The organism is Pseudomonas mercuritolerans, from assembly GCF_025706525.1.
GTDB classification, from domain to species: domain Bacteria; phylum Pseudomonadota; class Gammaproteobacteria; order Pseudomonadales; family Pseudomonadaceae; genus Aquipseudomonas; species Aquipseudomonas mercuritolerans.
This window is the reverse complement of the sequence record NZ_JAMSHA010000003.1, coordinates 629023-686328: the sequence shown is the minus strand read 5'-3', so window position 1 is coordinate 686328 and position 57306 is coordinate 629023. Positions and strand designations below refer to the sequence as shown.

At 61.1% G+C, this 57306-nt stretch carries 48 protein-coding genes and 3 pseudogenes (1 of these 51 only partly in view); 26 read left to right on the top strand and 25 right to left on the bottom strand.

The genetic code is table 11. The features are described from left to right. Positions 1-352 carry the 3' portion of a response regulator transcription factor gene (locus ND528_RS11610; protein WP_016775412.1) on the top strand. Its footprint begins 317 nt before the window's first position, so the window shows 352 of its 669 coding nt (coding positions 318-669); its start codon lies beyond the left edge, outside the window; it ends in the stop codon at positions 350-352. After that, positions 349-1662, top strand: a complete 1314-nt coding sequence (locus ND528_RS11605; protein WP_130929656.1) for a sensor histidine kinase — start codon at positions 349-351, stop codon at positions 1660-1662. The genes ND528_RS11610 and ND528_RS11605 overlap by 4 nt, the downstream gene beginning before the upstream one ends. Positions 1663-1866: 204 nt before the next feature. Here ND528_RS11605 and ND528_RS28380 read toward each other — a convergent pair whose 3' ends face one another. Together ND528_RS28380 and ND528_RS28375 are read right to left on the bottom strand one after the other, a co-directional pair. After that, a complete protein-coding gene (locus ND528_RS28380; RefSeq protein ID WP_408005034.1) occupies positions 1867-2622 on the bottom strand; it encodes a methyl-accepting chemotaxis protein in 756 nt (251 codons plus the stop codon). Between the two features lie 102 nt (positions 2623-2724). Beyond that, a pseudogene (locus ND528_RS28375) lies at positions 2725-2871 on the bottom strand (HAMP domain-containing protein); the annotation flags it as partial. 1542 nt (positions 2872-4413) lie between these two features. Between ND528_RS28375 and ND528_RS11595 the strand changes: the two are divergent. From ND528_RS11595 to ND528_RS28365, 3 genes and pseudogenes are all read left to right on the top strand, one after another. After that, positions 4414-5730: a Na+/H+ antiporter family protein gene (locus ND528_RS11595; RefSeq protein ID WP_024013513.1), complete on the top strand. Its 1317-nt coding sequence runs from the start codon at positions 4414-4416 to the stop codon at positions 5728-5730. A gap of 201 nt (positions 5731-5931) precedes the next feature. Next, positions 5932-6756: pseudogene (locus ND528_RS28370) on the top strand (cache domain-containing protein); the annotation flags it as partial. A gap of 36 nt (positions 6757-6792) precedes the next feature. After that, a complete protein-coding gene (locus tag ND528_RS28365) occupies positions 6793-7614 on the top strand; it encodes a methyl-accepting chemotaxis protein (RefSeq protein ID WP_370695145.1) in 822 nt (273 codons plus the stop codon). A 134-nt stretch (positions 7615-7748) separates the two neighbouring features. On the opposite strand, the gene ND528_RS11585 is transcribed toward ND528_RS28365, so the two are convergent. Further along, a complete protein-coding gene (locus ND528_RS11585; protein ID WP_263470356.1) occupies positions 7749-8684 on the bottom strand; it encodes a LysR family transcriptional regulator in 936 nt (311 codons plus the stop codon). Positions 8685-8797: 113 nt separating this feature from the next. Between ND528_RS11585 and ND528_RS11580 the strand changes: the two genes are divergently transcribed. From ND528_RS11580 to ND528_RS11570, 3 genes are all read left to right on the top strand, one after another. Continuing rightward, the gene (locus ND528_RS11580; protein ID WP_263470355.1) at positions 8798-9283 is read left to right on the top strand and encodes a DMT family transporter; all 486 of its coding nucleotides are present in this window, start codon (positions 8798-8800) and stop codon (positions 9281-9283) included. A 3-nt stretch (positions 9284-9286) separates the two neighbouring features. Beyond that, entirely contained in the window at positions 9287-9739 is a 453-nt protein-coding gene (locus ND528_RS11575) for a DMT family transporter (RefSeq protein ID WP_016775406.1), read from the top strand. A 565-nt stretch (positions 9740-10304) separates the two neighbouring features. Further along, positions 10305-10472, top strand: a complete 168-nt coding sequence (locus ND528_RS11570; RefSeq protein WP_016775405.1) for a metallothionein — start codon at positions 10305-10307, stop codon at positions 10470-10472. A 22-nt stretch (positions 10473-10494) separates the two neighbouring features. On the opposite strand, the gene ND528_RS11565 is transcribed toward ND528_RS11570, so the two are convergent. Together ND528_RS11565 and ND528_RS11560 are read right to left on the bottom strand one after the other, a co-directional pair. Then, the gene (locus ND528_RS11565) at positions 10495-10767 is read right to left on the bottom strand and encodes a hypothetical protein (protein WP_137214711.1); all 273 of its coding nucleotides are present in this window, start codon (positions 10765-10767) and stop codon (positions 10495-10497) included. Between the two features lie 49 nt (positions 10768-10816). Continuing rightward, positions 10817-11044: a DUF6555 family protein gene (locus tag ND528_RS11560; protein ID WP_016775403.1), complete on the bottom strand. Its 228-nt coding sequence runs from the start codon at positions 11042-11044 to the stop codon at positions 10817-10819. 137 nt (positions 11045-11181) lie between these two features. Between ND528_RS11560 and ND528_RS11555 the strand changes: the two genes are divergently transcribed. The 10 genes from ND528_RS11555 to mnmH all read left to right on the top strand — a co-directional run bounded on the left by ND528_RS11555 (position 11182) and on the right by mnmH (position 24804). Further along, entirely contained in the window at positions 11182-11958 is a 777-nt protein-coding gene (locus ND528_RS11555) for an AraC family transcriptional regulator (RefSeq protein WP_263470354.1), read from the top strand. A 210-nt stretch (positions 11959-12168) separates the two neighbouring features. Beyond that, on the top strand, positions 12169-12342 hold the full coding sequence (locus tag ND528_RS11550; protein WP_073471384.1) for a DUF1427 family protein: 174 nt from the start codon (positions 12169-12171) through the stop codon (positions 12340-12342). A gap of 31 nt (positions 12343-12373) precedes the next feature. After that, entirely contained in the window at positions 12374-13330 is a 957-nt protein-coding gene (locus tag ND528_RS11545) for a quinone oxidoreductase family protein (RefSeq protein WP_263470353.1), read from the top strand. Positions 13331-13599: 269 nt separating this feature from the next. Then, entirely contained in the window at positions 13600-15603 is a 2004-nt protein-coding gene (gene tssI / locus ND528_RS11540; RefSeq protein WP_263470352.1) for a type VI secretion system tip protein TssI/VgrG, read from the top strand. Next, positions 15600-16466 carry a DUF4123 domain-containing protein gene (locus ND528_RS11535; RefSeq protein ID WP_263470351.1) on the top strand — a complete coding sequence of 289 codons (867 nt, stop codon included), beginning with the start codon at positions 15600-15602 and terminating at the stop codon, positions 16464-16466. Before tssI ends, ND528_RS11535 begins: the two co-directional genes overlap by 4 nt. Continuing rightward, positions 16463-20047, top strand: a complete 3585-nt coding sequence (locus ND528_RS11530; protein ID WP_263470350.1) for a toxin VasX — start codon at positions 16463-16465, stop codon at positions 20045-20047. Before ND528_RS11535 ends, ND528_RS11530 begins: the two co-directional genes overlap by 4 nt. Further along, positions 20037-21152 carry a hypothetical protein gene (locus ND528_RS11525; RefSeq protein ID WP_263470349.1) on the top strand — a complete coding sequence of 372 codons (1116 nt, stop codon included), beginning with the start codon at positions 20037-20039 and terminating at the stop codon, positions 21150-21152. Before ND528_RS11530 ends, ND528_RS11525 begins: the two co-directional genes overlap by 11 nt. Positions 21153-21353: 201 nt before the next feature. Then, entirely contained in the window at positions 21354-22493 is a 1140-nt protein-coding gene (locus ND528_RS11520) for a hypothetical protein (RefSeq protein ID WP_263470348.1), read from the top strand. A 173-nt stretch (positions 22494-22666) separates the two neighbouring features. Further along, positions 22667-23701, top strand: a complete 1035-nt coding sequence (gene selD / locus ND528_RS11515) for a selenide, water dikinase SelD (RefSeq protein ID WP_130909700.1) — start codon at positions 22667-22669, stop codon at positions 23699-23701. Next, positions 23701-24804: a tRNA 2-selenouridine(34) synthase MnmH gene (gene mnmH, locus ND528_RS11510; RefSeq protein WP_263470347.1), complete on the top strand. Its 1104-nt coding sequence runs from the start codon at positions 23701-23703 to the stop codon at positions 24802-24804. The genes selD and mnmH overlap by 1 nt, the downstream gene beginning before the upstream one ends. A gap of 109 nt (positions 24805-24913) precedes the next feature. Here mnmH and ND528_RS11505 read toward each other — a convergent pair whose 3' ends face one another. Further along, entirely contained in the window at positions 24914-25588 is a 675-nt protein-coding gene (locus tag ND528_RS11505; protein WP_263470346.1) for a histidine phosphatase family protein, read from the bottom strand. Between the two features lie 283 nt (positions 25589-25871). On the opposite strand from ND528_RS11505, the gene ND528_RS11500 reads away from it, so the two are divergent. Beyond that, the gene (locus ND528_RS11500; RefSeq protein WP_263470345.1) at positions 25872-26570 is read left to right on the top strand and encodes a glutathione binding-like protein; all 699 of its coding nucleotides are present in this window, start codon (positions 25872-25874) and stop codon (positions 26568-26570) included. A 251-nt stretch (positions 26571-26821) separates the two neighbouring features. Further along, a complete protein-coding gene (gene hemB / locus ND528_RS11495) occupies positions 26822-27796 on the top strand; it encodes a porphobilinogen synthase (RefSeq protein WP_016775388.1) in 975 nt (324 codons plus the stop codon). A 131-nt stretch (positions 27797-27927) separates the two neighbouring features. On the opposite strand, the gene ND528_RS11490 is transcribed toward hemB, so the two are convergent. Beyond that, complete coding sequence (locus tag ND528_RS11490) at positions 27928-29463, bottom strand: FAD-dependent oxidoreductase (RefSeq protein WP_263470344.1); 1536 nt, start codon at positions 29461-29463, stop codon at positions 27928-27930. Positions 29464-29795: 332 nt separating this feature from the next. Then, on the bottom strand, positions 29796-32000 hold the full coding sequence (locus tag ND528_RS11485; protein ID WP_263470343.1) for a TonB-dependent receptor: 2205 nt from the start codon (positions 31998-32000) through the stop codon (positions 29796-29798). Positions 32001-32266: 266 nt separating this feature from the next. Here ND528_RS11485 and ND528_RS11480 point away from each other — a divergent pair, with 266 nt between their 5' ends. Next, the gene (locus ND528_RS11480) at positions 32267-33349 is read left to right on the top strand and encodes a DUF1615 domain-containing protein (RefSeq protein WP_130909704.1); all 1083 of its coding nucleotides are present in this window, start codon (positions 32267-32269) and stop codon (positions 33347-33349) included. 70 nt (positions 33350-33419) lie between these two features. On the opposite strand, the gene ND528_RS11475 is transcribed toward ND528_RS11480, so the two are convergent. The 12 genes and pseudogenes from ND528_RS11475 to ND528_RS11420 all read right to left on the bottom strand — a co-directional run bounded on the left by ND528_RS11475 (position 33420) and on the right by ND528_RS11420 (position 46754). Further along, positions 33420-33821 (bottom strand): hypothetical protein, encoded by a 402-nt coding sequence (locus ND528_RS11475; RefSeq protein ID WP_125918125.1) that lies wholly within the window; start codon positions 33819-33821, stop codon positions 33420-33422. Positions 33822-33953: 132 nt separating this feature from the next. Beyond that, complete coding sequence (locus tag ND528_RS11470; RefSeq protein WP_263470342.1) at positions 33954-34646, bottom strand: anti-sigma factor; 693 nt, start codon at positions 34644-34646, stop codon at positions 33954-33956. Further along, positions 34643-35170 carry a sigma-70 family RNA polymerase sigma factor gene (locus ND528_RS11465; RefSeq protein WP_130910341.1) on the bottom strand — a complete coding sequence of 176 codons (528 nt, stop codon included), beginning with the start codon at positions 35168-35170 and terminating at the stop codon, positions 34643-34645. The genes ND528_RS11470 and ND528_RS11465 overlap by 4 nt, the downstream gene beginning before the upstream one ends. A 161-nt stretch (positions 35171-35331) precedes the next feature. Next, positions 35332-35853 (bottom strand): DUF3455 domain-containing protein, encoded by a 522-nt coding sequence (locus tag ND528_RS11460; protein ID WP_130910342.1) that lies wholly within the window; start codon positions 35851-35853, stop codon positions 35332-35334. Between the two features lie 280 nt (positions 35854-36133). Continuing rightward, positions 36134-37672: pseudogene (locus ND528_RS11455) on the bottom strand (ABC transporter ATP-binding protein); the annotation flags it as partial. Position 37673: 1 nt separating this feature from the next. Beyond that, on the bottom strand, positions 37674-38696 hold the full coding sequence (locus tag ND528_RS11450; protein WP_130910344.1) for an ABC transporter permease: 1023 nt from the start codon (positions 38694-38696) through the stop codon (positions 37674-37676). Next, positions 38696-39760 (bottom strand): microcin C ABC transporter permease YejB, encoded by a 1065-nt coding sequence (locus ND528_RS11445; RefSeq protein ID WP_217852010.1) that lies wholly within the window; start codon positions 39758-39760, stop codon positions 38696-38698. Before ND528_RS11445 ends, ND528_RS11450 begins: the two co-directional genes overlap by 1 nt. A gap of 1 nt (position 39761) precedes the next feature. Next, positions 39762-41627, bottom strand: a complete 1866-nt coding sequence (locus ND528_RS11440; RefSeq protein ID WP_263470340.1) for an extracellular solute-binding protein — start codon at positions 41625-41627, stop codon at positions 39762-39764. A 226-nt stretch (positions 41628-41853) separates the two neighbouring features. After that, positions 41854-44565 (bottom strand): TonB-dependent receptor, encoded by a 2712-nt coding sequence (locus tag ND528_RS11435; protein WP_263470339.1) that lies wholly within the window; start codon positions 44563-44565, stop codon positions 41854-41856. A 210-nt stretch (positions 44566-44775) separates the two neighbouring features. After that, positions 44776-45177, bottom strand: a complete 402-nt coding sequence (locus ND528_RS11430; RefSeq protein ID WP_016775377.1) for an ExbD/TolR family protein — start codon at positions 45175-45177, stop codon at positions 44776-44778. Beyond that, positions 45177-45884 (bottom strand): MotA/TolQ/ExbB proton channel family protein, encoded by a 708-nt coding sequence (locus ND528_RS11425; protein WP_212616725.1) that lies wholly within the window; start codon positions 45882-45884, stop codon positions 45177-45179. The genes ND528_RS11430 and ND528_RS11425 overlap by 1 nt, the downstream gene beginning before the upstream one ends. 45 nt (positions 45885-45929) lie before the next feature. Next, a complete protein-coding gene (locus ND528_RS11420; RefSeq protein WP_212616724.1) occupies positions 45930-46754 on the bottom strand; it encodes an energy transducer TonB in 825 nt (274 codons plus the stop codon). 1072 nt (positions 46755-47826) lie between these two features. On the opposite strand from ND528_RS11420, the gene ND528_RS11415 reads away from it, so the two are divergent. After that, positions 47827-48456: a glutathione S-transferase N-terminal domain-containing protein gene (locus ND528_RS11415; protein ID WP_212616723.1), complete on the top strand. Its 630-nt coding sequence runs from the start codon at positions 47827-47829 to the stop codon at positions 48454-48456. A gap of 121 nt (positions 48457-48577) precedes the next feature. Here the strand turns inward: ND528_RS11415 and ND528_RS11410 are convergent, their stop codons facing one another. Beyond that, a complete protein-coding gene (locus ND528_RS11410; protein WP_016775372.1) occupies positions 48578-49018 on the bottom strand; it encodes a CBS domain-containing protein in 441 nt (146 codons plus the stop codon). A gap of 344 nt (positions 49019-49362) precedes the next feature. On the opposite strand from ND528_RS11410, the gene ND528_RS11405 reads away from it, so the two are divergent. Further along, on the top strand, positions 49363-51723 hold the full coding sequence (locus ND528_RS11405; RefSeq protein WP_167333560.1) for a DNA polymerase II: 2361 nt from the start codon (positions 49363-49365) through the stop codon (positions 51721-51723). On the opposite strand, the gene ND528_RS11400 is transcribed toward ND528_RS11405, so the two are convergent. From ND528_RS11400 to ND528_RS11390, 3 genes are all read right to left on the bottom strand, one after another. Beyond that, entirely contained in the window at positions 51688-52158 is a 471-nt protein-coding gene (locus tag ND528_RS11400; RefSeq protein ID WP_136493783.1) for a DUF1810 domain-containing protein, read from the bottom strand. The genes ND528_RS11405 and ND528_RS11400 overlap by 36 nt on opposite strands. Positions 52159-52182: 24 nt before the next feature. After that, the gene (locus tag ND528_RS11395; RefSeq protein ID WP_024013484.1) at positions 52183-53004 is read right to left on the bottom strand and encodes an aldo/keto reductase; all 822 of its coding nucleotides are present in this window, start codon (positions 53002-53004) and stop codon (positions 52183-52185) included. Positions 53005-53285: 281 nt separating this feature from the next. Next, positions 53286-54434 (bottom strand): aldose epimerase family protein, encoded by a 1149-nt coding sequence (locus ND528_RS11390; protein ID WP_263470338.1) that lies wholly within the window; start codon positions 54432-54434, stop codon positions 53286-53288. A 339-nt stretch (positions 54435-54773) separates the two neighbouring features. Between ND528_RS11390 and ND528_RS11385 the strand changes: the two genes are divergently transcribed. From ND528_RS11385 to ND528_RS11375, 3 genes are all read left to right on the top strand, one after another. Then, the gene (locus ND528_RS11385) at positions 54774-55523 is read left to right on the top strand and encodes a hypothetical protein (RefSeq protein ID WP_130912372.1); all 750 of its coding nucleotides are present in this window, start codon (positions 54774-54776) and stop codon (positions 55521-55523) included. Between the two features lie 150 nt (positions 55524-55673). Next, entirely contained in the window at positions 55674-56459 is a 786-nt protein-coding gene (locus tag ND528_RS11380; protein WP_039763409.1) for a sulfite exporter TauE/SafE family protein, read from the top strand. Positions 56460-56466: 7 nt separating this feature from the next. Continuing rightward, positions 56467-56790: a hypothetical protein gene (locus ND528_RS11375; protein WP_212616717.1), complete on the top strand. Its 324-nt coding sequence runs from the start codon at positions 56467-56469 to the stop codon at positions 56788-56790. A 37-nt stretch (positions 56791-56827) separates the two neighbouring features. Here ND528_RS11375 and ND528_RS11370 read toward each other — a convergent pair whose 3' ends face one another. Then, positions 56828-57292, bottom strand: a complete 465-nt coding sequence (locus ND528_RS11370; protein WP_212616716.1) for a GNAT family N-acetyltransferase — start codon at positions 57290-57292, stop codon at positions 56828-56830. Between the last annotated feature and the right edge of the window lie 14 nt (positions 57293-57306).

Sequence of the window (57306 nt, the reverse complement as noted above, 5' to 3'; positions counted from 1 at the left end):
AGAGCTGTACCTGCGCATTCAGTCGCTGTTGCGCCGCTCCAAGGGCCAGGCCAACCAGCCGACTTTGCAAGCCGCCGGCCTGCATCTGGACGAAGGTCGCCAGTGCGTGGTTCGCGACGGCGCCGACATTCAGCTGACCGCCGCTGAATTCCGTCTGCTGCGCTATTTCATGCTGCACCCGGAACAGATCCTCTCGAAAAGCCACCTCGCCGAACACCTCTACGACGGTGAGACCGAGCGCGACTCCAACGTCCTCGAGGTCCACGTCAATCACCTGCGGCGCAAGCTCGGCAAAAGCGTCATCGAAACCCGTCGCGGCCAGGGTTACCTGTTCGGCGGGCAAGCTTCATGAGATCAATCCAGCGCCGTTTGAGCCTGGGTTTGATCAGTGTGATGGTGATCGTCGGTCTGGTGCTGGCGCAAACCAGCCTGTGGTTGTTCGAAGTTGGTTTGCAGCGCTACCTCGAAGCCGGCCTGCGCAACGACAGCGAAAGCCTGCTGGTGGCGCTGGTGCGCGGCCCGCAAGGTTTGCAATTGGATGAGCGGCATCTCTCGCCGGCCTATCAGCGGCCGTTTTCCGGGCATTACTTTCGCATCGATTTCTCCGACAGCCACTGGCGTTCGCGCTCGCTGTGGGATCAGGAACTGCCACTGCTGCAACACCCGGGGCTGCACAGCAACCTGCAACTTGGCCCGGGCGGGCAACGCTTGCTAATACTGCGCTCGGACTATCGACGCCTGGGTCAGTCGATCTCGATCAGCGTCGCCCAGGATTACACGCCGGTCAGCGACAGTTTCCAGCGCATGCGCCAGATCGGCCTTGGCCTGGGGCTGGCGGCGTTGCTGCTGATCCTGTTCCTGCAACGCCTGACCGTGCGCCGCGCGCTGAAACCGCTGGAGCGCGCGCGCGAGCAGATCGCTCAGTTGCAACAGGGCCAGCGCTCGCAACTCGACGATCAGGTGCCGGTGGAACTGGAGCCGCTGGTGGCGCAGATCAATCACTTGCTCGCCCACACCGAAGACAGCCTCAAGCGCTCGCGCAATGCCTTGGGCAACCTCGGCCACGCGCTGAAAACCCCGCTGGCGGTGCTGCTCAGCCTGGCCTCCAGCGACAAGCTCGATGACCATCCCGAGCTGCGCAGAATTCTCAAGGAGCAATTGGAACAGGTGCAGCAGCGCCTCAATCGCGAACTCAATCGCGCGCGGTTGTCGGGGGATGCGCTACCCGGCGCGTTGTTCGATTGCGATGCCGAGCTGCCGGGGTTGCTGGCGACCTTGAACATGATCCACGGCGAGCATCTGGCCTTGAGTTACGTCGCACCGCCGGGCTTGCAACTGCCGTGGGACCGCGAGGACTTGCTCGAACTGCTCGGTAATCTGCTCGACAACGCCTGCAAATGGGCCGATGCCGAGGTGCGCTTGAGTGTGATCGAAAGGTCTGACGGCTTTGCCCTGAGCGTGGAAGATGACGGCCCGGGGATTCCCGAAGAGCAGCGCACTCAGGTGTTCAGCCGTGGCACGCGACTGGATGAGCAGACCCACGGGCATGGGCTCGGCCTTGGGATCGTGCGGGATATTGTCGATACGTGGGGTGGCTTGCTGGTGCTGGGCGAAAGCGAGTGGGGCGGGTTGAAAGTGGTGATTGAACTGCCTCGGCGGTGAGCCCTTGAAAAGCCCCTCACCCTAACCCTCTCCCAGAGGGAGAGGGGACTGATTGTGTTGTTCTTGAGAGATGCATCCACTTGAAATCCGAGTCGAACTCAGGACTTGAATGGCATGAAGATCGGCTCCCTTTCCCCCTCGCCCCCCTTGGGGGGAGAGGGCTGGGGTGAGGGGGGATTGGAACTGACACCCCGCACTTGTGCATCAAACGCGAAACTGATCCATCAACCGCTGCTGCTGATTCGCCAGGCTGTTGAGCGACTGGCTGACCCGCGCCGATTCATTCGCTTGGCCCGACAGCGACTCGGTCACATCGCGAATCGTCGCCACGTTGTTATTGATCTCCTCGGCCACGGCACTCTGCTCTTCGGCGGCGCTGGCGATTTGCAGGTTCATGTCGCTGATCACCGTCACCGCATCGCCGATCTGCCGCAGCGCCGTCACCGCCTGGCCAACCTGCTCGACACTGCCCTGGGCCTGACGATGGCTGTTGCCCATCGAACCGACCACTTCCTGCGTGCCGTTCTGCAGTTGCTCGATGACCTGGCGGGTTTCCTCCACCGACTCCTGAGTCCGGCGCGCAAGGTTGCGCACTTCGTCGGCGACCACGGCAAAACCGCGTCCGGCCTCACCGGCGCGGGCGGCTTCGATGGCGGCGTTGAGCGCCAGGAGGTTGGTCTGCTCGGCGATGGCGCGGATGGTTTCCAGCACCGTGCCGATTTTCTCGCTGTTCGCAGCCAGGCCTTCGACCTGAACCATCGCTGCGCTCATGTCGGCGGCGAGGGTGTCGATGCCCGCGGTGGTGCGGTCGATCACGGTCAGGCCCTGGCGGGTGGCGCGGTCGGCGTCCTTGGCGGCTTCGGCGGCCTGCGCGGCGCTGCGTGCAACGTCCTGGGCAGTAGCGCTCATTTCGTGGGACGCGGTGGCGACCTGATCGACCTGGCGATATTGCTGCTCCATGCCTGCGCTGGTCTGGGTGGCGATGGCCGACGACTGGTCGGCAGTGTTGCGCGCGTCCTGCACCGAGCGTTTCACCTCGGCGATGATCGGTTGCAGCTTGTCGAGAAACCGGTTGAACCAGCCGGCCAGTTGCCCGAGTTCATCCTGCTTGTCATAGGCCAGACGCCGGGTCAGGTCGCCTTCGCCGCTGGCGATGTCTTCAAGCATGTGCGCCACACCGAGAATCGGCTTGGTCACGCTGCGCGCCATCAGCCACACCAGCAGCAGACCGATCAGCGCGGCGAGCAGGCCCAGGCTCAGTTCGATCAGCGTACCCGAGGTATTGCTCGCATCCAGTTGCTGTTTGAGCGCTTCGGCGCGGCTGACCAGGACTTTCTCCGGCACATCGAGCAACACACCCCATGCCGGTCCGTCGGGAATCGGCTGGAACGGCGACAGCACCTTCAACTGGCCGTTGCTGTGCAGGCTGCTCACGCCAGTGCTCGCGGCGAGCAGGCGCAGCAACTCGCTGCCGCTGGCCTGATCCACCGCATCCAGGCGCTGGCTGAGTTTGCCGGCATCCGGGCTGTAACCGGCGAGCAGGCCGGCGGGGCTGACAATACTGACGGCGGTCTGGCCGTCATACAGCTTGCGGCTGGCGTTCTGGCTGATCGCTTGCAGGCTGTTGAGGTTGATGTCGACTGACAGCGAGGCGATGACTTTGCCATTGACCTGCAGCGGGAAGACGATGCTGGTCATGAGCACTTTGTGGCCGTCGATGACATAGAAGTACGGCTCGATCACACACGGTTTGAGCGTGGTGCGCGGGCACGTGAACCAGGCGTTGGCGGCCTGACCGCTGGGGCCGGTGCTGGTGTCGCTCATGTCGCTTTCCGGCAGCGCCATCGAGGTGACTTTGCCCGGGGTCGGCTGCGACCAGTACAGGGCGAAACGGCCCTTGTCGTTGCTGCCCAGTTCAGCCTGATCGGCGAACAGTTCGTCCTTGCCGTCCAGCGCGTTGGCTTCGAACACCAGCGACAGGCCGAGCAGGTCCGGGTTGGCTTGCAGCGCGGATTTGACCTGACGGGTCATGTCCTCGCGCAGGTCGAAGGCATCGAGAAAACGCTTCTCGGCCTGCTCACGCAAAAACAGTACCTGCCGCGAGAAGCCGTGGCCGTACTGATAAGCGTCCATGAACTGCTGACGAATGCCGGCGGCCTGCACTTCACCTTGCGACTCGATCCGCGCCTGGGCCGACTCGGTGAGCATCTCCATGCTCGAGGCCTTGACCAGCGCCGAGCTGTGTTCCATGCGATACAGCGAAAGACCGACCAACAGGGTCACGATACCGGCCAGGCAGAGGCCGGCGAGCAGGGTGATTTTCCATTGGATGGAAAGTTGTCTGAGCGACATGGAAAACATCCTTATCCGATAAATATCTGAGACTTTGCACTGTAGCGGCCGCGTTTCGGCTTTCTTTATGTCGTGAGCGCAATATGACCGATTGCCGCATGCGGGGCCTGTGGTCCTGTCCTGTGGTCCTGTGGTCCTGTGGCGAGGGGATTTATCCCCGTTCGGCTGCGAAGCAGTCGTGACACCTGCGTATAGGGTTGATTTGAAGTTTGCCGGGGGCGGCTTCGCCACCCAACGGGGATAAATCCCCTCGCCACGGGGCTTTGACACCGCCGCCACTCTGCGGCACAGTGCGCGCCCTCTAACAAGACCCTCTGTACACATCCGCCGGCCAATCCCGGGCGGACTCATCCTGTCTGGCGGTGTGTTTTCACCCGCAGTGTTTTTTGAGGTAGTGAAATGAATGCAGTCATAGCAGCCGTCGGCGTCATGCTGATCCTCAGCCTGTCGCGCGTGCATGTGGTGATCGCGCTGATCGTCGGGGCGCTGGTCGGTGGCCTGACCGGTGGTCTGGGCATCGACGCAACACTCAAGGCGTTCAACAGCGGTCTGGGCGGCGGCGCGACCGTGGCGTTGTCCTACGCCTTGCTCGGCGCGTTCGCCGTAGCGATTGCCAAGTCGGGCCTGGCCCATGCGCTGGCCGACAAGGCCCTGGCCATGGTGGATCGGCAGCATGCAACCGGCGGCGGTAACGTCAAATGGCTGCTGATCGGCCTGCTGTGGGTAGTAGCGATTGCTTCGCAGAACATCCTGCCGATCCATATCGCGTTCATTCCGCTGCTGGTGCCACCACTTCTATATGTACTGACCAAGCTGCAACTCGATCGCCGTCTGATCGCCTGCGTCATGACCTTCGGCCTGATCACCCCGTACATGTTCCTGCCGGTGGGCTTCGGCAACATCTTCCTCAACGAAATCCTGCTGGCCAACGTCGCGCGCAGCGGCGTCGACATCAGCGGCATCAATGTCACCCACGCCATGGGCATTCCGGCGCTGGGCATGGTCTTCGGCCTGGCGATGGCGTTCATCAGCTATCGCAAGAAGCGCGTGTATGACCTGGCGAAGATCGAACAGGTCGAGCAGACGGCGGTGCACTACAACCCGCTGAGCCTGATGATCGCCGGTGTGGCCATTGCTTCGGCATTCGTGGTGCAGTTGCTCTTGGACTCGATGATTATCGGCGCTCTGGTCGGGTTTCTGATTTTCTCGGTGTCGGGCATCGTCAAATGGCGCGAGACCGATGATCTGTTCACCGAAGGCATGAAAATGATGGCGATGATCGGCTTCATCATGATCGCCGCCTCAGGCTTTGCCGAGGTGATGAAGGCCACCGGGCAGGTGCAGACGCTGGTCGAATCGTCGGCGGCCTGGATCAATCACAGCAAAGGTGTCGGGGCTTTGTTGATGCTGCTGGTGGGCTTGCTGGTGACCATGGGCATCGGTTCGTCGTTCTCTACCGTGCCGATTCTCGCAGCGATCTTCGTGCCGTTGTGCGTGCAACTGGGCTTCAGCCCGATCGCCATTGTCTGCATCGTCGGCACTGCCGGTGCGCTGGGCGATGCCGGTTCACCGGCCTCGGACTCGACCCTCGGCCCGACCTCGGGTCTGAACATCGACGGCCAGCATCACCACATCTGGGACACCGTCGTACCGACCTTCCTGCACTACAACCTGCCGCTGCTGGTGTTTGGCTGGGTGGCGGCGATGGTTCTGTAAGAATCCACAATTGCCCCATGTGGGAGCGAGCCTGCTCGCGAAGGCGTCGTGTCAGTCGACACACAGGTTGCTGAGCCAACGCTTTCGCGAGCAGGCTCGCTCCCACAGGGGGGGCGGCGATGTTTCAAGACTCAACTTTTGCTCCGGCGTGCCGTTAAAGCCTTTAACCACGCCAACAAAATCAAAAGAGTGAGTCCCCCGATGCGCCTGAGTCTCAAGGCTAAAGTCCTGTCCCTTGCCGTTCTGCCGGTGCTGCTCTTTGCGCTGGTTATCAGCGTGACCACGCTGTTCATCCTCCAGGAACAGGCGCGCAAGGAGGTCGAACAGACCCGCGAGCGGCTGCTCAGCGACGCCAAGGCCACCCTGCAAAGTTACGTCGCCGTGGCCATGACCACGATCAAACCGCTGTACGACGCCGCCGCACCGGGCGACGACGCGGCGCGGGCGCAGGCGATCAAATTGCTCTCGGGCATCCGCTACGGCAAGGACGGCTACTTCTTCGGCTACGACTCCGAGACCGTGCGCCTGTTCAAGGCCAACGACCCCGACGGCGTGGGCAAAAGCTTCAAGGACAACCGTGATCCGAACGGCGTCTACGTCAACCTCGGCCTGGTCAAGGTGGCCAAGGACGGCACTCACTATCTGCAATACAGCTCGCCGCTGCCGGGCAACGCCAAGGTGCTGGTGCCGAAGCTCGGCTACACCGAATACCTGCCGAAGTGGGACATGGCGGTCGGTACTTCGGTCAACCTCGACGGCATCGAAGCGCAAGTGGCGCTGGTCGAGGCGCAAGTGCAGGAGCGCGTGCAAGGCGTGGTGCTGAGCATTGTCGGCGTTGCGGTGCTGGTGCTGCTGGTTATTGCGGCGGCGGGCATGCTGCTGGCCAACACCATTCTGCGTCCGCTGACCCTGATGAAAGCCAACCTCGACGACATCGCGGCGGGCGAGGGCGACCTGACCCGGCGCCTGAACATCACCAGCCAGGACGAACTTGGCGAACTGGCCGGCTCGTTCAACCGCTTCGTCGACAAGATCCACGGCCTGGTGCGGCAGATCACCGAGATGACCACGCAACTCACCGGGCTGGTCACCCAGGTCTCGGAACAGGCGCAGCGTTCCGATCAGGCGATGGAGCGTCAGCGCCACGAAACCGATCAGGTCGCCACCGCGATCAACGAAATGTCCGCCGCCGCTCAGGAAGTGGCGAAGAGCGCGCAAAACGCCGCCGTCGCCGCGCAGCAGACCGACGAAGAAGGCCAGAGCGCCAAGCGCGTGGTCGCGGGCAGCATCAAACAGATTCATGCGCTGGTCGACGATATCCGCAACAGCGGCGTGTCGCTGGACAGCTTGCAGCAGGACGTCAGTTCGATCGTCGGCGTGCTTGGGGTGATCCGTTCGATTGCCGAGCAGACCAACCTGCTGGCGCTTAACGCCGCGATCGAAGCGGCGCGCGCCGGTGAGGCCGGTCGTGGCTTTGCGGTGGTTGCGGACGAGGTACGCGCACTGGCCAGCCGCACGCAGATCAGCACCCAGGAAATCCAGGGCATGATCGACCGCTTGCAGGCCGGCACGCAGCAGGCGGTCGAAGCGATGCGCCGTTCCAGCGAGGCTGGCGACGGTACTTCGCAGCAAGCCAATCAGGCCGGTGCATCGCTGGATGCCATGGCGCAGTTGATCGCGACAATCAACTCGATGAACGCGCAGATCGCCAGCGCAGCGGAAGAGCAGACGGCCGTGGCCGAAGAGATCAACCGCAGCGTGCATCAGATTGCTGTGGCGGTGGACAGCGTCGCCGATGAAACGCAACTGGGCGCGCAAACGTCGCGCAGTCTGGCGGAGCTCGGGCAGCGGTTGGGCAAGCTGGTCGGGCAGTTCCGTATCTGACGCAATTCTGGAGCCCTGCATAAACCCTGTGGGAGCGAGCCTGCTCGCGAAAGCTGTGTATCAGACGCTGCTCTGATATCAGACGGACCGTATTCGCGAGCAGGCTCGCTCCCACATTTGGATTTGTGTAGGGCTTAAGATCTGTCCCAATAGGGAATCTCGCCAAAGCATTCGACAAAAAAATCAATCACCGTCCTGACCTTCACCGACAACCGCCGGCTCCCCGGCCACAGCACGGCGATCTGCTGCGGTTCCAGACTGTTCGACACCTGATATTCCCCCAGCACCGGCACCAGTGTGCCCTCGCGCACCGCTTCGCCAATCAGCCACGACGGAAACATCACCAGCCCTAAGCCTTGCTGGGCGGCCTGGGTCAGGGTGTCGGCGTGGTTGCCGGTGATCGGGCCTTTGACGGTGTACGGCGTCCAGTCCTCGCCATCACGGCGGAAAAACCAGCGCTGCTGACCGGCCGCGCCTTTGTAGGCCAGGCACTGATGCTGCGCGAGTTCGTCCGGATGCTGCGGCGTGCCTTGGCGTTTGAGATAGGCCGGGCTGGCGGCGACCTGAAAGCGGTGCGGCGCCAGAACGCGTGCCTGCATGCTTGAATCGTGCAGCGCGCCGATGCGAAACAGCAGGTCGGCGCCTTCCTGTAACGGGTCGACGTAATGGTCGGTTTGCTGGATATCCAGTTGCAGCTTCGGATAGCGCGCGCAGAGCTCACCCAGCCAGGGCGTCAGATGGCGTTGGCCGAACACCACCGGGGCGTTGATGCGCACCAGTCCGGTGGGTTCGCTTTGCTGTTCCTGCAACGCCTGTTCGGCTTCTTCCAGTTGCACCAACAGCAACCGCGCATGGTGGCCGAGCGTGCGCCCGGCTTCGGTCGGGGTGACGGCGCGGGTGTGGCGGTAGAGCAATTGCTGGTTCAGCGCCTGCTCCATCAATTGGATCTGCCGCGAAATCGAGGAGGGCGCGACCCCTTCGCGGCGGGCGACTTCGGAAAAACTGCCGTGGTCGAGGACCGCTACAAACAGCCTTAACGCTTTGAATCCGAGTTCGTTGAGCCCCTGCATGCTGTGTCTCGCTGTGCGTGATGCGCAAAAGTGTTGTCCGGATGCTCCCATTTATCGCACAGCGGCGCCAGCCGATAATCCGCGCCATTGTTTTTGAGCGTGGAAGGTTATGTATGCAGACGTTGGATGAAGGGGTGGTTGCTGCACCGGTAAAAAGGTCGGTGTTGCGTCTGCTGTTGCTGCCGCTGGTGATCCTTGCCGGCATGGGCTTGTCGGTAGAAGCCGGATTGCTCGGGCCGCTGGGCGAGCAGGTCGGGCATTTGTGGGCGACGTTGAGCATCTTCGGCGTGGGTTCGGCAATTCTGTTTTTGCTCCTGCTGTTTGCCGGTCCGCAAAAAGGTCCGGCGCTGACCGAACTGCCGCGCTGGCAGTTGATCGGCGGTTTTCTCGGGCCGATCTACGTGGTGGTGCTGACGCTGGCGACGCCGCATATCGGCATTGCCATGACGATGATTGCGATTCTGTCCGGTCAGGTCGGCAAGAGTGTGCTGATCGACCATTTCGGCTGGTTCGGCGCGACGCGCAAGAAGGTCAACGGCGAGCGCTGGCTGGCGTTGGGCTTGATTGTGGTGGCTTTGGTTCTGATTGCGTGGGGGTGAGTGATGGGTCTGGTGATTTTGTTGGCGGTGGTGGTGTTGGCCGGTGCGGTGTTGAGTGTACAGGCTGCGATCAATGGTCGTCTGGGGGAGACGGTGGGTGTGCTGCGTTCCAGTCTGCTGACCTTTGCGGTGGGCGCGGTGGTGACCGGGTTGTTGATTCTGTTTTTCGAGCCGGCGCAGGCGGTGAGTCTGCTTGAGGTGCCGAAGTGGCAGTTGACCGGGGCGCTGTTTGGCGTGGTGTACATGATGGTGATGGTTGGCGCGGTGCCGGTGGTCGGGACGGCTGTGGCGACGGTGGCGGTGATTGTCGGGCAGTTGGGGATGGGGATGTTGATCGATAATTTTGGCTGGTTGGGGAATCCGGCGATCGGCTTGTCTCCGAGCCGGATGCTGGCGATGGTGTGTCTGGCGGTGGCTTTGGTGTTTATGTATCGGAGTTCGAGGCAGGCGCAGTGATTTTATTTGTTTGACTGTGTACATATCCGTTGCTGCGGGTGTTGCTTCTGGCGGTTCCGCTGTGTACGACTGCGTCGTTCGGTCGCTGCGCTCGCACGTCCGGATCAATCCCTCCACTCAGCCTGCCGACGGGCTCTGAGATCAAGATCAAAAGCGGTACTCGAGCTTGCGCTCATTGTTTTGAGTGGTTAGGAGCGGGTGGTGTCTGGCTTTGGTTTTGTGCTGGGATTCGCCCCTCACCCCAGCCCTCTCCCGGGGGAGAGGGGGCCGATTTTCGGGCTTTTCAAAATTTGCGTTCGACTCGGTATTCCACGTCGGCGGGTTTCTCGCAATCATCTCGGTCAGTTCCCTCTCCCTCCGGGAGAGGGCTAGGGTGAGGGGCTTTTGATGTCTGCGCAGGTCTGTGCTGCGCGCAGTTGTTCTGTGGGAGCGAGCCTGCTCGCGAAAGCCACTTCTGCGTCGCCCAATCTCTCAACAGTTGGCCAGCCTGCAACACCACCTTCTACACTGTCCCTTATGGCTTGCTCGCAAGCCTCAGACAACCACCACGCAAGGAGTCTGTCCCATGTCCGATAAAAAATGCGACTGCCCGGGCTGCAATTGCACGATCAAAGAAGGCGAACATTCCTACGCTGTGCACGGCAAACACTATTGCTGCGAGGCTTGCGCTCATCACCACAAACACGGTGAAGAGTGTGCGATGAAGGGCTGCGGTTGCGCTCATCCGAAATAAGCGCGGCAAAAAAAAGTGGAGCCTAATCAGGCTCCACTTCCATTTTCAGACTGTCGTCTTCCTGTCGCTCAAAGTGCCTCACCGTGCCTTGCAGTGTTCGCCCTTCGACCTTGACCACCACAATCTTCGCTTGGTGGAGGTCTTCCGGTACCGGTGCCTGGACGCACAGGGTGAAGCGATAAGGGTCATCCGCGACCGTTTCCAGTGCGACTGCGCAATTCACCGTTTTGGTGATCTGGCCGAAGAAGGTGGTCAGGCCGTAGTCCAGTCGGGCCGGGTGATAAGTGTCGGTCATCGGTCGATTCCCCCTGTCGATTGCCAAGCCTGCGGTGAAGGCGGTGGGGTCAGTTGGTCTGGCGCCAGGTGACGTTTTCCAGACCGAATTTTTCTGCCATCGGTTTGCTGGTCTTTTGCACTTTCTCGCGGCCGAAGCGCGGGATGCGACCCACGCCCGCGTCGCAGCTTGCCCAATGCCAGGCTTCGGCGTTGTCCATTTTGTCCGAGCGGATAATGAACGACTTGGGGGTGCCATGCAGTGTGTAGTCGATGACGTAAAGTTTTGCGTTGTTCATAAAGCCCGTATTCCTCCCTGTGGTATTAAACGGATCGCGCTGTGCCGGGAAAATTCATTCGGATTGTCCGACGGTATCTATCGTTGGCGAGGGCGGGGCGTGCTGGTTACCATGGCGGCTTCGCCAACCCCCTGTGAATGCTCGCCATGGCCCTCGCCGCGCCCCCTGATCTGACCGACACCGATGTGCCCGTGCAACCGCTGGCGCGGACCTATCCGCGTGGTTTGTTCATCGAGCCGCACGAGCATGTCTGGGGGCAGTTGCTGTATGCGATGAGCGGGGTGATGTGGGTGGAAACCCCGCACGAAGCGCTGGTGGTGCCGCCGCAGCGGGCGGTGTGGTTGCCGCCGGGAGTGCCGCACGGGATTCGTGTGGTGTCGGATTTGCAGATGCGCAATATCTACCTGCGCCCGGCGCTGGCGGCGACCCTGGATTCGACGGTGCAGGTGATCGAAGTCGGCGGGTTGCTGCGCGAGTTGATCGTCGGGCTTGTGGCGCAGGGCGATGCCGGCGAGGCTGAGTATTACGAGGCACTGGTCGGGCTGGCGTTGCTGGAACTGCGCCGGGCCAGGCGTTCGCAACTGAAGATTCCGCTGCCGGATGAGTCCGACCGGCGTCTGATGAATCTGTGTCAGGCCGTGATGGCCGCGCCGTCGCTGGAGATCCCGTTCGAGCAGCATGCGCAGAACGCCGGGGCCAGCGTGCGTACGCTGGCGCGCTTGTTCAAGGACAGCCTCGGCATGGGCTTCTCCGAATGGCGGCGCCAGGTGCAGTTGGCGACGGCGGTGGCGGCGTTGATTCAAGGCGTGGCGGTGAGCGTCATTGCTCGCGAACTGGGTTATTCACCGAGCAGCTTCAGCGACATGTTTCGCCGGGAGCTGGGGGTGGCGCCTTCGCAATTCTCGGCAACTTGAACAGATCCATGTGGGAGCGAGCCTGCTCGCGAAAGCTTTGCACCAGGCAATGAAGTGCTGACTGGAAGACCGCATTCGCGAGCAGGCTCGCTCCCACACGGTTCTGTGGCGGCTGCAGAAGGTTTGTCCGAAATTCAGAAGTCCTTGGCCGATACCGCTCCGCCCGTTTCCCTAGACTCTGCCCATCACTTATCGCGGCGGAGTTCCCCCATGAACTACCTCATTTCTCTGGCCATCGGCCTGGGCGTCGGCCTGCTCTACGGCGCGCTCGATTTCCGTTCTCCCGCACCACCGGCGATCGCGCTGGTCGGCCTGCTCGGCATGTTGGCCGGTGAGCAGTTGTGGCCGCTGGGCCGGCAACTGGTCGCTGGCTGGTTGTCCTGAATTTCCCTTTTTCTTTTCGGTGGATGTGCCCATGAAAGCGTTGCAATTCGATCAGACCGGCGACCTGTCTTCCCTGCGTTTCGTCGACGTTCCGACCCCGGTGCCCGGCGCCGATGAAGTGCTGGTGCAGATCAAGGCTGCCGGCCTCAATCCCAGCGATGTGAAAAACGTCCTCGGGCGTTTTCCTTACACCACGCTGCCACGGGTTCCCGGGCGGGATTTTGCCGGGGTGGTGGTCGAGGGGCCGCAAGCACTGATCGGTCAAGAAGTCTGGGGTACCGGGCGCGAACTGGGCTTCTTCGCTGACGGCGCCCATGCGCAATTCGTCAAATTGCCGGCCAGCGGCGTGGCGCACAAACCGGCGCATTTGAGTTTTGCTCAGGCGGCCAGCCTTGGCGTGCCGTACACCACGGCGTGGGATGCGCTGGAACGCAGCCTGGTCAGCGCCGATACGCGTTTGCTGGTGATCGGCGGCGGGGCAGTGGCCACGGCGGCTTTGGCCCTGGCAAAAGTGCGCGGCGCGCAATTGCTGGCGGCGGCGCGCCGGCCCGAGCAGGTAGCCGATTTGCAGAAGCAGGGCTATCAGACGATTCAACTGGATAAGCCAGAAGACCTCGGTGTCCAGGTCAACGCGGTGTATCGCGGCGGCGCCGATGTGATCTTCGACACCACCGGTTTCTGGCTGCCGGCCTCGGTCGCCGCACTGGCCACCTTCGGCCGCATCGCCATCATCGCCGCGCCGGTCGACGGCCACGTGCAATTGCCGGCGCTGGCGCTCTATCGAAAAGGCGGCTCGGTGGTCGGGATCAACTCCTTGTTGTACGGCGTTGAGGCGTGCGCGGCGATGCTCGAGCAGTTCGGGCGGTTCTTCGATGAGGATCGCTTGCCGCTGCCGCAGGGCTTGGTGGAGGTGCCGCTGTCTGAAGGGCTGGCGCGCTATGAAGAGGTCAATCAGGGCGGTGGCGACAAGATCATCTTGCTGCCCTGACTCACGCAAAACCCTGTGGGAGCGAGCCTGCTCGCGATGACGGTGGATCAGTTAAACAGTCGGCGACTGACACACCGTTTTTCGCGAGCAGGCTCGCTCTCACAGGGAATACATAGGATCCGGGATCATTTCCGTAGGATCCCGGCCCCTTCTCTGTGGGCCACGTCCTTTTCGCTCGCAGACCGGCAAAACAGGGAAAGGTCTGACTTCACCCATTGCAGTGCACCGTTGCACAGTCCCGTCTTTCACTCAGACACAGGGACAGGTGGATGCGCATCGCTGGCAGGCCCGTTGTTTTCACTCTCGAGATAGAAGGCGTTTCCCACGATCTTCAAGTGTTCGGTTTTCGCACCCGGGAAGTGCTCAACCAGACCTACGAACTGGATCTCGAGCTGGTCAGCGAGCGGCCCGATGTGGATCTGGAAGGCTTGCTGCATCGGCCGGCCTTTCTCTGTTTCGGTGTCGACGGTAGCGGCATGCACGGGCTGGTCTATCGGGTCGGCCAGGGTGATTGCGGTGTTCGGCTGAGCCGTTACCAGATCACCCTGGCGCCACACCTTGCCTACCTCGCGCATCGGCGCAATCAGCGGATTTTCCAGAACCTGAGCGTGCCGCAGATCATCGCCAATGTGTTGAGCGATCACGGCATGCAGGCCGATGCCTGGCATTTTCAGCTCAGCGCCGAGTACCCGGCGCGGGTGTATTGCGTGCAATACCAGGAATCCGATCTGCACTTCATCCAGAGGCTGTGCGAGGAGGAGGGCCTGCACTTTCACTTTCGCCACCGCCGTGAGGCGCACCTGTTGGTGTTCGGCGACGATCAAACGGCGTTCCTCAAACACGACGTGACGACGCGCTATTTACAGGGCAACGGCCTGGTTGCCGATGCGCCGGTTATCGAGCAGTTCACTGTGCGCCTGGAGCCACGCTCCAACCTCGTCGAGCGCCGCGACTATCACTTCGAAAAGCCCGCAGTGCAGTTGGACGCCAAGGTCAGTGCAGCGCGGGTTCCGCTGCTGGAAGATTATGAGTTTCCCGGCCAGTTCACCCACCGCGAGCGCGGCAAGCACCTCAGCCAGCGTGCGCTGGAGCGCCATGGTGCCGACTATCGTCTGGCTAACGGGCGCAGCAATCAGGCGCTGATGCGCGGCGGCAGTTTCATGACCATGGCGGATTACTCGCGCGCCGACTGCAACGATTTATGGTTGCTGACCGAGGTCGAGCACATCGGTAAACAGCCGCAAGTGCTCGAGGAAGCGTTCACCGAGCAGGCTGACGCAGATGGTTTCAGTCAGGGCTATCGCAACCATTTCGTCGCGACACCGTGGGACGTGGTGTTTCGCCCGCAGCTCAAGCATGTCAAACCGCGCGTCAGCGGCAGTCAGTTGGCGGTGGTGACCGGCCCGCCCGGCGAAGAAATCTACAGCGATGCCTACGGCCGCGTGAAAGTGCAAATGCTCTGGGATCGCGACGGCCAGCGTGATGAACAGTCAAGTTGCTGGCTGCGCGTGGCCACTGCCTGGGCGCATGACCGCTACGGCAGCGTGCAGATTCCTCGCGTCGGTATGGAAGTGCTGGTGGGGTTCACCGATGGCGATCCGGACAAACCGCATGTGCTCGCCTGCCTGCCCAACGCCGAAACGCCGGTGCCACTGGACCTGCCGGCGCAACAGACGCGCAGTATCTGGCGCAGCCAGAGCAGCCCCGGCGGCGGTGGTTACAACGAACTGCGCATCGAGGACCGGCAAGGCGCGGAAGAAATCTCCATCAGGGCGCAGCGCGACTTGGTGCAGCACGTGCTCAATGACTTGCGTGTGCAGATCGACAACCTGCATAGCCAAGTGATTGGTGGCGTCTCCAGCCTTGAGTTGCGTGACGAGGAACATCATCTGACCCATGGCAATCGCCTGACTGAACTCAAGCAGGACGATCATCTGTGGGTGCAGGGCGAGCAGCATGTGCGGGTCACCAGCCAGCGCGTCAGTGCGGCGCAGCAGCTGCATTTCGGCGCGGGCGAGCAGGTGGTTTTCAACAGCGGCCTGCAGATCACTCTGGCTGCTGGCGGGCATTGGCTGACGGTCGGCGCCGCCGGCATTTTCAGCAGTGTGCCGGTGGTGCAGGGCGGCGCGCCGACGGTGTGTCTGCCAGCGGAACCCTTGCTGCCGGGCGCTGCGCCGTTGCTCAAGGCGACGTTCGATGCCGTGCAGCAACGGCATGCGCTGCTGACCACGCGGACCTCGCGTTGCCTGATCTGCGAGGCGGCCCAGGCATGAGCCTTTTGACGGATTGGCCTGAAGGTTTGCCGTGGGCTGAGCAGCAGGCGTTTGTGCTGCTCGATGGTGCGACGATCACGGATTTACCGGCGCAACTGCGAAGGCTCGATCCCGCCGCCAACGCTTTCGCGCTGTACGACCAGCCACCGTTTTCGGCCCTGCGTGACGTCTCGCCGCTGCTGGTGGCGCTCGCTGACGCTGACGATCCGGTGGCGCGGTTTTATTGCCAGCATGCCCAACAGGAATGGGGCGTGCTGTTGTTCAGCGCCGCGCCGGCGCATGAAATCGTCGCGCATTTGCGCCAGTTGCTGATCGTCGAGTTGCCGGTCGGCTCGCCGGTGTTGTTGCGGCTGGCGGATGCCGCGGTGGCGCAGGCGCTGTTTGCCAGCGGCGATGCGAGTCTGTTCGGGCCGCTGGGTTGTGTGGTCACGGCGGATGGTGCGCGGCAAGTCTGGCACTGTCAGCGACCTCGGCACGGGCAGGGTGGGGCGCTGGTGGCGCCGTATCGGTTGAGTGCCGAGCAGGATGCCGCGCTGGATCGGGTGGATCGGCGGCGGGTGTTGCTCGACATCGATACGCACCTGCTCAAGCACTTTCCTGACTTTCATGTCGGGGACACGGCAGTTGAACGCTGGCAATTGCTGGAACGCATCCACGCCCACGCCAGCGAGCTTGCCTTGAGCAGCCCGTCCGAAATTCTGCTGTACGCCAACGTGGTGGCATGGCTGGACGATGCAACGTGCAGCCGGCATCCGCAGATCCATCAGCTGATGCACACGCCTTCGCTGCAATCCCCCGGCGAGCGCGTTGCGATTGCCGCTGCAATGGCCTTTCGATGGGCCTCTGAGAGACATCAATCATGAACCATCCCGCCAACCTCGATGCGTTAGCCGCCTCGAAAGCGCCCATTGGTGCGCCAGCCGCCTGCCCCTTGCGCAACACCCACGTGCAACTGCTACCCCTCGCTTACGGCCTGGTGGAAAAACCCTTCGACCCCAGCAGCGAACTCACGCTGCCGTACACCCTGACCACGCGCCCCATGGGCATCCGCCGCCTGCGCGATGGTTGGCTGTACATCGTCGACAGTCTCAGCGGTGAGCTGTACGAATACCGCGTGCTCAACGGCGTCATCAGCGCATTGCTGCATCGCGGCAAAAGCGTCAGCGAGGAGCAGCGCAGCGCCATCGAAGAACGTCCGGCGTTGATCTTCTCGCGTAAAAGCACCCTCTACGTGACCTTCGCCGACGTGCAGTTGAGCGCGGCGAAGTGCCGACAGGTGCTGGACAGCGCGGAGGAGCGCGAGCACTTCATGCAGGCGGTCGATCTTGGCCCGGTGCATTGTCTGATCGGCGGCGAGCATCTGCTCACCGTGGCCCAGGCGAAACAGTGGCTGGCGGAAGTGGCCTGCACAGCGAAACCGCTGGCCGAGGCCGACGCCACGCGGATGTCGACGGTGCAGGTCAGCGATGCGCCCGAGCACGAACGCGAACCCTATCTGTGGGAAAACCCGCGACGTTTTCGCGAGGCGCATATCGGCGAATTTCTTGGTCGGGTGCGCGGGCCTTATCAGGACGACACGCTGTTTCTGCTGGTCAACGACGACCTCGGCGTGATGTGCGATCTGGCTGATTATCAGGACCTGGTGGTCGGCTGGATCGAGCAGTGGAGCAACACCGACAACAACGAGCGCGACTATCTGCTGGCCAGTTACATCGAGTCGCTGAGCCAGCTCGGATCTCAGGACTTCGACACTTTGGCCAAGGCCAGCGACGATCCGCGCGCCCAGGCATTGTTCGCTGAACTGGAGCAATTGCCCGAGCCGGATCGGGAAAATACCCGGCAGGCATTGCTTGAGTATTTAAACAAAGGTGGTGAGGTTGTCCCGACCGATACTCAGGCTCGACCTGAACTGCAACAACAGCGCGAAAAGGCTTTGGACGAGTCATTGGCGCTGAACCGCTTTGATGGCGTCGCCCCTGATTTCACCGCGCACGCTCGCGTCACCGCCGAGGCGGATCGGCGCTTTTACACCCGTGGATATTTTGCTGAAGTCGCCCCGGCCGACTTCGTCGAGCGTCACCTGAGCACACTGGTCGAGCTCGGCAAGGATCAGAGCCGACGCATGAAAGACGTGCTCGACGGCCCGCTGCTCAGCGGCAAACGCGGCATCAACGACCTGATCGACCGCCCGGCCATGGACGAGGTGCTGAACAGTCATCGCGACAACCTCGGACGCTGGAATCGCCTGCTCGAACGCATCACCGCCGACCGCGCGCAACTGCTGTGCGCCGGGCGTTTCCATCGCTCGGCGTGGTATTTCGACGGCCAAGTGCAGATCGATCAGGCGCTCGCCAGCGAATACGCCTGCCTCAAGGACATCGGCCGCAGCGACGCGGCCAACGAACAAATGCTCGGTTACCTCGAACAACACCCGCAACTGACCCGCCCGCTGTTCTACACCTTGCCGCTGCGCTTGCAGACCGAACAGGCCGGGCAATATTCAACGCTGTTCAACGCCGGCATGGCGATGTTCAACAACCTGCCGGACTGGCTGGCCAAATTGCAGAGCATCGAGCAGCCGCAGCTGCCGGCACTGGACGACCTGCCCGCACACAGTCGCGTCTTGGCGGACGCGGTGCAAGACACTTACAGCCCGGCGCTGAACCTCGGCCTGAGCCGGGCGCTGGAAGGCTTCGATCTTGCCGGCGAGAAAATCCCCGACCTCGACGAACTGTTCCAGCGCCTGCCCAAAGCCCTGCGCCTGCGCGTCTTCGACGCCGCACGAACCAGCGGCGTGACCTTCACCGTGTCCACCCCGGCGGAGCAATCAGCGCTGCAAGCCACGATCAAGGAAGTGCTGCGCGAACGCGACTACCTGAAGACCCTCAACCGCGAACGCAACCAGCTCACCCACAACAAAAACCGCCAGGGCCACAAAACCGCCCGGGCGGTGGAATTGCAGCAGGAAATCGTCCGCGTGCGCACGCAACTGGCCTTGTTCGAAGGAAGGCTGGCGGCAGCGTTAAGCCCGATTGACGAACTGCCGGATCGCTCGGCACGGCTGTATGGCGCCACCCCGGCGAAAGCGGGCGTGACGGTGGTGTTTCCGCCGGCGCAGCACGGGGAATTGCGTGGGTTGCTGGAGAATATTCGTGCGGGGGTGGCGGGCGTTTCGAAGGCGAGTCTGGTGCGGACGGAGGGGATGGGGTTGTTGGTGGTGTTGGTGCAGGTGGTGAATTTGGTGGGGGTTTATCGAGAGGTGATGAAGCAGACGAGGGACAGGAAGAAACGGGCGGATTTTGTTGCTGCCGTAATCGCGACAGGCGCAGCCGGATTTACCGCTGCGCAAGGGCTCGCCGATACGGCGCTCAAGGCTCGAAGCGCGAGTCTTATTGCCAGCATGCAGGTTGAAGCGCTGCGACAGGTTCATGTGCAGATGGGGAAGTTGCATGTTGGGTTGGGGGCGTTTACTTATGTTCTGGGTTTGAGAACTTCGTTTGCCAGCTTCAGAATTAGCGATCGAAAGTGGCAAGATGCAATTCGTAGTGGCACTCAATTTGAGCAGAAAGCGGCTGCGGTGGCGACGTTGGGCGCCGCAGGTATGGTTGCAACTAACGGATATGGGGCGAGCAACACTTTTCACGCTTCTTTTAAAGTGCTGACTGCAGCGAACAGTTCGGCACGCGCAGCAGCGTGGGCTGCCGCTGGCACACGTCTTTCTACTGTATTTTTTCGCTTCAATCTCGCCGGTGCATTGTTCACCGTGCTGGAATTCGTCGGAACGTGGCTATTCCATCGCTACAACCTCTCTGCCCACGATAAGTGGTTGAAAATCACGCCCTGGAGCCGTAATGAAGAGATGCGCGGTGACCACTCCCTGGATGACTATCAAAACTATCTGGCGTTTTTGATACACGCTCCTTACGCCCAATCAGGACCTGATCCGAGTGACACTTGGCTGAAGACTTTATTATTTGGCGCCAAACCCAGTGATATTCATTTGGTTCTGCCGAGGCTGGCGCTAAACGATCTTCTGCCGCCGTTAAACGGTAAACCGAGTCAACGCTTGGGAATCGGTGCCCATCGACTTGTTGCACCGCTGCATGGTCGCGGTGTGCCGCAAGTACGCAAGGAAGTCATCAGTGAGGAGATATTGAGCAGTCTGCGAATCGTGAAGTCATCACCAGATGGTTTGGTGCTTTGTCTTCAGTACCCCATCCGTCCCGATTCTGACTACACGCCTGCAAAGGAAACGCTCGAACTTGCCATATGTATCCAGACCGTCAATGGCAAAGGTGGGGCGGAGTCAAGAACGCGCGTGATTCATATTGACCCTCTGGATAGCGGTCATTTTGCTGTAGTAACTCCCGGCTCGGTTAAAGACAACCCTCCGGTTTTGCTGGTAGAAACTCAATACCTCGAATGGGCTGACCATGCTGAATAATCGCAGTAATCCTCTTTCCAGTTCGGAATATGAGGGGGTTAAAAAAGCGGGCGATATTGAGCCGTTCCCAAGCGGGAAGATTACCTATCTCGCACCGTTGCCATTACCTACATCAATGCCGCCTTACGGACCTCATATCGGAGCGTTCAATGACGGATACATGGACTTTGGTCTCGGCTCACTGGAGGTATTCCCATGGCAGCTAATTCTCGGCGCGACGACCGCAGGAACTTTTATGGTTCTCGTTTTAATTCCTTTATTTACGGGCTTGCTAGGGATTCTTTTTGGCTATGGAAACGAGGCGATTTGGGAATCAATGGTTGGTGTATTCGAAGTGGCGTTGGAAAATGAATTAATTTGCGGTCCCCTGATCTTGCTCATCGGTATTGGCGTCTGGCACCACCACCACAAAAAACGCCTCTCCCTAATTCCAACCCGCTTCAACCGCCAACGCCGCGAAGTCTGTTTCATGCCCGAAGGCGCCAGCGAGCCAGTCTTCGTCCCATGGGAATCGCTGTCCGCCTGGATCATCGAAGCCAAAGGCGCCACCCAGTTTGGCATCCATCGACAATACGGCATGGGCATCGGTTTTCATCACGGCGAAACTCTCACCAGCCTCGAATTCCAATGCGCCGGCCTGGAGCTCGCGATCAGCCATTGGGAAGCAATTCGCGGTTACATGGAGTACGAAGTCAACGACCTCAAATCGATTCAGGATTTGCAAGACCTTCAAGGCCCGGATGACCCACCCCACGAAGGCTTGCACACTTTCCGTAACGCCCGCGCGCGGATGCACCAGCAGATCCGTGAAGGCCGCCGCTCGCGGCTGTCGGGATTTTTTTGGTACCTGTATCACGTCATGACTTTATGGACGATTCCAAACCGTTTGGTCGAATGGGAAGTGCGCCGTCTGGAAAGAATCGGCAAACAGGCGCTGCCGGAAGCCATGCGTGCCTGGTCCGAGCCGCTGCCCGAAGAGCAATGGTCCAAGCCCAGTGAAGAGCTGTTGCGACTGAGTGAACAAGTGCGGCGGATGCACAAGCGCCAGCCGCATTGGCCGATTACGCAGATTTTTGCTCAGGTTTGCAGGCGGGCTGAGTGCTGATGTTGAGCAGTTTTGTGGCCAGAGGGTGGGAGGTTTTTTGCCTGTTTGAGCGCCTTCGCGAGCAGGCTCGCTCCCACAGAGGACCGCGTTGGATGCGGATGTTTCGGTTGATGTTGGCCGAGGCGAGAGACCCTCGGGGTGACGGCCATTTCTCAGTTGTTGCTACCGGGTCGGTCAAGCAAAACCCGATGGTTCTGCTGGTTGAAACTCAATACCTCGAATGGGCTGACCATGCTGAATAATCACAATGAGCCTCTTGTTGATGAGCAATTTGAGGTGATTAGAAGAGCGGGTGATGTAGAGCCGTTCCCAAGCGGAAAAATTACCTATGTCGCACCGTTGCCATTACCTACAGCAATGCCGCCTTATGGGCCTCACATTGGGGAGTTAAAAGAAGCATACATGGACTTTGGGCTTGGACTGCCAGAGGTATTTTCGTGGCAGGTAATTCTCGGCGCGCCAACCGCAGGCGCCTTTATGATCATTGTTTTATTTCCTTTATTTACCGGCTTGCTAGGTATTATTTTTGGCTATGGGAACGGGGCCATTTGGGAATCAATGATTGGTGTATTCGAAGAGGCTTACAAGAACCAATTAATCTGCGGCCCCTCGATCCTTCTTATTGGCCTGGGCGTCTGGCACCACGTCCACAAAAAACGTCTCTCCCTCATCCCAACCCGCTTCAACCGTCAACGCCGCGAAGTCTGCTTCATGCCCGAAGGCGCCATCGAGCCAGTCTTCGTGCCATGGGAATCGCTGTCTGCCTGGATCATCGAAGCCAAAGGCGCCACCCAGTTTGGCATCCACCGCCAATACGGCATGGGCATCGGTTTCTACCAAGGTGAAACCCTCATAAGCCAGGAATTCCAATGCGCCGGCCTGGAGCTCGCGATCAGCCATTGGGAGGCGATTCGTGGCTACATGGAGTACGAGGTCAACGACCTCAAATCGATCCAGGACCTGCAAGACCTTCAAGGCCCGGACGACCCGCCCCACGAAGGCCTGCACACTTTTCGCAATGCCCGGGCGCGGATGCATCAGCAGATCCGTGAAGGCCGCCGCTCGCGGTTGTCGGGATTTTTTTGGTACCTGTATCACGTCATGACTTTATGGACGATTCCCAACCGTTTGGTCGAATGGGAAGTGCGCCGTCTGGAAAGAATCGGCAAGCAGGCGCTGCCGGAAGTCATGCGTGCATGGTCCGAGCCGCTGCCCGAAGAGCAATGGGCCAAGCCCAGTGAAGAGCTGTTGCGACTGAGTGAACAAGTGCGGCGGATGCACAAGCGCCAGCCGCATCGGCCGATTACGCAGATTTTCGCTGAGGTTGGCAGGCGGGGCTGACTGGACGGTGCAGGCAGGTTCGATTGCTTTCGCGAGCGGGCTAGCTCCCACAGGAGACCACCGTACAAATGTGGGAGCGAGCCTGCTCGCGAAGGGGGCCGCTCGGTCAGCACAAAAATCTGCGCGCTCGCGCTCTGCTAGAATCCGCCCCATTCATTGCCAGAGACTCTCCCATGAGCGAGCCGATTCGTCTGACCCAATACAGCCATGGCGCCGGTTGTGGCTGCAAGATTTCCCCACAGGTGCTGGAAGTGATCCTCGCCGGCAGCGGCGCACAGAACCTCGATCCCAAGCTCTGGGTCGGCAACGCATCGCGTGATGACGCGGCGGTGTATGCGATCGATGCCGAGCGCGGGGTGGTGTCGACCACCGATTTTTTCATGCCGATTGTCGATGACCCGTTCGACTTCGGCCGCATCGCCGCAACCAACGCGATCAGCGACATCTACGCGATGGGCGGCGATCCGTTGATGGCGATCGCGATTCTCGGCTGGCCGGTGAATGTGCTGGCGCCGGAAGTGGCGCGGGAAGTGATTCGTGGTGGTCGCTCGGTGTGTGACGCGGCGGGCATCCCGTTGGCGGGGGGGCATTCGATCGATGCGCCGGAGCCGATCTTCGGCCTCGCCGTCACCGGGCTTGTGGAAAAGCGCCACATGAAACGCAACGACACCGCTACCGCCGGTTGCCTGTTGTACCTGACCAAACCGTTGGGCATCGGCATCCTCACCACTGCGGAAAAGAAGGGCAAGTTGCGCGCCGCCGACGTCGGTGTCGCCCGCGACTGGATGTGCACCCTGAACAAGCCCGGCAGCCGCTTCGGCAAACTCGCCGGCGTCACCGCGATGACCGACGTCACCGGTTTCGGCCTGCTCGGGCACTTGGTGGAAATGGCCGACGGCAGCCAGTTGACCGCGCGCATCGCCTACGACCGCGTGCCGCGTCTGGACAGCATCGAGTACTACCTCGATCAGGGCTGCGTGCCGGGCGGTACGCTGCGCAACTTCGACAGCTATTCGAGCAAGGTTGGCCGCGTGCAGGAGTTGCACAAACGCGTGCTGTGTGATCCGCAAACCAGCGGCGGTCTGCTGATTGCGGTCACGCCTGAAGGCAATGACGAGTTCCTCGGCGTCGCCGCCGAACTGGGCCTGAGCCTTGCGCCGATCGGCGAACTGGTTGAGCGACAGACGAACGCAGTCGAGGTGATTTGATGCTCCGCGACTGCACCGACTACCGCGACATTTTCCTCAACGACCGGCCGATGATGGATGCCCGCGCGCCGGTCGAGTTTCACAAAGGCGCGTTCCCCGGCGTAGTCAATCTGCCGCTGATGAATGATCTGGAACGGCAGAAGATCGGCACCTGCTACAAGCAGCATGGCCAACAGGCGGCGATCGAACTGGGCCACCAGCTGGTGGCCGGCGCGGTCAAGGCCGAGCGCATCCATGCCTGGGCCGAGTTCGCCCGGGCTCATCCCGATGGTTATCTGTACTGTTTTCGCGGTGGCTTGCGCTCGCAGATCACCCAGCAGTGGCTGCGCGACGAGGCGGGCATCGACTATCCGCGTGTCGGCGGCGGCTACAAGGCGATGCGCAGTTTTTTGATCGACACCCTTGAGCAGGCCATCGCGCAGTGTGATTTCGTTTTGCTCGGCGGCATGACCGGCACCGGCAAGACCGAAGTGCTGGTGCAGTTGCGCAACGGTGTGGATCTGGAAGGCCACGCCAATCATCGCGGCTCCAGTTTCGGCAAACGCGCCACCGGGCAGCCGTCGAACATCGATTTCGAGAATCGCCTGGCCATTGACTTCCTGAAGAAGCGCGATGCCGGGATCGAGCAGTTTGTGCTCGAAGACGAGAGCCGTGTGGTCGGCAGTTGCGCCTTGCCGTTGCCGCTGTATCAGGGCATGCAGCAGTACCCGATGGTCTGGCTGGAAGATCGTTTCGAGGATCGTGTCGAGCGGATCCTGCGTGATTACGTCATCGATCTGTCGGCGGAGTTTGCCTCGGTGCACGGTGAAAACGGTTTTGCCTTGTTCTCCGAACGTCTGCTGGAAAGCCTCAACAACGTACAGAAACGCCTCGGCGGTGAGCGCCATTCGCGGATGCTGGTGTTGATGGAGCAGGCGCTGGCAGAGCAGGGCCGCAGCGGCGCGGTGGACCTGCATCGCGGCTGGATCGAGGGTTTGCTGCGTGAGTATTACGACCCGATGTATGTATTCCAGCGCGAGAAGAAGGGCGGGCGGATCGAGTTTGCCGGGGAGCGTCAGGCGGTGATCGAGTATTTGCGCGAGCGGGTGAGCCAGAAGGTTTGAGGCGCAAGCGACTGGCCTCTTCGCGAGCAGGCTCGCTCCCACAGTTGAAATGCGTTCCCCTGTGGGAGCGAGCCTGCTCGCGAAGACGTAAGGTCAGGCGCTGCAAAACTCAGGTCGGGCAAGTGTCCTTGCCGTTATCCAGCCCCTGTTTGTAGATATGGCTCTGCAAACTGGCCTTGCCGTTGTGCCACTTCAGGGTCAGGACATACAGCGAGTCGAAGTCATCGCCGGCCCAGTCATCGGTGATTTTCTGCCGCTCGCCCACTGCGTTGCCAGCGACCTTGTTGATCAGATCCGGCAGATAACCGTGGGACCAGGCGGTGTAGATCGTCGAGTTGTGGTACTTCTCGTTCAGCAGTTCGCGGGCCAGATCGCTGGTGTCGTTGGCGGAGAACTCGATGTTCACCGGCAGGCCAAGCTTGATCGCGGCCGGGCTGATGGTCATCAGCGGACGAATGTAGCTGTAGGAATTGTCCAGCTCGCCTTCCTCGACGTTGCGCGTCGGGTTGGCAGCGAACACGTAGTCGGCCTTGCCGAATTTTTCCGGCAGCAGGGTCGACAGGTCGATGGCGCGGTTCAGGCCCTGGCAGTTGAGCTGGCCGAGGCCGCCTTCGGGTTTCTCCGCGTGGCGCAGGAACACCAGCGTCTGCGTGCCGTCCGCCGGTTGTGCACGGCTTTCACTGGATTCAAGCGAGAGAAACAGCGCGCTGACTGCCAGCAGGGAGGGCAGGGCCACGTACGCGCGATGTTTGAAACGTTTGGCGAAACTCATCAGGTTCGTCATCAATTCGAGGGTTCTTCAGCAAAATCGGTTAAGGCTGACAAACCTTGGCACCGCGGGCTCCCAGCACCGGGTGTTTCCCTGTCGTGAACAGCTTCCTCTGCGAGAAAGGCATAGCTCAGAGTCCTGTAATGCCCGTTTGGTTCGATCCGGGCCAGTGCGCAGCACTCTAACGGCAACCTTTGCGGGCATGCAGGCAGGTTAGCGACAGGATGTTACGGTTCGTGTAGGCGCGGCGGCAGGCCTACTTTATGATCGGTTTTCAATTTGTGACTGGATGCTTCCAATGACCGATCTGTCTGCATTCCCGATTACTCAGAAATGGCCGGCGCAGTACCCGGACTGGATTCAGCTCTACTCCCTGCCGACCCCCAACGGCGTCAAAGTGTCGATCATGCTCGAAGAAATCGGCCTGCCGTACGAGCCGCACCGCGTCGGTTTCGACACCAACGACCAGACCTCGGCGGAATTTCTCTCGCTGAACCCGAACAACAAGATCCCGGCGATCCTCGACCCGCATGGCCCGGAAGACAAACCGCTGCCACTGTTCGAATCCGGCGCGATCCTGATTTATCTGGCCGACAAGAGTGGCCAGTTGCTCGCTCAGGAAGGCGCGCTGCGCTACGAGACCATCCAGTGGCTGATGTGGCAGATGGGCGGCATCGGACCGATGTTCGGCCAGCTCGGTTTCTTCAACAAATTTGCTGGTAAGGATTACGAGGACAAGCGTCCACGCGATCGGTATGTCGAGGAGAGCAAACGCCTGCTGAACGTGCTCAACACTCACCTCGAAGGCCGCGACTGGATCATGGGCGAGCGCTACACCATCGCCGACATCGCCACGTTCCCGTGGGTGCGCAATCTGCTTGGCTTCTATGAGGCCGGGGATCTGGTCGGGATTCAGAATTTCCCCAATGTCACGCGGGTGCTGGAGCGGTTTCTCGCTCGCCCGGCGGTCATTCGTGGCCTGACTATCCCGTCCTGACCCAATACAGTCGCCACTGTGGGAGCGAGCCTGCTCGCGAAAGCGTCGTATCAGACACCATTTTCGTTTCTGACCCAGCGCATTCGCGAGCAGGCTCGCTCCCACAGGGGGAAATGCGCGATCAGCAGCAGGATTATTACAAGCCCGGTAACGCTCTCTTGATTGATCCAGGTTTGTCCCGCACCCGCCGCAAGGCATAAGCTTCGCCCCCTACGACTTTCGTCTCATCCGCTGTTTTCAGGAAAGGCCCCATGTCCAGTCAGTTCCCCGAAGCACGTCCCCGCCGTCTGCGCCGCAATGCGAGCCTGCGCAGTCTGTTCCAGGAAACCGAGTTCAGCCTGAACGATCTGGTCCTGCCGATCTTCGTCGAGGAAGACATCGACGACTTCGTGCCGATCACCAGCATGCCCGGCGTGCAGCGCATTCCCGAGCGCAAACTGGCCAGCGAAATCGAGCGCTATGCCCGTGCCGGCATCAAGTCGGTGATGACCTTTGGCGTGTCCCATCATCTCGATGCCAACGGCAGCGACACCTGGCGCGAAGACGGCCTGGTCTCGCGCATGTCGCGCATCGCCAAGGATGCCGTGCCGGAAATGATCGTGATGTCCGACACCTGCTTCTGCGAATACACCGATCACGGCCATTGCGGCGTGATGCACAACCACGAAGTCGACAACGACCAGACCCTGATCAACCTCGGCAAACAAGCCGTGGCCGCCGCCCGCGCCGGGGCTGACGTGATTGCGCCCTCGGCAGCGATGGACGGCCAGGTTCGCGCGATTCGCCAGGCGCTCGACGCCGCCGGCTTCACGCAGATTCCGATCATGGCCTACTCGACCAAATTCGCCTCGGCGCTGTACGGTCCGTTCCGCGAGGCCGGCGGCAGCGCGCTCAAGGGCGACCGCAAAAGCTATCAGATGAACCCGATGAACCGCCGCGAAGCCCTGCGCGAATCGCTGCTCGATGAGCAGGAAGGTGCCGATGCGCTGATGGTCAAACCGGCCGGCGCCTACCTCGACATCATCCGCGACATTCGCCAGGCCTCGAACCTGCCATTGGCGGCGTATCAGGTCAGCGGCGAGTACGCGATGATCAAGTTCGGCGCCCAGGCCGGGGCGATCGATGAAGATCGCGTGGTCCGCGAAAGCCTTGGCGCAATCAAGCGTGCGGGGGCGGATCTGATCTTCACCTACTTTGCGATGGATCTGGCACTCGCCGGGATCTAAGCCCCATCGCATAACCCCCCTGTGGGAGCTGGCTTGCCAGCGATGAGGCCGGCACGGTCAAAATCAATGTTGACTGAACCACCGCAATCGCTGGCAAGCCAGCTCCCACAGGTTTTTGCAGTGTGCATGATTCAGGCACAGTTGAAGATCGGGCGGATGCCGTGATCGCGGAAGTAGCGTTCGATCACCTTCGGATCGGCACTGTCGTCGGCAATCGCCACATAGGTATCCGGCCGCAACAGATAAAATCCGTTGCGCCCCAAACCCGCCGTCTCAAACGCCGGGCGCCAGTCGAAGAGGTGCAGCGGCAAGTGATGTTCAGCGCACCAGGCGATCATCTCGTCGCTGATGTCGCCGTAGACATGCACCTGCCAGCATGGCTGCCGTAGCGGCTCGAAATTATCCCCTTCGCCATCATGCGCCCACGGCAAGCGGTCGCCGCCGTGCACGTGGCCGGCTTCACCCTGGCTCAGTGGCATGCCGCGATAGTTGAGGGTGACTTGCGAGACCGTGCGAAACAGGAATTCGCGGCTGGCTTCGAACCCGGCCATTTTCGGCAGCAGAAACGGCGCCACACGCATCCGTAGCAGATCGGCCATGCGACCCTGCGCGGTGACGAAACTGAACACCTTGTCGGTGGTGGAGACCAGTCGGCGAGCGAAGGCGATGCGCTCGGATTCGTAGGTGTCGAGCAGCCTCGGCTCGGCGCCACCACTGAGCACGGCAGCGAGTTTCCACGCCAGATTGATTGCATCGCCAATGCCCGTGTTCATGCCCTGGCCACCGGCCGGACTGTGTACATGGGCGGCATCGCCGAGCAGAAACGCCCGGCCGCTGCGAAAGTGCTCGGCCACGCGGTGATGCACGCGGTAAGTGGAGAACCAGTGCACGTCTTCGATGTGCACTTTCAGGTGCTCGATAGCGCGGCTGCTGACGTCGGAAAATTGCAGGGTGTCGGCACGCTCGGCGCGTTCATCACGCACCGTGCCGATCAGCCGCGCACGGCCTTCGCCGGCCAGTGGGAACACCGCGAGAAAGTCCGCTTCGTCCAGATCCAGATGCAGCTCGCCATTCAGTGCCGGGCCGCTGGCCGTGACATCGGCGACGTAGAAAATCTGCTGATAGGTACCGCCAGGGAAGTCGGTGTCGAGGGTTTTGCGCACCACCGAACGGGCGCCGTCGCAACCGGCCAGATAGCAGGCCTGACAGACTTCCTGCCGGCCATCGGGCAGGCGCAGATGGGCGGTGATGGTGTCGCCGGTGTCCGTGAAGCTGTCCAGCGCGGTATTGCGCTCGACGCTGACGCCGTAGTCTTCGAGGCGCTCGAGTAGCAACCGTTCGTGCTCGTCCTGCGGGAAAATCTCGACAAACGCGTAGGGCGTCAGGCCTTCGCCGATGCGCTTGAGGGGCAACTGCGCGACCGGTTTGCCGTTGACCCAGAAATTCGCCGCAGCGACCTGATGGCCGTTGCGCACAATGGTGTCTGCCAGGTCGAGTTGGCGATACAGCTCGAGGGTGCGTGCCTGCACCGCCAGAGCACGGGAAGTGGTGCCGGGCGCCGAGGTCTTGTCGATGATGCGCACGCGCACGCCGAGTTTGCTCAGCCACAGGGCCAGTACCAGCCCGGTCGGGCCGGCGCCGATGATCAGCACGTCGCTGCGATTCATGGGGCTGTCCTCTTGTGGCTGTGCAGCAAGTATGGATCAGCGGGAGAGGGTGGCCAGTGTGGTCGGCCAGACGGAGTAAGGCTGCGTGGTAGTCAGGCGAGTGGGGCTGTTCGGTGTTCGGCTGAAGATGTTCGGTGTTGCCCGAATCGATCCCCCTCACCCCAGCCCTCTCCCCCAAGGGGGCGAGGGGGAAAGGGAGCCGATCTTCAAGCTTTTCAAGATTTGAGTTCGACTCGGAATATCAGGTCGGCTTCAATTGTCGAAGCAACCCGATCAGTCCCCTCTCCCTCTGGGAGAGGGTTAGGGTGAGGGGCTTTTGATCTTTCCGGCGCTTAGAAGTCGATCGTCCCCGACAACTTCGCCACTCGCGGTTCGCCCTGGGTCAGGTAGCCGCCCTGAGCCGATTCCCAGTACTTCTTGTTCGCCACGTTCTCGACGCCGAACCGCACGGTCACGTCCTTCTCCGACACCTTGAACGCATAGCGTGCGCCCGCGTCGAAGCGGTTCCAGGTTGGCAGGCTGAGGTTGTTCGCTGCGTCGGCGTATTGCCCGCCGGTGCGCAGCATCCGCGCGTTCAGCGCAACGCCTTGCAGGCCCGGCACGTCCCAATCCACGCCAGCGTTGAACTGGAAGGTCGGCACGCCGATGGCGTGGTTACCGTCGTTGGCGCCGTTGAGGGTGTTTTTCAGTTCGGTATCCATCAGGGTCAGGCCGCTGATCAGGCGCAGGCCGTCGATCGGCTCGCCGAACACGTTCATCTCCACGCCTTTGTTGATCTGCTCGCCTTCGCGCACGTAGGTGCAAGTGGTGGCGCTGTTGATTTCGCAGTAGCCGTCGCTTGGCTGTTCGATGCGATAAACGCCCAGGCTCGCGCCGTAGGTGCCCATGTCGACTTTCACGCCCAGTTCGGTCTGCTTGGAGCGTTTCGGTGCGTAGACTTCGTTGCCGTTGGTCACGCGGAAACCGCCGGAGCTGGTCGGCGAAGTCGGCCCTTGGGCCAGGCCTTCGATATGGTTGGCGTAGAACGACACATGCTCCCACGGCTTGAACACGATGCCGTACACCGGCGTGGTGATCGATTCGTCGTAGCTCGACGAACGCGGGCCGCTGCCGTAGCTGGCGTAGCTGTAACCCTGCACCACCAGTTGCTGACGACGCAGACCGGCGGTGACCAGCAGGCGATCATCGAAGAAACCGAGGGTGTCGGAAATTGCCACGCTGCGGTTGAAGGTCTTGCCGACGATGCCCGGATCGTTGAGATCGCCGCCAGAGAAATTGCCGACCGGTGCCGGAGGAGTGATCGGATGGTAAATATTGTTCGAGTAGCGGGTCAGGTCGAAGTCATAAGCACTGCGCTGCTCGGCCCAGATCCCGGTCAGGCCGAAATTCAGCTTGTGGCTGACCGGGCCGGTGTTGAACTTGCCGTTGAGACCGGCCATGACGCTGGTGTTGTCCTCGTCATGCGGGACGAACGAGCCAGTGGTGAACGACGCGCCGCTGTTGCCGACCAGTGTGGTCGAGTTGTACCGGCCGACTTCACGGGTGTGCTTGGCGCCACCGGCGGCGTAGGCGGTCCAGTTGTCGTTGAGGTCGTATTCGGCGCGGAGCATGCCGAAGGTGTCTTCGATGTCGGTGTAACCCCATTTCGGCGCGTAGTTGGTGTCCGCCGATGGCGCGTCCGGGATGTGCGTGGCGGTGCCGAGGTTGACCGAGCTGCGGCCACCGTTGACGCGTTCCTTCTGATAGGCAAAGTCACCGGACACCCGCAGCGCATCGCCGCGATAATCCAGGCCGATGGCGAACAGTTTCGAGCGCTGGTTCTCGTGATCGATGCCGGTGTCGCCTTCGCGCTGCGACAGGTTGACCCGCGCGCCGAAGCGGTTGTCTTCACCGAAACGCTGGCCGATGTCGAAGTGATGACCGATGCGGCCTTCGCTGTTGATGTCGGTGGTGTAACTGCGCAGCGGCACGTCGCCGGCGCGCTTGGGTTGCAGGTTGACGCCGCCGCCGATGCCGGAACCGGTCGGGGTCACGCCGTTGATGAAAGCGTTGGGGCCCTTGAACACTTCCACGCGCTCCAGCGCATCGGTGGAAATGATCTGCCGGGGCAATACGCCGTAGAGGCCGTTATAGGAAATGTCGTCGCCATTGAGCGGCAGGCCGCGAATCATGAAGACCTGCGCCTGGTTGGAGAAGCCCGAGGCCTGGCGCACGGAAGAATCGTTGAGCAGCACGTCGGCGACGTTTTCCGCCTGCTGATCCTGGATCAATTGCTCGGTGTAGGACGCTGCGCTGAACGGCACGTCCATCATGTCCTGATTGCCGAGCACGCCCAACTGGCCGCCGCGCGCGACCTGACCGCCAGAGTAGACCGGGGGCAGGGCGTTGGGTGTCGGGGCCTGGGCATTGACGTTGACGTCGTCGAGCACCAGCGCTTTGCTGTTGTCTTCAGCGGCGTGGGCGGTGACGGTCAGGGAGCACAGCAGAGCAAGCAAAGTCGGGCGAAATGGAGCGCCGAGTCGAGCAGAAGCGGGCATGTCGGATACCTGGAGGCGAACGGCCAAAGAAAAAATAAGGGCGGCGCGGAACTCCTTGCGCTAATGCGACTCCAGGCGCGAATGATAGGGTTTCGCAGTAACGTTTTGCAATCAGTTTGTCATCCGTAGGAGCTGCCGAAGGCTGCGATCTTTTGATCTTGATCTTGATCTGATCTGCAATAAGCAAGATCAAAAGATCGCAGCCTGCGGCAGCTCCTACGGGGGTTGTGTATGGTGTTGTGGCTAATTTGATTGGATGGAGCAACATGCGATTACTCATTACTCTCGGCGCTTTGCTGCTGCTCGCCGGTTGCGCCAGCCAGCGCAGCAACGAACCGGCGCCGCGTCCGCCGGCTGAAGTGAAGGCGGAAATCGTTCGGCTGTTGCCGGCGAAAACTGCCGACCGTCAGGGCTGGGCCACGGACATCTACGCCGCGTTCGCCGCACAGGGCATCAACACCACCACGCAGAATCTGTGTTCGGTACTGGCCGTGGCCGAGCAGGAGTCCACTTTCCAGGCCGACCCTACAGTGCCCGGCCTGGGCAAGATCGCCCGCGACGAAATCGACCGCCGCGCCGCCAAGGTGCACATCCCCAGCCTGCTGGTCAGCGGCGCTCTGCAAGTGCGCTCGCCCAACGGCAAGAGCTACAGCGAACGCCTGAACGCTGCGCGCAGTGAAAAAGAGCTGAGCGCGATTTTCGACGATTTCATTGGCATGGTGCCGATGGGTCGCACGTTGTTCGGCGGGTTCAACCCGGTGCACACCGGCGGGCCGATGCAGGTCAGCATCGAATTCGCCGAGGAGCACGCCAAGGATTACCCGTACCCGGTGGACGGCACGATTCGTCGTGAAGTGTTCAGCAGGCGCGGCGGCATGTATTTCGGCATCGCCCATTTGCTCGGTTATCCGGTGAGTTACCGTGAGCCGTTGTATCGTTTCGCCGATTTCAACGCCGGCTGGTACGCCAGCCGCAATGCCGCGTTTCAGAATGCGGTCAGCCGCGCTTCCGGCATCCCGCTGACCCTGGACGGCGACCTGATTCGCTACGACTCGATCATGCCCGGCAGTACCGAACTGGCGGTGCGCACCCTCGGCAAGTCGCTGGGCATGCGCAACCCGACGATTCGCGATCAATTGGAGAAAGGCAAAACCCTGGAATTCGAAGAGACCAAACTCTATCAGCGCGTGTTCGAACTGGCGGAGCGGGCCGAAGGCAAGGCGTTACCGCGTGCGGTATTGCCGGGAATTGTGCTGCAAAGTCCGAAGATCACCCGCAAACTCACCACAGCCTGGTTCGCCAAGCGCGTGGACGAGCGCTACAAGCGCTGCATGGCCAAGGCCGGATAAAACACGCAGACATAAAAAACCCGGCTGCGGGAGCCGGGTTTCTCTGCGGTGTTGCGCTTGCAGTCATGCATCAGGCAACACGGCGTTCGATCAGACGATCAGAACCACCTTCGGCAACACGGCGCTCGATCAGACGATCCGAACCACCTTCAGCAACGCGGCGCTCGATCAGACGATCCGAACCACCTTCAGCAACGCGGCGTTCGATCAGACGATCCGAGCCACCTTCGGCAACACGGCGTTCGATCAGACGATCAGAACCACCTTCGGCAACACGGCGTTCGATCAGACGATCCGAACCACCTTCAGCAACACGGCGTTCGATCAGACGATCCGAACCACCTTCAGCCAGACGGCTTTCGATCAGTTTGTCCGAGCCTCCTTCGGCGATCATGGTGTGCGCCGGGGTGGCGGCGAAAGCGTTAACTGCGAAAACCGAGAAAGCAATGCTGAGAAGAGTCTGGCGTTTCATGATGGTGTGCTCCGGGGTGTTGTTGGTTGGTATGGAGCTGATGTTACGCCCGGAATTTTTTATGAGAACTTCATTGCCGTGATGGTGAACATCGACGTCGATGATGGTTGCGGACAACCGCGTAGCAGAGCCTCAGAGCACCTTCACCGCACGCCCGATCGCCTGAATCGGCCCGGTCGGTTTGCCGATCGGTGAGCCATTGGCGCCTTCCAGCGTCAGCTCAAACAGCTGGTTCGGTTGCAATGGCGGCAGTTTGTCCAGCGGCACCGACAATGCCTGCCCCGGCTTGACCAAGCCCAACGACACCGGCCCCGACCAGCCGTCAGCCTTGGTCCAGAACTCCAGCGCCTTGTCCGCCGGCACCTCGACCACTCCTAACGGAATCAACTGGATCTCGCGCGCATTGCTCGCCTGAATCACCCATCCCGGCGCCTTGTCCTGCGGCGCCACCAGCACCACCAGATAACTCGGTTTCGGCGCAGTCTGCGTCAGCAGCATCGTGCCGAGGATCAATGTCGCCGCCAGCCCGGCCGCGCTCAAGCCGCGCCACAGCGGCAGCAGATTCCACCACGAGGTTAGCGGTTTCTTCACCGCCAGCCGTTCGAGACTGCGTTCGATACGCGGCCATAACTGCGCCGAGGGTTGCTGAGGTTCGGCCAGATCGGTCAGCTCCAGCAGACGCCGCTCCCAGGCATCCACCGCTGCACGCAGTTCGGGATCGTTCGGCAGGCGCCGTTCCACCTCGATGCGCTGCTCGAACGACAAGGTGCCGAGTACGTATTCGCCGGCCAGTTCATCCCGTTCCTGCGCTGATTCGCCGGTCATCCCATGCACTCCCGCAAAGCATTGAGGCTGCGCTTGATCCACGCTTTGACCGTGCCCAGCGGCGTGTCGAGGCGTGCGGAAATCTGCGCGTGGCTGTAACCGTCGACGTAGGCGTGGAGGATGCAGCTGCGCCGCTGCGGTTCCAGTTGCTCGAGGCAGCGATGAATGCGTGCCGAGTGAACATCGACCGCCTCATCAGGCGCCGCTGCCTCATGTTCTTCGCTGAACGGCGTTTCCCGACTTTGCTTGCGCAGCTGATTCAACGCCAGGTGCCGGGTCACGCTGAACATCCAGCCCCGCGCCGAACCCCGCGCCGGGTCGAACCCGGCCGCGCCGTGCCAGATCTTGATGAACGCCTCATGCACAATGTCCTCCGCCAGCGCCGTATCGCGCACCAGCCGCTTGGCCACGCCGAGCAGGCGCGGGCCTTCCTGCACATACAAATCGCGCAAAGCCAAACGCTCGCCCCGGGCACAGGCAGCGAGGCGGGCTTCGTAATCGAAAACGGATTCGGGTAAAGGCATGGGGTGCAATCTAGCTCACATTTCCCAAACATCCAGACGCATTGTTCCCTGTGGGAGCGAGCCTGCTCGCGAATGCGGTGGGTCAGAAAGTAATAAGGCGACTGACACTCCGTCTTCGCGAGCAGGCTCGCTCCCACAGGATTGTGCACTGCTTCCGAATATCAGTTCGCCGCCCAGAAAATATAATCCGCCTGGTACTTCACCACTTCCTGCTTGCCCTTGTTCGCCATGGTGCACTCACTGCCCGGCGCGACGCCGCCCTTGAGCGCGACGCGCTGGATGTAGCTGACCCCGGTCATCGCGCCTTTGCCCTCGGCCGGATTGGCCTTGACCAGTTGATAGGGCAGGTTGCCCGGGCTCGACGGTGCCACGGCGAGTTGTGTGCCGGTGACTTTCGAACCGTCCTTGGCTTGCCACGTCGCTGGCGGGCCGAAATAAGTGCCGACCTGTTTGCCGCTGCGATCATTGAGCACCGCTTTCGGGCCGACAAAGGTCCATTCGGTCTGCCCGGCCACATTGGGCTTGTCGCGGCATTCGTAGGTGATCTCGCCAACCCCGGTGGTCTCCAGGGCAATCTTGTGCCCGTCCGGCACCTTGATCGCGTCGGGATAACTGCTCTGGGCGAAGGTGGTCGCGGTGAAAGCGAGCAAACCGGTGAAGCCAATCAGCTGGGTGATGTTCATCCGATGATTCTCCGAAAAGGGTAGGGCGCTGACAGCACCAGAGTGGGCTGTTACAGGGACTACCCGTGGCGGAGGCGATTGGATGCAGTGCCGGAAAAATAAATTTCAAACACCACCGATCAAACCTGTGGGAGCGAGCCTGCTCCGGGCGGCGTTCCGACGAAAGCGTCGGTTCAGTCAGCTCTTATGTGACTGACGCACCGCATTCGCGAGCAGGCTCGCTCCCACAAGGCTCTCTATAAGGCTTGAGGCCCGAGGCTTTCAGTAACTCTTGGGTTTACGGATGTTTCGGCGCAGCGAAAATCTCCCGCGACGAGCCTTGTTCAATCACCTTGCCATCCTTGATCACCATCAAGTCATGCGCCAGCGCATGCACCACCGCCAGGTCATGGCTGATGAACAGATAGGTCAGCCCATGCCTGATCTGCAACTGGCGCAACAATTCCACCACTTGCTTCTGCACCGTGCGATCCAGCGCCGACGTCGGTTCGTCGAGCAGGATCAGCGCCGGTTCCAGCACCAGTGCGCGGGCGATGGAGATGCGCTGGCGCTGGCCGCCGGAAAACTCGTGGGGGTAACGATGGCGGCTCTGCGGATCGAGGCCGACCTCCTCGAGCACGCGAATCACCGCTGCCTCGCGCTCGGCCTCGCTGCCGATGCCGTGGGTCAGCAAGCCTTCGGCGATGATCTGCTGCACCGACATGCGCGGGCTGAGGCTGCCGAACGGGTCCTGAAACACCACCTGAATCTGCCGGCGCAACGGGCGCATCAGGCGCTGATTGAGCAGGCTCAACTGCTTGTTGCCGAAACGGATATTGCCCTCTGATTCGACCAGTCGCAGGATCGCCTGACCCAGCGTCGACTTGCCCGAACCCGACTCGCCGACGATGCCCAACGTCTTGCCGCGTTGCAGGGTGAAACTGACCCCGTCCACCGCTTTGATGTAATCCTGCTGGCGGCTGAAGAGTTTTTTCGGCAGGGGAAACCACACCTTCAAATCATCGACTTCCAGCAGGTTGTGCTCGTACTCACTGGGCACTGGCGCGCCGCTCGGTTCAGCCTCGATCAACAAGCGGCTGTAAGGATGTTGCGGCGCTTGGAACAGCGTCTCGCAATCGGCCTGTTCAACGATCTCGCCTTGACGCATAACGCACACGCGCTGAGCGATCCGGCGCACCAGATTGAGGTCGTGGCTGATCAGCAACAGCGACATGCCGAGGCGCTGCTGCAGTTCGATCAGCAGTTCAAGAATCTTCTGCTGTACGGTCACGTCCAGCGCTGTGGTCGGTTCGTCGGCAATCAACAATTCCGGCTCGTTGGCCAGCGCCATGGCGATCATCACCCGTTGCCGCTGACCACCGGAAAGCTGATGCGGATAGGCTTTCAAACGCTGCGACGGCTGGCGAATACCCACCAGCTCGAGCAGCTCCAGAGTCCGCGTGCGGGCGGCGCGGCCCTTGAGGCCCTTGTGGATTTCCAGCACTTCGCTGATCTGTTTTTCCACCGTGTGCAGCGGGTTCAGCGAGGTCATCGGCTCCTGGAAAATCATCGCAATGCGATTGCCGCGCAGACCACGCATCTGCTGTTCGCTGGCGTGCAGCAAATCCACGCCGTTGTAGCGAATCGCGCCGCTGCTGCTGACGTTCTTGCCCGGCAACAGACGCAGAATCGAATGCGCCGTCACCGACTTGCCCGAGCCGGATTCACCGACCAGCGCCAGACACTCGCCACGGCGGATATCCAGGTTCACACCGTGCACCACTTCCTGCCCCGCGAAGGCGACGCGCAGGTCGCGGATCTCGATTAAATGGTCTTGCATGTCAGCTCCTCGGATCAAAGGCATCTCGGCACGCTTCACCGATGAAAACCAGCAAAGACAGGATCAGCGCCAGGGCAAAAAACGCTGTCAGCCCCAGCCACGGTGCCTGCAGATTGCGTTTGGCCTGGCCGATCAGTTCACCCAGCGACGCGGTGCCGGCGGGCATGCCAAAGCCGAGAAAATCCAGCGCGGTCAGGGTGGCGATGGCGCCGGTGAGAATGAACGGCAGGTAGGTGAGGGTGGAAGTCATGGCGTTGGGCAGAATGTGCCGGCGCATCAGTTCGCTGTCGGTCAGGCCCAGCGCGCGCGCGGCTTTGACGTATTCGAGATTGCGCCCACGGAGGAACTCGGCGCGCACCACGTCGACCAGCGCCAGCCAGGAAAACAGCGCCATGATCCCCAGCAACCACCAGAAACTCGGCGAGACGAAGCCGGACAGAATGATCAGCAGATACAGCACCGGCAGCCCCGACCAGATTTCCAGGACGCGCTGCCCGAGCAAGTCGACCCAGCCGCCGTAGTAGCCCTGCATTGCCCCGGCGACAATGCCGATCAACGCGCTGATGGCGGTGAGGATCAGCGCAAACAGAATTGAAATCCGCGTGCCGAAAATCACCCGCGCCAGAACATCGCGAGCCTGATCGTCGGTGCCCAGCCAATTGCTCGATGACGGCGGGCTGGGCGCCGGTTCGGTGAGGTCGTAGTTGACCGTGTCGTAGCTGAACGGGATCGGCGGAAACAGCATCCAGCCGCCCTGATCCTCGATCAGTTTGTGTACGTAACTGCTGGCGTAATCCGGTTGAAACGGCAGCTCGCCGCCGAAATCGGTTTCCAGATAATCGCTGAGGATCGGAAAGTAAAAGGCGTCGTGGTAGCGGATCACCAGCGGCTTGTCGTTGGCGATCAACTCGCCACCGAGGCAGATCAGGCACAGGCCGACAAACAGCCACAGTGACCAGCGCCCACGGCGGTTGGCCTTGAATTGCGCGACGCGGCGCTGGCCCAGAGGCGACAGTGTGAACATCAGGCAGTCCTCGCCGAGAAATCGATGCGCGGGTCGAGCAGGGTGTAGCAGAGGTCGCCAATCAGCTTGATCAGCAGGCCGAACAGGGTGAACAGAAACAGCGCGCCGAACACCACCGGATAGTCACGCGACACCGCCGCTTCGTAGCTCATGCGCCCGAGGCCGTCGAGGTTGAAGATGGTTTCGATCAGCAGGGAACCGGCGAAAAACACTTCGATCAGTGCCGACGGCACGCCGGCCACCACCAGCAGCATGGCGTTGCGAAACACGTGGCCGTACAGCACGCGCCGCTCTGTCAGGCCCTTGGCTCGTGCGGTGATCACGTACTGCCGGCTGATCTCGTTGAGAAAGCTGTTCTTGGTCAGGATCGTCAGCGTGGCAAAGCCGCCGATCACCAGCGCCGTGACCGGCAGCACCAGGTGCCAGAGGTAGTCGCCGACCTTGCCCAATGTGCTGAGGCTGTCGAAGTTGTCCGACACCAGTCCCTGCACCGGAAACCAGTTGACGTAGCTGCCCCCGGCGAACACCACGATCAACAGAATGGCGAAGAGAAACGCCGGCATCGCATAACCGACGATGATCGCCGTGCTGCTCCAGACATCGAAGGCGCTGCCGTTCCTGATTGCCTTGCGAATGCCCAGCGGGATTGAAATCAGGTAGGTGATCAGCGTCGCCCACAAGCCCAGCGACAACGACACCGGCAGCTTTTGCACGATCAGGTCGGTGACCTTGGCGCCGCGAAAGAAGCTGTTGCCCAGATCCAGTTGTGCGTAGTTTTTCAGCAGCAGCCACAGGCGTTGGTGCAGCGGTTTGTCGAAGCCGTAATGGTGTTTGATTTCCTCGATCAGCGCCGGGTCCAGCCCACGGCTGCTGCGCCCGGCACCGCCGACCGCGGCGACTTCGCCGCCACCGCCCATGCTGTGCCCGCCAAAGCCTTGCAGGCGGGCGATGGCTTGTTCCACCGGGCCGCCGGGTGCGGCCTGCACGATAAGAAAATTCACCACCAGAATGCACAACAGCGTGGGGATGATCAGCAGCAATCGGCGACTCAGATAACGCAGCATGTCACTGGCCTCCCGCAAGCTGAGCGCTCATCTGCTGAGTCGTCAGCGGCCTGGCCGAGACTTCCCACCAGGTGTTGAGGCCTTCGTCATACGAAGGTTGCACGGCGGGCATGCCGAAGCGGTTCTGATACACCGTCGGCGTGCCTTTGGAGTAGTAGTTGGGAATCATGTAGTAACCCCATTGCAGCACCCGGTCGAGGGCGCGGGCGTAATGCACCATGGCTTCGCGGTTGTTGGCCTGGACCAGCCCGTCGAGCAGTTGATCGACCGCCGGATCGGCCAGCACCATCGCGTTCGAGCTGCCGACTTGCGTGGCACTTTGCGAGCCGTACAGGCTGTACAATTCGCGGCCTGGTGAGACGATCGGATCGCCACTGCGCGGGAAAGCGCAGACGATCATGTCGTAATCGCGGGCGTTGAGACGGTTGATGTATTGCGCTGAATCGATGCGGCGCAGATTGAGCGTGATGCCGATCTGCGCGAGGGTGCGTTTGAACGGCAGCAGCATGCGATCGAAGCCGCCCTGACCATCGAGAAAGGTGAATTCCAGCGGCTCGCCGGCGGCGTTGACCAGACGATTGTTTTTCGCCGTCCAACCGGCTTCGGCGAGCAGTTTCAGCGCTTGCAATTGCTTGTCGCGGATGTAGCCGCTGCCATCGGTTTTCGGCGCTTCATAGACCGTGGTGAACACCTCGTCAGGAACCTTGCCGCGCAACGGTTCGAGGATCTTCAATTCCTCGGCATCGGGCAGGGTGCTGGCGGCCATTTCACTTTTGGGCCAGAAGCTGTTCTGACGCACGTAGAAGCCGCGCATCATCTGTTTGTTGGTCCACTCGAAATCCCAGAGCAGGCTGATCGCCTGACGCACGCGGCGATCCTTGAAGAACGGGTTTTGCAGGTTGAACACAAAACCTTGGGCGGCGGTGGGTTTGTGCGGCGCCAGAATGGCTTTTTGCAAGCGCCCGTCGCGCAGGGCCGGGCTGTCGTAGCCAACCACGTAACCCGAGGAAGAAAACTCGCGGTTGTAGTCGAACGCACCGGCCTGCAGCAGTTGGCGAGCGACGTCGGTGTCGCCGTAGAAATTCACCGTCAGGCTGTCGAAGTTGTACATGCCGCGACTGACCGGCAGGTCCTTGCCCCACCAGTCCGGGTCACGCTGGAAACTGATGCCGCGCCCGGCGTCGACCTTGCTCACCCGGTACGGGCCGCTGCCCAGCGGTGGCTCGAAGCCGCCGCCATTGGCGAAGTCGCGGGTTTTCCACCAGTGCTCGGGCAGCACGCGCAGCGTCGCCAGATCCAGTGCAAGGGTGCGATTGAGGTTGTTCTTGAAGGTGAAGCGCACCTGCCGTGGACCTTCGACCAGCACGTCTTGCACGTCGGCATATTGCTGGCGATAACTCAGGCTGCCCTTGGTCATCAGCAGGTTGAAGGTGTAGCGCACGTCTTCGGCGGTGATGGGCGTGCCGTCGGCGAAGCGTGCCTTGGGGTTGAGGGTGAAGCGCACCCACAAACCCTCCGGATCGCGCTCGATCTGCTGCGCGACCAGAGCGTAAACCGTGTAGGGCTCATCCAGCGAACGAAACGCCAATGGCGAATACACCCAGTCATTGACCTGCACCACCGAAATGCCCTGATCGGCATACGGCGTGATGTAGTTGTACTGACCGATCTCCATCGACGCACGGCTGAGCGAACCGCCCTTGGGCGCGTCGGGGTTAACAAAATCGAAATGCTTGAAGCCGGCCGGATACTTCGGCGCCTCGCCATACACCGTCAGCGCGTGACTGCCGCCGGCCAGTGCCGAAGTGCCAGTGCACAGCAGCGCACTGCCCAGCAGCAGGCCAGCCATGTTGCGCAAAAAACTCATGAAGTCACCCTTGAAATCCCTGAAGGAACCCGGACCCCCGGTGGGAGCGAGCCCTTGTGGCGAGGGGATTTATCCCCGATCGGCTGCGCAGCAGTCGCAAGATCAATGCATGCGGTACTTCCGATGCTCCGCGTCGGCAGGTCTTGGGGGCGCTTCGCACCCCATCGGGGATAAATCCCCTCACCACAAAGGCTCGCTCCCACAGAGGGATGCGTTTTATCTCGGGTCAGAAGTGATACGTCATGCGCGCAAACAATGTCCGGCCCAGCGGGTCGGTGTAGCGCGGGTCATAGCCGCTCTGGAAGTTGTAGGCCTGGTTGGAGAACGGCGGGTTGCGGTCGAACACGTTCTTCATCCCGGCATCAACGTCGAGCACTTTGTTGAAGGTGTAACCGGCCGACAGGTCCCACACCGAATACGACGCCACCCTTGCGTGGGTCTCGCGGTCGTAATCGTTGTAACCGGTGGTGAAGCGGTTGGTCAGCGCTGCTCGCGCCGCACCGAGGCTCCAACTGCCGGTGAGGTTGTGCTTCCAGCGCGCAATCACGCCGTCACCCTGAAAATCGCCGACCTTGTCGGTGAACGGGCCTTTGATGGTGCTCTGGAAGTCGTACTCGTCGACATAGGTGCCTTGCAGGCCGAGACCAAACTGACCGTACGGCGTGTTCGGAAAGCGATAGTCGAGCGACACATCGACACCATTGGTTTCGACGATGCCGAGGTTGGCGTTGCCGGTAACGATGTAGTTGAGCGTGCCGTCGGCGTTGCGCACGAAGCGGTCCGGGTAGGAGCCGGCCTGATCGAACACGGTGGATTCCGGGAACGGCTGGATCTGGTTGGAGATGTGAATCCACCAGAAATCCAGACCCACCGACAGATTGCTGATCGGTTGGTAGACGAAGCCCAAGGTGACGTTGCGCGCCTTCTCCGGGGCCAGATCCTCGTTGCCGCCAATCTGGTTGAGGAATTGCTGACCGCAATCGCGCCCGCCGTTACCGCCCGGTTGCACCACACCGCCGGTACACAGCACCGGATCGTTGTAGAAACCCTGGGTGAAGGTGATGCTGCGCGGCGAATACAGTTCATACAGCGAAGGCGCGCGGAAACCTTCGCTGTAGGCGCCACGCACCACCAGCTCTTTGAGCGGCTGATAACGGAACGAATATTTCGGGTTGGTGGTGCTGCCGAAGTCGCTGTATTTGTCGTGGCGCACAGCGGCGGACAATTCAAGGCTGTCGAGCACCGGCACGTTGAGTTCGGCATAGGCGGCCTTGACGCTGCGATCACCTTCGACGCTACCGGCCGGATCGATGCCGAGGCTCTGGATGTCGCCGGCGAACGACTCGAAGTCCTGATGGAATTTCTCCTTGCGGTACTCGCCGCCCAGCGCCAGACCGGACGGACCTGCGCCGAACCAGTCGCCGATTTCACGGCTGACCCGGCCATCGAAACCGGCAACGCGGCCCACGGCGGTGGAGTAAGCGCCGTGGTACGCGGCGGCATCGATGTACTGCTGGCCGGCAGCGGTCTGCGGGCCGAACGGGTTGAGCAGACCGCTGGCCAGCCCGTCAATCATCGCCTGATCGCTGACATAGCCACTGGTGACGCTGGAGACGATTTTGTTCTGGTTGTACGAGGCGCCGACGTTGTAATCCCAACCACCCACCAGGCCGTCGAAGCTCAGCAGAAAGCGTTGGCTGGTGTTCTGGTCTTTCGATTCACGCGGGCCGGCAGCGGTTTCACGCCAGTTCACATCGACCGGCTGCGTCGGGTCTAGGGCGAAATCGGTCGGCGCCGGGGTGATGCCGTTGCCGGGGTAGTACGGCGAGGAAGAATCCAGACTCAGGCCGGTCAGTGGCGCCGGGCCGACGGCGACGGCGTTGTTGTTGCGCGACCAGAAATATTCAAGGTTGGCGTTGTGATCATCGCCGAGCTTGGCAGTGGTCTTGCCGAAGAACGAGGTCTTCTCGGTTTGCGGCACCAGGTCGATGAATTCACGGGTGCTGAAGCGGCACAAGCCGTCGCGGGCGATCAGGTTGGGGCCGTTGCAATTGCTGTTGGCCAACGGGTTGGTGGCGTTGCCGTTCTGGCTGTAGTTGCCGGGGAACGCGGTGCCGGAGGTCTGATCGAGACCGCGACCGGGCGCGTAGTCGGTGGCGAAGGAGCGGTCGTTGGCGTCGAGGTTCTGCTGCTTGTTGTAGTTGAACACGCCGAGGACGTTGAAGCGGTCTTCTTCCAGATCGCCGTAGCCCCAACTGGCGCTCATGTCCTTGGTCGCGCCGCCACCGCTGTGGGTCGGCGTTTCGCCACCGAGGGTCAACGCGCCGTCGGTAAGGGATTTCTTGGTGATGAAGTTGATCACACCGCCGATGGCGTCGGTGCCGTACAGGGCCGAGGCGCCGTCGCGCAGCACTTCCACGCGTTCGATGGCGGCAAACGGGATCATGTTCAGGTCCACCGCGCCGCCGGCCGAGTTGGTCCCCGACAGGGCATTGTTGGCCAGGCGTCGACCGTTGAGCAGCACCAGCGTCTTGTTCGCGCCGATGCCGCGCATGTCGGCAAACGACGCACCACCCGTTGCCGCGCCGACGGAGCCGGCGCTGTTGTTGATCGACTGGCTGCCGGTGATGCGCTGCACCAGTTCGGCGGTGGTGGTCACGCCCTGTTTGCGCAGCTCCTCAGCCTTGAGAATGGTGATCGGCACCGCCGTTTCTGCATCGACCCGGCGAATCGCCGAACCGGTCACTTCGACCCGTTGCAGTTGCGTGGTCGGCGCCGCCACGACAGCGGCTGCCGGCGTGGCGCTGCTGTCGTCCTCGGCCGCTTGCACGGTCCCGGCGCCCATCCCCATGGCCACCAGATACAGCGGAACGAAACGGTGGCGAGACATGGTTGCCACCAAAGGTTTGAGCGTGAAGCGTGGAGTGTTCATCAGCATGGTTGTTTCCGATTTTCAGACGTTATCGAATTGGCCTTGTGAGCCGCTCATTGCTCCGCTTCCGGTGATACCGCGCGCGGAAAACCACTTTCTTCAAGCAAGCCGATCCCCTCCGAAGACGCGTAGCGTTTTTTCGGTCGGCCGGGTGCGACGGGATTTCTTTTTCAGCGGTGCCGGGCGGATGCTTTCAACAGCCGCCCGGCACCGTCATCAGTGGGTGGTCATCACCGAAATCTTGCTGATGCCGGAGCGTTCGATCGATGCCATGGCCTTGGCCACCTGGCCGTAATTGACGGCGGCATCGGCCTGCAATTGCACACGGACTTCGGCGTCTTTGGCCTTGACCTCCTTGAGGCTGGCCTCGAGGGATTCCGGGGCCAGTTCGGTCTTGGCCAGATAGAACTTGCCGTCCTGATCGACGCTGACCACCACCGGGTCTTTCTTTTCGGCAGGGGCGACGGCGTCGGTTTTCGGCAGGTTGACCTTGATCGCGTTGGTCATCAGCGGCGCGGTGACAATGAACACCACCAGCAGCACGAGCATCACGTCGACCAGCGGCGTGACGTTCATTTCGCTGAGCACTTCATCGCTGTCTTGAGTGGAGAAGGACATCAGCTGGCCTCCCGCACGGCGTTGGTGCTTCTGCTGGCAATGGCCTGGCGGCTGATGGAAAACGCACTGCGCGAGGCGAGGGCGTCGAAGTCGTGGGCGAAGTCGTCCATGTCCGCCGAGGCGAGTTTCAGCCGACGCAGGAAGAAGTTGTAGATCAGCACCGCCGGCACCGCGACGGCGATGCCCACGCCCGTAGCGATCAGCGCGTGGCCGATAGGCCCGGCGACCGCTTCAAGGCTGGCCGAGCCGGTTTCGCCAATGCTTTGCAGGGCTTCCATGATTCCCCACACGGTGCCGAACAGGCCAATGAACGGCGCGGTGCTGCCGATACTGGCGAGGATCGCCTGGCCGTTTTCCAGCGAGCGACGTTCTTTCTGGATCTGCTGGCGCAGGTTGCGTTCCAGGCGATCGGAGCGGTTGATGGTGTGCGCCAGTTGTTGCGTGGTGCGCGGCGACTCTTCGACCAGCAGGGCTTCGAAACCGCTGCTGGCGATGCGCGCCAGCGAGCCTGGATACTGGCTGGCGTGTTCGGCGGCGGTGAGCAGGTCCGGCGCGCTCCAGAAGGCTTTGGTGAACTGTTTGTTCTGCGCTTTCTGGCGCAGGTACTGGGCCGACTTGACCAGCAGGATCGCCCAACTGACCACGGAAAACAGCACCAGGCCCCAGAGCACACCGGGGACAATCATCGAAGACAGTGAATCGTTCATGGCTACACCTCGCTTGCGTTAATCAGTAATGAGTCGGTTGCGCCGTCATTGCGGCAATTTGAAATCGATGGTCTGGGTGGCGAAGCCGTCGATCGGCGTGTCGCCGCGCTTGGCCGGAATGAACTTCCAGTTCTTCACCGCCGCGACGGCCGCCTCGTCCAGTTGCGGCTTGCCGCTGGACTTGGTCACCGTCACGCTGCCAGCACGGCCGTTGGCCAGCACCTGAATGCGCAGCACCACGCTGCCTTCCCAATTGCGGCGCAGCGCCAGCGACGGGTATTCCGGCGGCGGGTTGCCGAGGCTGGCCAGGCCGGAAATCGCTGCCGATTCCTTGACCGGAGCGGGCGCAGCAGGTGGTGCCGGTGGTGCGCTCGGTGTCGTCGGCGCCGCAGGTGCGGACGGTTGCGCCGGGGCGGGCGGCGCTTTCGGTGGCTCGACTTTTTTCGCCGGTTTTGGCTTTTCCACCGGTTTCGGTTTTTCGATTGGCTTGGGCTTCTCCACCGGTTTGGGCGGCGGCTTGACCGCGTCCTCGTCTTCCACCGGCTGCTCGGGTTCCGGCGGCGGAGGAGGCGGGGGCGGTGGAGGTGGTTCCGGTGTGGGTGGGGCCGGAGGCGTCGGGCTGGTCAGCTCGACGGTCATTTCCGGGATTTCCGGCGGCGTCGGCAGTGGCTCAGGACGCGCCTGATGGAAGAACCACCACGCGCCGCCGTGTATCAGCGCCGACACGGCGATCAGCAAGAGCATCTGTGGTTTGTTCAACCCGCCGGGTCGTGACGTATTGGCTGTAAACGCCGGCCTGCCCATTGCCGGCGAGACCGGCGCTTGCTGCAACGGCCCCGGCAGGGTTTTGTGCTTTACCGCATCGTTCATTAAAGCTCCCTCGGGTCAGATGAAGGGCAATAAGGTGCCGTCCGAACATATGGCTGATGTTCGAGTGAGTGGGGGCAACTTTCTTCAAGGTGTACGCGGGCCGATAGTTGGACTATCTGTTTAAACGGCCTCGAACAAACTTAATGGCTTAGTAGCATCTATATCGATTGTTCATTATCCATTCCGTGGCTTGTTGTTGTGTGGAGACGCGAGCTGTCTCAGGTTTGTTACAGTTTGCAACAGGTGTGCCAGATGTTGCTGAAACCGGTTGAATGCATATCTTCGGTGTTGCTGATGTCGCATTTATATAAGTTTCAAATTCGCCCACTGTTTATTCGGCGCGAAGCGGTCCTCAAGTCCTCGCAGAAGGGCTTTTTCAGGTGCGAGTCAGAGGGAGCGCTGTACCACGCCAATCGGCGGGATAGAGCGGCTGCTCGGTGATCAGGCTTAGCACCTATCGGTGCGTAGCGAATCGATTTGGTGCAGGTCAGTCATTCAGCGGTTCACAGGACATGTTCCTTATTTTGATTCTGGAGTATTGGTTAACTGCATCACATTCGGGCGTGCGCTTTTGGTGCAATTTCAATGACGGAAAGTCATTGTTCGACAATCTTGTTGTTGTGCCTTTTATTAATTGCCGTATTTAAAAAATAAATAACACTTGGCGCCCGGCGATCGCTCTATCGCCAGGCACGCAAAGTGTGCATTGGGTTTCAGGTAATAAAGGAGAAACGCGCCAGGCTGAATAGGCTCGGCTGAACTTGGGGCTGGATTTGCGAGTGAGTGGGGTATGTCGTACGGCGGAGCATTTGAAGATTCACAGGTGAACTCCTTATTGCCAGCTCGGACAGGCGAACTTTTGGTTCGCTGTCGCACCTTACAAGAACGCGGATAGCGTTCGATGAATGCTCTTGGTGCGGGATGGGCACCGCCAGCGCTGATTGGCGAAGGTTGATTTCGCAAGTCGGCAGTGCATGGGAAAAACGTGCCAATCACGACACATATGCAGAATTTTCTACGTCAGGCCGGCCAGCCATCTACCCTGTGCAAAGGCCTTATCGGGGGAACGGACATGTACCAGCTCTACGGGCACAAGAATTCCGGCGCGGCTGCCATCGAGGCGGCACTGGAGTTGTGCCAGATCGCCTATCGCTTCATTGATACCGAAGCCAGCGCCGAGGCCGACGAGGCGCTGGGCAAACTCAATCCGCTGAAACAGATACCGACCCTGCAACTGCCGGACGGCAGCGCCATGACCGAAAGTGCAGCGATCCTTATTCACTTGGGCCTGACGTTTCCCAAGTCCGGCCTGCTGCCGAGCAAGGCAGCCGATCGTGATCAGGCGATTCGCGGCCTCGCCTATATCGTCAGCAATTGCTACGCGGCGGTCGGCATCATCGATTACCCCGAGCGCTGGTTGATCACGCCTGACGAGAGCGCACGGCAAAACCTGATCGCGGGCACGCGCCAGCGCCTGCACTTCAGTTGGGAGGTGTTTGCCGATCAGTTTTCCGCGGAGCTGTATCTGGATGATGAAACGCCCGGCGCACTGGATGTGCTGGCGGCCGTGGTGAGCCGCTGGGCCGGCAGCCGCGAACACCTGCGCCAGACCCGCCCGGGCTTTTATGCTTGGCTGCAAAGGATCGACCGACACCCGGTGCTGGCACCGGTGTTTGAGCGGCATTGGCCGTCTCAAGGCTGACCGATTCATGAATGTGGGAGCGAGCCTGCTCGCGAAAGCGGTCTGTCAGTCAAAGATGTGTCGACTGACCTGGCGCATTCGCGAGCAGGCTCGCTCCCACAAGGGGATCACGGCCGTGGGCTCACTCCCCGCGAATGTACTGCTCCAGCTGTTTGATCAGCTCGGCCTGTTCGGCAATCGCTTCCTTCACCAGGTCGCCGATCGACAGCAGGCCGATCAACTGGCCGTCCTCGACCACCGGTAAGTGGCGCAGGCGTTTGTCCGACATGATGCCTAGGCAGGTGTCGACGGTTTGTCGGGTATCCACGGTGATCACGTCCTTGACCATGATGTCGCGCACTGGCGTACCGACCGAAGAGCGCCCGTGCAGCACCAGCTTGCGCGCATAGTCACGCTCGCTGATGATGCCGACCACTTTGTCGTCTTCGACCACCAGCAAGGCGCCGACGTTTTTCTCGGCCATCTTCATCAGCGCTTCGAGCACCATGTGATCGGGTTTGATCTGGTGCACTTCCTGATTTTTCTGATCTTTGAGCTTGAGCAGTTGGGCGACGGTCTTCATGGCGGTTACTCAGGTGTTGTCGTTGTTCATCAAGCATCGTAGACGCAGCCGCGCAGAGCAAGGTGGCAAAGCGGCAGTTAGCGTGCAAAAAACGCCATTTGCCGGAAAAAACTTCTTTGTATCGGTAAATGAAGCATCTTTGTATCGGTGAATGATGCATCTGTGGCGAGGGGATTTATCCCCGCTGGCCGCGAAGCGGCCCCGCTTTTAATGAAAGGGCCTGCTGCGCAGGCCAACGGGGATAAATCCCCTCGCCACAGATAAATCCCTCTTGCCACAGATAAATCCCTTGCCACAAATGCTGCGTAGAATGGCGTTCTGATTGAAACGTTGAGGTCGCAGTGGTGGATTTACAGCAGGGCTTCGTCCTGACCCGGCATTGGCGCGATACGCCGGCCGGCACCGAAGTCGAGTTCTGGCTGGCAACGGACGCCGGGCCGCGCCGCGTGCGTCTGGCGCATCAGCCGTCGGTCGCATTTATTCCCGCCGCACAGCGAGAAGCAGCCGAGCGTCTGCTGCACGATGAAAAGAACGTGGAATTGCGACCGTTGGCCTTGCTCGATTTTCAGCATCGTCCGGTGCTCGGTCTGTATTGCCAGCAGCACGGCCAGTTGATGCGCCTCGAAACCGCGCTCAACCGCGCCGGCGTCGACGTCTTTGAAGCCGACGTGCGTCCCCCGGAACGCTACCTGATGGAGCGCTTCATCACCGCGCCGGTGCTGTTTGGCGGCACCCCGGATGCTGACGGAGTACTGATCAACGCCCAGCTGAAACCCGACCCCGATTACCGGCCGAAACTGCGCTTGGTCTCACTCGACATCGAAACCACCGAAAACGGCGAGCTGTATTCCATCGCGCTGGAAGGCTGTGGCGAGCGCCAGGTGTACATGCTCGGCGCGCCGAACGGCGACGCCAGCATTGTCGATTTCGACCTTGAATACTGCGACTCGCGCACGCTCATTCTGAAGAAGCTCAACGACTGGTTCGCCCGCCACGACCCCGACGCGATCATTGGCTGGAACGTCGTGCAGTTCGATTTGCGCATCCTCCATGAACACGCACGGCGTCTCGGCGTGCCGCTGAAGATCGGTCGTGGCGGCGAAGAAATGCAGTGGCGCGAGCACGGCAGCCGCAATCACTACTTCGCCTCGGCAGCGGGGCGGCTGATCATCGATGGCATCGAGTCGTTGCGTTCGGCGACCTGGAGTTTTCCCTCGTTCAGCCTGGAAAACGTCGCGCAGACCCTGCTCGGCGAAGGCAAGGCGATCAACAACCCGTACCAGCGCATGGACGAGATCAACCGCATGTTCGCCGAAGACAAACCGGCGCTGGCCAAATACAACCTCAAGGACTGCGAGCTGGTCACGCGAATCTTCGCCAAGACCGAACTGCTGACGTTTTTGCTCGAACGCGCCAGCGTTACCGGTTTGCCCGCCGACCGCAGCGGCGGTTCGGTCGCCGCGTTCACCCATTTGTACATGCCGTTGATGCATCGCCAGGGCTTTGTTGCACCCAATCTGGGCACCAATCCACCTCAGGCCAGCCCCGGCGGTTTTGTCATGGATTCGCGGCCGGGGCTTTACGAATCGGTGTTGGTGCTCGATTACAAAAGCCTCTACCCGTCGATCATTCGCACCTTTCTGATCGACCCGGTGGGCTTGATCGAGGGTCTGCAGCACCCGGACGACGCTGACTCGGTGCCGGGCTTTCGTGGCGCACGCTTCTCGCGCACCCGCCATTGCCTGCCGTCCATCGTGGCGCGAGTGGCCGAAGGGCGCGAAACCGCCAAACGCGAGCACAACGCGCCGCTGTCCCAGGCGCTGAAAATCATCATGAACGCCTTCTACGGCGTGCTCGGCTCCAGTGGTTGCCGGTTTTTCGATACCCGACTGGCCTCGTCGATCACCTTGCGCGGCCACGAAATCATGCTGCGCACCCGCCAGTTGATCGAAGAACAGGGCCATGCGGTGATTTACGGCGACACCGATTCAACCTTCGTCTGGCTGCGCAGTCTGCACGGTCAGGATGAAGCAGCGCAGATCGGCCATGCGCTGGTCAAACACGTCAATGATTGGTGGCGCGCCCATGTGCGCGAAGAATACGGGCTGGAAAGCGCGCTGGAATTGCAGTTCGAGATTCACTACAAGCGCTTCCTGATGCCGACGATTCGCGGCGCCGAGGAGGGCAGCAAGAAGCGCTACGCCGGACTGGTCACCCGCGCCGATGGCAGCGAAGAAATGGTCTACAAAGGCCTGGAAACCGTGCGCACCGACTGGTCGCTGCTGGCCCGGCAATTTCAGCAGGAACTGTATGAGCGGATCTTTCAGCGCAAGCCGTACCAGGATTATGTGCGCGATTACGTGCGCAAGACCCTCGCCGGCGAGTTCGACGATCGGCTGATCTACCGCAAACGTCTGCGCCGCACCCTCGACGATTACGAACGCAACGTACCGCCGCACGTCCGCGCGGCGCGGCTCGCCGATGACTACAACGCCGAGCAGGGGCGGCCCCGGCAGTATCAGAACGGCGGCTGGATCAGTTACGTCATCACCCTGGCCGGCCCGGAGCCGCTGGAAGTACGCCGCGCCGCCATCGACTACGACCACTACATCACGCGCCAGCTGCAACCGGTGGCGGATGCGATTCTGCCGTTTGTCGACGACGACTTCTCAACCCTGATCGGTGGGCAACTGGGCCTGTTTTGAGTCGAGCAGTTGCAGCGTCCATTCATCGAGAATGCCGTGGAAGTACCGCTCCAGCGCCTGATGGAACAGACTGTCCTCGGCGCTGAACTGGGCGAACAGGGTCATCGAAGAATGAAATTTCAAGTCATCGGGATGGCCAAACATTTCTGCAATCGAGCGCTGCGGCACATTCAGCACCAGTTGCGTGCAGGTGCGCAGCCGCGCCCCGAGCAGCTCGTGGGCCAGATAGGCCTGGGCTTCCTCGGCTGAACCGATGGCGAAGCGGCGGGCCATTTCGCTGCCGCCCAATCCGGCGAACTGCGGAAAGACGAACCACATCCAGTGGCTGCGCTTGCGGCCCGTTTCGAGTTCACGCTGGACCCGTTCGAACACCGGGTCCTGAGCCTGGACAAAACGTTGCAGGTTGTACGGGTCTTGCAGATCTGTGCTTCTCATCGCGAAGCCCTCGCAGTCGGCAGCTCAGACCATGGCCAGGCGCTGCTTGCGTTGTGGCGCCGGGAACACTTTGTCCAGCGCCGCCAGATCCCCGGCGTCCAGTTGCAACTGCGCCGCCTCGGCATTGAGTTGCACATGCTCGGGGCGCACAGCTTTGGGAATCGCAATCACGCCGTCCTGACGCAGGAGCCACGCCAGTGAAATCTGCGCCGGGGTGGCGTTGTAACGACTGGCAATGTCTTGCAGAACCGGCTCGGCGAGCATCGCGCCGCCCTGGCCGATCGGACAGTACGCCATCAACGGCAGGCGCTGATGCTGGCACCACGGCAGCAAATCGAATTCGATGCCGCGCTCCTCAAGGTTGTACAACACCTGATTGGTAGCGCAGGCCGAGCTGGAGAGTTCTTCGAGGTCGTCGACATCGAAATTCGACACGCCCCAACGGCCGATCTTGCCGTCCTCGCGCAGGCGTTCGAAGGCTTCGACGGTTTCCTCCAGCGGATACTGACCGCGCCAGTGCAGCAGATACAGATCGATGTAGTCAGTGCCGAGCCGACGCAAACTGCGCTCGCAGGCTTGCGGGATGCCCTGGCGGCTGGCGTTGTGCGGGTAGACCTTGCTGACCAGAAAGACTTGATCGCGCAGACCGGCGATGGCTTCGCCGACCACCGTTTCGGCACCGCCCTCGGCGTACATCTCAGCGGTATCGATCAGGCTCATGCCCAGCTCGATGCCGCTGCGCAGCGCCGCCACTTCACGGCTGTGCGCCGAACGATCCTCGCCCATGCGCCAGGTGCCCTGACCAATCACGGGAACCTGCACGCCGGCCAACTCAAGGGTACGCATTCAAACCTCCTGCCTGAAAGAGTCGATATCTTTAGTGGGCAGCAGGATAGAGCAAGGGTTCCCGGAAGGAAGGGGGAGTCAAGGATGAAACCGGATCAATTGTGGCGAGGGGAATGTGTGGTGAGGGAATTTGTGGCGAGGGGATTTATCCCCGCTGGGCTGCGAAGCAGCCCCGATCCTGCAACACGCGTTGTATCAGACAGCGTTCTATTGCAGGTTTTTGGGGCTGCTTCGCTTCCCAACGGGGATGAATCCCCTCGCCACAGGGGGTGCATGGCAGGTTACTTGGCGGAGAACTTGAGGATCACGCTATGAGCATAGGTCTGCCCCGGATCAAGCCGCGTGCTCGGGAAGTCCGGCTGGTTCGGCGAATCCGGGTAGTGCTGGGTCTCGAGGGTGAACGCGCCCCAGTGCGGATAGACCTTGCCACCCTTGCCCTTGACCGTGCCGTCGAGGAAGTTGCTGGTGTAGAACTGCACGCCCGGCTCGCTGGTGAACAGTTGCAGGACGCGTCCGGATTGCGGATCGCTGACTTCGGTGGCGAGCTTGCTGACATCGCCCTTGGTGTCCAGCGCCCAGTTGAAATCGAAGCCGCCCTGTTTCGGCTCGGCGAATTTCAGCTGCGGATGATCAGCCTTGATGTGCGTGCCGATCGCCGTCGGTTTGCTGAAGTCCATCGGCGTACCGGCCACAGGCGCCAACTCGCCGGTCGGGATCAGCTTCGCGGTGACCGGCGTGTAATGGCTGGAGTTGATCATGGCGACTTGCTTGAGAATATCGCCATTGCCGGCACCGGCCAGGTTGAAGTAACTGTGGTTGGTCAGGTTGAGCACGGTCGGCTTGTCGGTGCTGGCCTTGTAGTCGATGCGCAGTTCGTTGTTGTCGGTCAGGCGATAGGTGACTTCGGTGGTCAGATTACCCGGGAAACCCATCTCGCCGTCGGCCGACAGGTAGGTCAGAGTCACGCCCACCGAATCCTTGTCCTTGGTTTCCCTGGCCTTCCAGACTTTCTTGTCGAAACCTTCGGGGCCGCCGTGCAGGGCGTTGGATTTGTCGTTCTGCGGCACTTGATAGCGTTTGCCATCGATTTCGAAAGCACCTTCGGCCAAACGGTTGCCGAAGCGGCCGATGGTCGCGCCGAAGTACGCGGTGCCTTTCTGATAGCCCTGCACATCGTCAAAACCCAAGACGACGTCGTCGAACTTGCCTTGTTTGTCAGCGACTTTCAGCGCTTGCAGGGTCGCGCCGTAGGTGATGACGGTGGCTTGCATGCCGTGGCTGTTGCGCAGGATGTACTGTTCGACAGGCGTGCCGTCATTGGTTTTGCCGAAGGCTTTGTGTTCAGCGGTCAGGCCCGCCGCGTTGGCGGAAAGGGTAGCGATCATCAGGGACAGTCCGAGGCCGGAGAGCAGGTGACGGGATTGAAGCATGGTTGACCTTCCTTTTTGTTGTTGTTTTAAACACCGCGGTCCCCTGTAGGAGCTGCCGCAGGCTGCGATCTTTTGATTGTGATTTTTGAAAGCAAGATCAAAAGATCGCAGCCTTCGGCAGCTCCTACACATAACTAGTCATGCTATTTGTGGGGCTGAACAGGATTTATAGCGGATTTACATGTATTGGCAAATATAAAGTCCGACTAATTGACGGGTCGCCTATCGCCGAAGGTCGGCTAACTGCTCAGGCACTGCACTTTTTCGCAATCGGCGGCTCTATGCATGGCCAGGATGCGGTGACTCCCGCCGCACAGGAATGTGCCTGTCCGAGACTTCATGCCGAGTGTTTTTGCCCTGATCACCGCCACTCACCGCCGCCCGTGCCTGCTATTGGCCTGCCTGTTGTCGCTGTTGCTCAGCGGCTGCAGCCACCAGAACGGCAACGGATTCTTCAATCAGATGCGTGAAGGGCAGCCGCAGGAATTTCTGCAGACCAGCGTCGACCGCATGGCCACCCTGGCGATGCGCGACAACCTCGACAGCCTCTATCGATTGATGGGCAAGCTCTACTTGCGCAACCCGGAAGAGCTGCGCAAATCCGGCTTCCTCACTGTCAACGCCGCCGTCAAGCAGGTGCGCCTCGCGGTCGAGCAACAGCAGCCGTTGCCCGTGCTGGGCGGGCGCAAGGACCTGGCGGCGCTGAGCTATGCGATGAGCCCGGAATTCCTCGGCGACCGCGTCGGCGCGTTCATCTATGCGATCGGCAGCATGCTGGTCACCGCCCACGGCAATCGCACCGAGTTCTACATGACCGACGCGATCAACCCGACCTTCGTGCACAACGCCGCGCGCAACATCGAAAAAGCCATGTGGATTTTGTCGCAACGACAAAACAAGGAAGGCCAGCCGTTGCTGTTCTCCAACGAAATCTCGGAGGAGGGCAGCAACCTCAGCTTCGCCACCGAATTCAGCAAAATCGTCGCGCGCCTGGACCTGCTCACGCAGATGCTCGATGAGCGCTATCGCAGGATTGGCCTGAATTACGCGCAGAGCCTGCTGTTCTTGAATTTCCTGCCGGTGCAGTGAGCCTTGCAGGTTTGCTGCAGCGCAAAGATCCACTGTGGGATCTGCGGTGAATTCGATATGGCATAACGATAGACCGCATCGATATATGTGGTTATAAGAAAAATCGCTATGCTGCGGGCCAGATTTTCCTGTCGTTTTCTGGACGTTTGAATGGAATTGGCAAATTTCGGCCTGGTGATTGCTGGGCTGGTGGTGGGGTTTATCGTAGGCATGACCGGTGTCGGCGGCGGTTCGTTGATGACGCCGATCCTGCTGTGGTTCGGCATCAACCCGGCGACGGCGGTAGGTACCGACCTGCTGTACGCCGCGATCACCAAATCCAGCGGCGTCCTCGTTCACAGGAAGAACAAGAACATCGACTGGGCCATCACCGGCTGGCTGACCCTCGGCAGCGTGCCGGCCGTGGCCATGACCCTGTGGTTCCTCAGCACTCTCCACACCGCGCCGGACGCGATGAACGCCATCATCAAACAGGCGCTCGGCTTCGTCCTCTTCGCCACCGCCCTGGCAATCTTCTTCAAGAAACGCTTGCTCGAATTCGCCCACAAACGCGCGGGTGGCAACTACAACCCGAGCGGTTCGCGCCTGAATATCATGACGGTGATCACCGGTCTGATCCTCGGCACCATGGTCGCCCTGACCTCGATCGGCGCCGGCGCACTGGGCACCGTCGCCTTGTTTATCCTTTACCCACTGCTGCCAACCCGCCGCCTGGTCGGCACCGAAATCGCCCACGCCGTACCCCTGACCCTCGTCGCCGGCCTCGGCCACGCAAGCATGGGCAACATGGATTGGGGCGTGCTGGGTTTCCTGCTGATGGGCTCGCTGCCCGGCATCTGGCTCGGCAGCCACCTGACCGGACGCATCTCCGACGAAGTCCTGCGCCCGTGCCTGGCGACGATGCTGGTGTTGATTGGTTATAAGTTGGCGTTCTGATCCATCGATGAATGAAACCACTTTCCACTGCGAGGGTCGTCTCGCCATCACCGTCGAGCCGCGTGAGATGCGCATGAGTCATTGGCTGTATGCGCCGCAGTTAGTCGATCTGCAGCAGCAAAAAGTGCTGCTGGATCTGAGCGAGAGTCTGTGGGATTTGCTTGGTACTGCCGACGAGACCGCCAATGGCATCGAGCTGGTGCTGCGCAAGTACCCAGGCGATCGGGCGTCGGTGAGGCTGAGGGTTGATCTCGATAGCGGTGAGCTCAAGCTCGGTGGACGAACCGTCGACCCCTCGCAATTGCTCTCGGCACTCGGTTCAGCGCTGTAGTGAGGCGGTAGCTTGCGGCGAGCCGTATCACCACGGGTTAGCGCTGAATGACGTACTTCATCACTACCACCGGCAGCTCTTCGTAAACCAGCTCCTCGACGACTTGCCAGCCCAGTCGCGCATACAGCGACTGCGAAGTGTCGGTGTAAAGATAGAGCTCAGGCACACCGAGCGCCGCCGCTTCCTCGACTACTCGATTGACCAATTGCGAGGCTATACCTCGACCACGTTCTTCGGCCTTCACGTAAACACCTGCCAACCACGGCGTCAGATTGCGGCGCAGTTTCAAATCGTGCTCGATCAGCAGCGCGCCGCCCAGCAGTCGGGACTCCTCAAGCGCAACTACCACGCTGGGCACCGCACCTTTGCCACAGGATTCGCGCATGTGCTCGATGCGATCTTCGACAGTTTGCCCGGGGCGAAACTCACCCCATTCCTTGAAATTGAGTGTGGCCAGTTCCTCGATAAATTCGGGGCGGTCGCACAGGTAGTCGATATGCATGCGGGGTGAACTCC

Bases quoted from the DNA above. Each gene is read 5' to 3' on its own strand.
- ND528_RS11390 (WP_263470338.1), bottom strand. From the start codon at position 54,434: ATGCTTCAATCCCGTCACCTGCTCTCCGGCCTCGGACTGTCCCTGATG.
- ND528_RS11605 (WP_130929656.1), top strand. From the start codon at position 349: ATGAGATCAATCCAGCGCCGTTTGAGCCTGGGTTTGATCAGTGTGATG.
- ND528_RS11430 (WP_016775377.1), bottom strand. From the start codon at position 45,177: ATGTCCTTCTCCACTCAAGACAGCGATGAAGTGCTCAGCGAAATGAAC.
- hemB (WP_016775388.1), top strand. From the start codon at position 26,822: ATGTCCAGTCAGTTCCCCGAAGCACGTCCCCGCCGTCTGCGCCGCAAT.
- ND528_RS11435 (WP_263470339.1), bottom strand. From the start codon at position 44,565: ATGCTGATGAACACTCCACGCTTCACGCTCAAACCTTTGGTGGCAACC.
- ND528_RS11500 (WP_263470345.1), top strand. From the start codon at position 25,872: ATGACCGATCTGTCTGCATTCCCGATTACTCAGAAATGGCCGGCGCAG.
- ND528_RS11585 (WP_263470356.1), bottom strand. From the start codon at position 8,684: ATGCAGGGGCTCAACGAACTCGGATTCAAAGCGTTAAGGCTGTTTGTA.
- ND528_RS11525 (WP_263470349.1), top strand. From the start codon at position 20,037: ATGCTGAATAATCGCAGTAATCCTCTTTCCAGTTCGGAATATGAGGGG.
- ND528_RS11415 (WP_212616723.1), top strand. From the start codon at position 47,827: ATGTACCAGCTCTACGGGCACAAGAATTCCGGCGCGGCTGCCATCGAG.
- ND528_RS11380 (WP_039763409.1), top strand. From the start codon at position 55,674: ATGGAATTGGCAAATTTCGGCCTGGTGATTGCTGGGCTGGTGGTGGGG.
- ND528_RS11420 (WP_212616724.1), bottom strand. From the start codon at position 46,754: ATGAACGATGCGGTAAAGCACAAAACCCTGCCGGGGCCGTTGCAGCAA.
- ND528_RS11530 (WP_263470350.1), top strand. From the start codon at position 16,463: ATGAACCATCCCGCCAACCTCGATGCGTTAGCCGCCTCGAAAGCGCCC.
- ND528_RS11370 (WP_212616716.1), bottom strand. From the start codon at position 57,292: ATGCATATCGACTACCTGTGCGACCGCCCCGAATTTATCGAGGAACTG.
- tssI (WP_263470352.1), top strand. From the start codon at position 13,600: ATGCGCATCGCTGGCAGGCCCGTTGTTTTCACTCTCGAGATAGAAGGC.
- ND528_RS11395 (WP_024013484.1), bottom strand. From the start codon at position 53,004: ATGCGTACCCTTGAGTTGGCCGGCGTGCAGGTTCCCGTGATTGGTCAG.
- ND528_RS11470 (WP_263470342.1), bottom strand. From the start codon at position 34,646: ATGACCGGCGAATCAGCGCAGGAACGGGATGAACTGGCCGGCGAATAC.
- ND528_RS11595 (WP_024013513.1), top strand. From the start codon at position 4,414: ATGAATGCAGTCATAGCAGCCGTCGGCGTCATGCTGATCCTCAGCCTG.
- ND528_RS11485 (WP_263470343.1), bottom strand. From the start codon at position 32,000: ATGCCCGCTTCTGCTCGACTCGGCGCTCCATTTCGCCCGACTTTGCTT.
- ND528_RS11475 (WP_125918125.1), bottom strand. From the start codon at position 33,821: ATGAAACGCCAGACTCTTCTCAGCATTGCTTTCTCGGTTTTCGCAGTT.
- ND528_RS11450 (WP_130910344.1), bottom strand. From the start codon at position 38,696: ATGTTCACACTGTCGCCTCTGGGCCAGCGCCGCGTCGCGCAATTCAAG.
- ND528_RS11550 (WP_073471384.1), top strand. From the start codon at position 12,169: ATGAACTACCTCATTTCTCTGGCCATCGGCCTGGGCGTCGGCCTGCTC.
- ND528_RS11400 (WP_136493783.1), bottom strand. From the start codon at position 52,158: ATGAGAAGCACAGATCTGCAAGACCCGTACAACCTGCAACGTTTTGTC.
- ND528_RS11480 (WP_130909704.1), top strand. From the start codon at position 32,267: ATGCGATTACTCATTACTCTCGGCGCTTTGCTGCTGCTCGCCGGTTGC.
- ND528_RS11560 (WP_016775403.1), bottom strand. From the start codon at position 11,044: ATGAACAACGCAAAACTTTACGTCATCGACTACACACTGCATGGCACC.
- ND528_RS11535 (WP_263470351.1), top strand. From the start codon at position 15,600: ATGAGCCTTTTGACGGATTGGCCTGAAGGTTTGCCGTGGGCTGAGCAG.
- ND528_RS11445 (WP_217852010.1), bottom strand. From the start codon at position 39,760: ATGCTGCGTTATCTGAGTCGCCGATTGCTGCTGATCATCCCCACGCTG.
- ND528_RS11570 (WP_016775405.1), top strand. From the start codon at position 10,305: ATGTCCGATAAAAAATGCGACTGCCCGGGCTGCAATTGCACGATCAAA.
- ND528_RS11505 (WP_263470346.1), bottom strand. From the start codon at position 25,588: ATGACGAACCTGATGAGTTTCGCCAAACGTTTCAAACATCGCGCGTAC.
- ND528_RS28380 (WP_408005034.1), bottom strand. From the start codon at position 2,622: ATGGAGCAGCAATATCGCCAGGTCGATCAGGTCGCCACCGCGTCCCAC.
- ND528_RS11460 (WP_130910342.1), bottom strand. From the start codon at position 35,853: ATGAACATCACCCAGCTGATTGGCTTCACCGGTTTGCTCGCTTTCACC.
- ND528_RS28365 (WP_370695145.1), top strand. From the start codon at position 6,793: ATGACCACGCAACTCACCGGGCTGGTCACCCAGGTCTCGGAACAGGCG.
- ND528_RS11465 (WP_130910341.1), bottom strand. From the start codon at position 35,170: ATGCCTTTACCCGAATCCGTTTTCGATTACGAAGCCCGCCTCGCTGCC.
- selD (WP_130909700.1), top strand. From the start codon at position 22,667: ATGAGCGAGCCGATTCGTCTGACCCAATACAGCCATGGCGCCGGTTGT.
- ND528_RS11440 (WP_263470340.1), bottom strand. From the start codon at position 41,627: ATGAGTTTTTTGCGCAACATGGCTGGCCTGCTGCTGGGCAGTGCGCTG.
- ND528_RS11410 (WP_016775372.1), bottom strand. From the start codon at position 49,018: ATGAAGACCGTCGCCCAACTGCTCAAGCTCAAAGATCAGAAAAATCAG.
- ND528_RS11580 (WP_263470355.1), top strand. From the start codon at position 8,798: ATGCAGACGTTGGATGAAGGGGTGGTTGCTGCACCGGTAAAAAGGTCG.
- ND528_RS11555 (WP_263470354.1), top strand. From the start codon at position 11,182: ATGCTCGCCATGGCCCTCGCCGCGCCCCCTGATCTGACCGACACCGAT.
- mnmH (WP_263470347.1), top strand. From the start codon at position 23,701: ATGCTCCGCGACTGCACCGACTACCGCGACATTTTCCTCAACGACCGG.
- ND528_RS11545 (WP_263470353.1), top strand. From the start codon at position 12,374: ATGAAAGCGTTGCAATTCGATCAGACCGGCGACCTGTCTTCCCTGCGT.
- ND528_RS11425 (WP_212616725.1), bottom strand. From the start codon at position 45,884: ATGAACGATTCACTGTCTTCGATGATTGTCCCCGGTGTGCTCTGGGGC.
- ND528_RS11490 (WP_263470344.1), bottom strand. From the start codon at position 29,463: ATGAATCGCAGCGACGTGCTGATCATCGGCGCCGGCCCGACCGGGCTG.
- ND528_RS11575 (WP_016775406.1), top strand. From the start codon at position 9,287: ATGGGTCTGGTGATTTTGTTGGCGGTGGTGGTGTTGGCCGGTGCGGTG.
- ND528_RS11385 (WP_130912372.1), top strand. From the start codon at position 54,774: ATGCCGAGTGTTTTTGCCCTGATCACCGCCACTCACCGCCGCCCGTGC.
- ND528_RS11565 (WP_137214711.1), bottom strand. From the start codon at position 10,767: ATGACCGACACTTATCACCCGGCCCGACTGGACTACGGCCTGACCACC.
- ND528_RS11375 (WP_212616717.1), top strand. From the start codon at position 56,467: ATGAATGAAACCACTTTCCACTGCGAGGGTCGTCTCGCCATCACCGTC.